Raw genomic sequence first — 55057 nt, forward strand, 5'->3', positions numbered from 1 at the left:
GGCATTGCACACGCTGTCAAAAGCGGCTGGGACGGAGCACCGCCATCAGAAGGAAATGGACCGTGCATGAGCTGACATTCCGCACTCTGCTGTACCGCTACTTCTTTTTCGAGTGGCTCTTCCTGGACGTCACGCAGGGCAATCTCATCGAGCGCTCTGCGGCCCGGCGGCACAACCAGTCCCAGGCGCACTGGCTTCTCACATACATGTGGCGCTGGTTGTGGTGCGCGGTGCTGCTGTACGGTTTGGGCGGGGTTGTCGAAATCCTGCTTGGCGCGCCTGCGGTATCGGCACTGTTCTATGTGCCGAGCGCCTTGAGCGTGTCGGTGAATGCGGTGATCGGCGCGGCCTGGCTGGGGCTCAAGATCTTGTCCGAGCCTCTCTGAGAATCAGAAGTTGTAGGCTTTTTCGCCGTGGTCGGCGAGGTCGAGCCCTTGTTCCTGATCCTCGTCGCTGGAACGGATGCCGATCGTGTATTTCAGGATCGTCATGATCACGAAGGCCACGAACGCGGACCAGACCAGGGTGATGCCGATGTCTTGCAACTGCGCGATCATCTGCGCCCTGGCGTCGAAGTCGCCCACTTTGTTGGCCACGTAGTCGAAAACGCCGGTGCCTCCAAAGGCCGGATTGACGAACAGCCCGGTGCCCAGCGACCCCAGGATTCCGCCGATGCAGTGCACGCCGAAGGTGTCCAGCGCGTCGTCGTACTTCAGCCAGGCCTTGAGTTTCGTGACCGCGAAGAAGCAGACGATGCCCGCAATGCCGCATGTGACAAACGCGCCGACCGGACCCACATAGCCAGCCGCGGGCGTGATCGCCACCAGGCCCGCCACGATGCCGGAGCAGATTCCCAGCACGCTGGGCTTGCCCTTGACGAGCCATTCCGTCAGCGTCCAGGTGACGCCCGCGGTGGCGGTGCCGAACAAGGTGTTGAAGAACGCCATGCCCGCCGAACCCGTGGCCTCGAGCGCGGAACCGGCGTTGAAACCGAACCAGCCCATCCACAGCATGCCGGTGCCGATCGCCGTCATCATCATGCTGTGCGGCGCCATCGACACCCTGCCGTAGCCGGCGCGTCTGCCCAGGACCAGGGCACACACCAGCGCAGCGATTCCCGAGTTGACGTGCACCACGGTGCCGCCTGCAAAGTCCAGGGCGCCCAACTGGAAGATTTTTCCGGCATGGCTTTGGGCGGCCTCAGCCGCCGCCGCCGAGGTGTAGGCGTCCGGACCATCCCAGTACCACACCATGTGCGCGACCGGCAGATACGCGAAGGTGAACCAGAGGACGGAAAAAATGATCATCGCGGAGAACTTGAAGCGCTCCGCGAAGGCGCCGCAGATCAGGGCCACCGTGATGGCCGCGAAGGTGAGCTGGAACATGCAGTACACGGCGTCCGGCAGGTACTGACCCTTGCTGAAGGTCGCCGCCACCGCGGTGGACAGATCCTCGCCGCGCATGAACAGCTTGTCGAACGATCCGATGAATGGACTGGTGCCGGCGGTGAAGGCGAGGCTGTAGCCGTAGATGACCCACAGCACCGCAATCACGCAAAAGATGGCGAAACTCTGCATCACGGTGGACAGCGCGTTCTTGCTGCGCACCATGCCGGCGTAGAACAGCGCGAGCCCGGGGACGGTCATGAACAGCACGAATGCGGTGGAAGTCATCATCCACGCGACGTCGCCCTTGTTGCAGTCGAAGCCCTTGTCGCCGCATTTGGGTGAGGGCGCGGTGGCATCTGCGGTGGCTGGAGCGGCAAGCGCTGCAGTCGCGGCCGGCTTTGTGTCGGCCGGTGATGCCGCCGAGACCGCAGGCGTCGTGCCCGGCGCCGTGGTGGCTTTGTCTTCCGCCCAACTCGCGGTCGACAGCGCGAGCGCACCGATCAAGGCCAGCGATGCGAAGGCTTTTTTCATGATGAACACCCCCTAAAGAGAGTTCGCACCGCTTTCGGCTTGCTTTCTCCCACCCATGCGCCGATTTTTCGGTGGAATCGATGCTTGGCAGAGCATTTCCTGTGCCTGTCGTTGCGCAAGGTTTTTCGAGTGGCCGGCGTGCAAATGCACCGCAGAGGCGCGAAATAATCTCAACCGCTCCGTCATGGTGCGCGTGGCACTCCCATGGGTCGGCCCGAGGTCACGCACCGGGATGATGTGTCCGATTGCGACAATTCAAGACATTTCACCCAAAAGCCGAATAGTCGACGACAATACCCGCGCGTCGCGGTTCTCTTGAAGTCCGCGCGTGAACCGGTGATCGGTCAGTTTCGCGCCACAGCGCCTGTTTAGTTTGTTGTGATATTGGGACTCCATCGCTTTGTGTTATTGGTTTGAATTAGGAGTCCCTCCATGGGCAAGAAACTTTACGTAGGCAACCTCGCTTACTCCATCCGCGACAACGATCTCGAACAGGCTTTCAGCCAGTACGGCACGGTCGCCAGCGCCAAGGTCATGATGGAGCGCGACAGCGGCCGCTCCAAGGGCTTCGGCTTCGTCGAAATGAGCACCGACTCCGAAGCTCTCGCAGCCATCCAGGGCCTGCACGAGCAGTCGCTCGGCGGTCGCAACCTCACCGTCAATGAAGCCCGTCCCATGGAGCCCCGTTCGCCCGGCGGCTTCGGCGGCGGCGGCGGTGGTCGCAGCGGTGGCGGCGGCTACGGTGGTGGTGGTGGTGGTGGTGGCGGCGGCTACGGCGGCGGCAACCGCAGCGGCGGTGGTGGCGGTTACGGTGGCGGCGGTCGCGGCGGCTACTAAGCAGCGCGCACCGGCAACGGTAGAAAGGCTCCTTCGGGAGCCTTTTTGTTTTTCCCCCTCGATCTTTTGTTATCTTGCGCCGCATGACCGTGGCCAACGAAACGCCTGAAATCGACGACTTCATCGACGCCCTCTGGCTCGAAGACGGACTTTCCAAGAACACGCTGGCCGCCTATCGCCGCGATCTGGAGCTCTTCGCGAATTGGGTAGCGGCCGAGCGCGGCAAGACGCTGGATGCCGCGTTGGAGAACGATCTCCAGGCCTACATGGGCGCGCGCCTCTCCGACAAGGGCAAGGCGACCTCGGCCAACCGGCGCCTCACGGTGTTCAAGCGCTACTACCGCTGGGCGCTGCGCGAACAGCGCATTGCCGCCGATCCGAGCCTGCGGCTGGCGCCGGCGCGGCAGATGCCGCGCGCGATCAAGACCTTGTCGGAAAAGCAGGTTGACGACCTGCTGGCCACGCCGGACGTCGACACGCCGCTGGGCCTGCGAGACCGGGCCATGCTGGAACTGATGTACGCCAGCGGGCTGCGCGTGAGTGAACTGGTCGCGCTCAAGGTGTTCGAGATGAGCCTGAACGACGGCGTGCTGCGTGTGCTCGGCAAGGGCAGCAAGGAACGCCTGGTGCCTTTTGGTGGCGAGGCGCGGCGCTGGATCGAGCGCTATCTGCGCGAGTCGCGCCCGGCCATCCTCGACGGCCAGCAGACTTCCGACCTTTTCGTGACGAACCGTGGCGCCGGCATGACGCGGATGATGTTCTGGGTCATCGTGAAGAAAAACGCGCTGGCGGCGGGCATTCATGTGCCGTTGTCGCCGCACACGCTGCGCCACGCCTTTGCGACGCACCTGCTCAACCACGGTGCCGACCTGCGCGCGGTGCAGATGCTGCTCGGCCACGCGGACATCTCGACCACGACGATCTACACGCACGTCGCGCGCGAGCGGCTGAAGCAATTGCACGCCAAACATCATCCGCGCGGCTGAAGCGAGTTCGCCGATCGCTGGACAATCACATGACCGAGGAGTTGTATCGATGCCTTTGAATTTTTGCCGTCGCAGCGTGGTGGCGGCGCTGGGTCTTTCGTTGTTTGCCATGGCGGCGCAGCCGCAGGTCGTGCCGAAGACCGTCCGCCTCATCGTCGCGTATCCGGCCGGCGGGGTCAGCGACGTGGTCGCGCGCGCCTTGGCCGACAAGCTTGCGGCGCAGCTCGGCGTGACCTTCGTGGTCGAGAACAAGGCCGGCGCAAGCGGCACCATCGGCATGGATGCGGTCGCCAAGGCGGCGCCCGACGGCGCCACGCTGGGCTTTTCGGCGATCAGCCCGTTGGTGCTCAATCCGCACCTGGGCAAGTCGCCTTTCGATCCGATGAAAGACATTGCGCCGGTGGCGAGCGTCATGTATTCGCCCGTGGTGCTGCTGGCGACGCCGGCCACCGGGACGCGCGATTTCCGCACGCTGCTCGATGACGCGCGAGCGCGGCCCGGTGCCATTCGATGGGCGACGTCGGGCCAGGCTTCGCTGGGCCATGTCGTGCTGGAGCAGCTGCGTGCAGCGGCCAACATCGACGTCACGCACATTCCGTACAAGGGCGGCGGCCAGCAGCTGAACGACGCCATCGGCGGACAGTTCGAGATCCTTTCGACCAATGCGGGTGCGACGGTCTCTGCGCAGATTCAGGCGGGCAGGCTGCGTCCGCTGGCGGTGGCGGCACCGGCGCGCCTCGACAAGCTCCCGAAGGTGCCGACGCTGGCCGAACTGGGCTATCCCGCGGCCAACATGTCGTCGTTGTTCGGCGTCTTTGCGCCGGGCGGAACACCGTCGATCCTGATCGAGAAGTACAACGTCGAGATCAACAAGGCGCTGAACAGCCCCGACCTGCGCGCCAAGCTGCTGGCCACGGACAACGTGCCGACCGGCGGTCGCATCGAGGATTTCGCCGACGAGATCGCGAGCGAGTATGAGAGCAACGGCCGCATCGTGCGTGCTGCAGGCATCAAGGCAGACTAGACGCCCGTCACGCGACAATGATGCCCGCCTGCGTCGATCGAGGAACACACCATGGCCCAACTGACCCCCGCCACGCGGAACCTGTATCTGGAAGACCTGAAGCCGGGCGATCGCTTCGTCAGCGACGAGCATGTGCTGGACGAGGCGCAGATCATCGAGTTCGCAACGCGCTTCGACCCGCAACCCTTTCACCTGGACGCCGAAATCGCAAAGAGCACTTTCTTCCAGGGGCTCGCGGCGAGCGGCTGGCACACGGCGGCGATCACGATGCGGCTGCTCGTCACCAGCGGCATTCCACTCGCCAATGGCGTGATCGGGTCAGGCGGCGAGATCCAGTGGCCCAAGCCGACCCGGCCGGGCGACGTGCTGCGCGTCGAGAGCGAGGTGGTGGAGGTGATTCCCTCACGCTCGAAGCCGGAGCGGGGGTTGGTGGTGATGCGTTGCGAGACGAAGAATCAACACGGCGATGTGGTGCAGCGCCTCTCGCCGAAGTTGGTGGTGATGCGTCGGCCGACCTGAGGCGCTAAAGCGTCTCCGTTGGCGCGAAATCCAGCTCCACCTTCGCCCCGTTCGGGTCATGGCAGAACAACTGCCAGATTCCCGCGCCGGGCAGTTGCCGCAACTCGTATTTCGTGCCGCTCTGGTCGAAGCGGGCTTTCACCTCTTTCAGGCCGCGTGCCGTGAAGGCCATGTGGTCGATCACGCCCGCGCGTTGTGCCGGTGGCTGTCGGTCGAAGTAAAGGTGCAGCACGGCCTGCGGGGCCTCGCCATACAGCCACGCGCCATCGAAGCCCAGATCGGGTCGATGGCCGACCTTGAGACCCAGCAGCCCGGTATAGAAATCCAGCGTGGCCTTCGGGTCCTCTGCGATCACGGTGAAGTGGTTCATGCCGACGATCATTCGTTTCTCCTTGCAGGTGGATTCAGGGCAGCAGCACGAGCGCGCCGGTGGTGCTGCGCGATTCGAGCCGCGCATGTGCATCGGCCGCAGCGTCCAGACCGAAGCGCTCGATCGGCGGCAGTTTGATCGTGCCGTCGGCCAGCGCGCTCCAGACACGCTGCGCGCGCCGCGCGAGTTGGTCGTTGGTGGCGACGTAGTCGAACACCACCGGCCGCGAAAAGCTCAGCGACTTGGCGACCAGCGCATCGGGTGGCAGCGGAGACAGCGGCCCGCTGGCCTGGCCGAGGCTGATCCAGTGGCCGCGCCGCGCGAGTGCAGCAAGGTTCTCGTCGCGCGCGGCATCGCCCAGGCCGTCGATCACCACGTCGGCACCACCGCAGGCGCGTTGCACCGCATCGGCAAAGCGATTGTCGCGCGTCACGATCACGTGCTCGCAGCCGTGCTCGCGCGCGATGCGGGCTTTCTCTTCGGTCGACACGGTGCCCAACACGGTCGCACCCAGACGGCGCGCCCAGGCGCAGACGAGCAATCCGACGCCGCCGGCAGCCGCATGCACCAGCAGCCGAGTGCCCCTCTGCACGTGGCCCAGGTCGTGAAGCAGGTAGTCGGCCGTGATGCCTTTGAGAAGCAGCGCGGCGGCAACTTCGTCTTCGATCGCGGCCGGCAGCCGCACTGCCCAATCGGCAGGCACGCAGCGCACACCGCAGTAGGCGCCGGGCACGGGCCCGAGGTAGGCGACGCGATCGCCGGGCAGGACGCCCGTCACCTGCGGTCCGGTGTCGAGCACGCTGCCCGCGGCCTCCATGCCCGGCACGCCGGGCGCGCCGGATGAAACCGGCATGAGACCCGGTATCCAGCCGCGCCGCAGGTACACATCGAGGAAGTTCACGCCGACGGCGCGCTGCTGGATGCGAATCTCGCCCGCGCGCGGCGCCGCCACTTCGCTGGCTTGCGTGCGCAGCACCTCCGGACCGCCATAGCGCTCGACGGCGACACGGCGCGTGGGAAGCGGCAGGGCCGTCGGCATCGGCGCGCCGCCGGCCGGCCGCAGGTCGCCGCCCTGGCGCAGATGGCGGCGCAGGTTCTCGAAGCCGGCTTCGTAGACGTCCTCTGCGACCATGTCGCTCAGTTCGCGTTCCATGCCCGGCGGCGTCGAGAAGTTCGATGTCCAATGCCAGAAGGTGCGGTTGCCGTCGGTCACGCGCTTGAGCGTCAGCGTGGACACGTACCGCTGCAGCGGCACGGTCGCTTCGACGATGCAGTAGGTGCTCTTGTGTTCGGCGTCCGACAGCGTCAGCAATTGCTCGCGGATGCGGTTGCCGTCGCGCAGCGTGAAGCTGCGCACGCAACCCACTTGGTCGCTGCGCTCCTGCGCTTCGATGCGGCTCGCCTCCACCACGTCGTGCCAGTCGGCATGGCTGTTGAAGTCGCGCAGCACGGCCCATACGCGCTCGATGGGCGCGTCGATGATGGTCGAGCGAACCACGCGTTGAAGCATCTCAGCAATCCGCCGCGCTTGGTGCGACCCACGACGCATGCGACCGGCGCGGCCAAAGCCAGGAACCCCGCGGAACCGGCTTTGCCGGGCCGCTGGGGTTGCCCCCGGAGAGGGGGTGTCCGAGCCACACGAAGTGGGCGAGGCTGGGGGTGAGCTTCATCTCAGCGGCTCGTTCCAAAATGCCGTTTCAGCGCATCGAACCCGCCCTGGAAAACGCCGTTGCCGATCGTCTCAGTCAGTTCCCGCTCGCGACCTTCGTCGCATTCAAACTCGGCACTCCATTCGGCGAAGCACCGCGCGCCATCCGTCACCGGCGTGAGCTTGAGCGTGGCGATGTAGTTCGACACGCCCATCGGGCTTTCGAGGATCTCGTAAGTGCAGCTGTATTCGTAGTCGGAAAGCGCCAGCAGTCGCTCGCGAACGGCGCCGCCGTCACGCGTGTGGAGGTGCCGGATGCAGCCGACACGATCGGCAGGCTGGCTGTTCTCGATCCGGCAGTCCGCGATGCCCGGGTGCCACAGCGGCAGGCCGTTGAAATCGCGAATGCGCGACCAGACGCTGTCCGCGCTGGCGTCGATGACGCTCGACACGTAGATCTGCACCATGCGCTATTCCCTGTCCTTGGCCGGCACCGACGGAAGCGCGGCCCGTGCGCCGCTGACGTCGCCGACAAGGCGCTGGATGTCGCCGCCCTCGATGCCGATCTCGCGCAGCAACTGGTCGACCAGCGGCGCCTGCGCGCGGAAGCGCAGCGCCGAATTCACCAGCCCGTCCGCAAAGCCGCCGCCGTCGCCATTGCGTTCACCACCGCCCGACGAACCGCCGAGCCCATCCACGTGCAGGATCTTGATGCCCTCGATGCGCTCCATCGGCTTCACCGACTCGCGGATGATCGCCTCGGCCTTCTCGACCAGCTTCATGCGCAGCGCGGACATGCGCGCCTCGGGCGACAGCATGTTGTGAGCTTCGTTCATCATGCGCATCGCCTCAGCCTCGATCTCGGCGCGCACGCGCATCGCCATCGACTTGATCTTGTCGGCATCGGCATCGGCTTCGGCCTGGGCGCGCACGGCGGCGCCACGGTCGGCGCTCGCGTCCTTCTCGGCTTGCGCGGCGGTGGTCAGGCGCAGCGCGTCGCGCTCGGCGGCCTGCGCAGCGCCGATCAATTCGATCGCCTTCTTGCGCTCGGCCATTTCGACCTCGCGGGCGGTGAACACCCTTTCTTCTGCGGAGACGGCTTGCGCGCGTGCGTTTTCGGCTTCGGCCTGGGCCTCGCTCTGCGCCTTGCTCTCGCGCGCGATGGCGATGGCGCGTTGCTGCTCGGCGAGTTCGAGCGACAGGCGGCGCTCGATCTCGGCACCCTGGATTGCGCGCTCCTTGGCGATGCGTTCCTGCTCGATGGTCTGCTCGGAGCGGATGCGCGCTGCGTCGATGCTTTGCTTGGCCGTGATCTGCGCGCTTTCGGCATCCTGTTCGCGCTGTGCGCGCTCGACGGTGAGCTCCGCGCGTTGACGCGCGCGGGCGATCTCCACTTCGCGCTGCTGTGCCAGGCGGGCATGCTCGCCGACGCGGTCGATTTCGAGCGAGAGCTTTTCAGCCTCCAGGTTCTTGTTGCGGATCGCGATGAGCGTGTCCTGTTCGACGTCGTTGCGCTGCTTCTTGCGGTGCTCGATCTGCTCGGTCAGGCGCGTCAGACCTTCGGCGTCGAAGGCGTTGCTCGGATTGAAGAATTCCATGCCGGTCTGGTCGAGTTGCGTGAGCGATGCAGCTTCGAGTTCGAGCCCGTTCTTCGTCAGGTCTTCAGCCACCGATTCGCGCACGCGCTTCACATAGGCGCCACGCTTCTCGTGGAGTTCTTCCATCGTCATCTCGGCCGCGGCGGTGCGCAGCGCATCGACGAACTTGCCTTCGACCAGTTCCTTGAGTTGATCGGGCTCCATGGTGCGCAGGCCGAGCGTCTGGGCGGCGGCCGCGACGGCTTCAGGCTTGGCCGCCACGCGCACGTAGAACTCGGCGATCACGTCGACGCGCATGCGGTCCTTGGTGATGAGCGCCTTGTCGCGGCCGCGGCTGACTTCGAGCCGCAGCGTGTTCATGTTGACGGGAATCACGTCATGCACGATGGGCAGCACGAAAGCGCCGCCATCGAGCACCACCTTCTGCCCGCCCAGCCCCGTGCGCACGAAGGCCCGTTCCTTGGAGCTTCGCAGATAGAGCCAGTGCAGCAGCCAGACCGCGAGCGCGACGATGATCGCGACCACGATGAGGCCGAGGATGAAGTTGCCGAATTGAGCACCTGACATGGAAGTCGTCTCCTCTATTGCGTATCTCGTGTGATCTGGACGAAGCGGCGCGTCGTCTCGGTGAGCGCCGTTTCCGCAGGCAGCCGCTCCATCGAGCTGGCGCCGTAGAAGCCGTGGCAGTCCGGGCAGCGCGTGAGCACATAGCGCGCATCGTTCGGCGTGGCGATGGGGCCGCCGTGGCACAGCACGATGGCGTCGGGCTTCACGGACTTCACTGCGGCGCTCCACTCGTTGATGTGCGCCACGCAGCCATCGAGCGTGAGCGCGGTCTCGGCGCCGATCGCGCCGCCGGTGGTCAGGCCCATGTGGCAGACCACGATGTCGGCGCCGGCCTTGGCCATCGCGCGTGCATCGCTTTCGCTGAAGACGTAGGGCGTCGTCAGCAGATCGAGCGCGCGGGCCCGCTCGACCAGTTCCACCTCCAGTCCGTAGCCCATGCCGGTTTCCTCGAGGTTGGCGCGGAAGGTGCCGTCGATCAGGCCGACGGTCGGGAAGTTCTGGATGCCCGAGAAGCCGAGCGAAATCAGTCGCCGCAGGAACTCGTCCGGGATCATGAACGGGTCGGTGCCGTTCACGCCCGCGAGCACGGGCGTTTGCTTGACCACCGGCAGCACTTCGCGCGCCATCTCGCAGACGATCTCGTTCGCGTTGCCGTAGGCGAGCAGGCCGGCGAGCGAGCCGCGACCGGCCATGCGGTAGCGACCGGAGTTGTAGATCACGATCAGGTCGATGCCACCGGCTTCCTCGCACTTGGCCGAAAGGCCGGTGCCGGCGCCGCCGCCAATGATCGGCCGGCCGGCGGCGATCTTGGCGCGCAGGCGTTGCAGGAGCGTGGAGCGGTCGATGCGTGGCATGGGGGGTGCTCCTGGATTCAGGCGCGCAGCGCGCTGGTGGTCGGACGCGACACCTCGTGCCACGCGCCGGCCAGCGCATCGGCAAAGGCCTCGTCGTTGATGTGCAGCGGCAGCCGCAGGAGCTTGCGGTCGGCGCCGGTGCGGAATCCTTGTTCGATCGCGATGAACAGCGCGCGGTCGGCTTCGGGGTCGTGGAAGGGTTGGCCGGCCCGGTCGATCGCCGAAACGCCGCCTTCGGGAATGAGGAAGCGCACCGGCCCGCGCATCGCGTTGAGCTTGGCCGCGATGAATCCGCCGATCGCGCGGCATTCGTCCGGCGTGGTGCGCATCAGCGTCACCGTGGTGTTGTGTTTGTACAGCTTGCGGGCGCGGAAGCGCTCGGGCACGGTGTCCCAGGCGCCGAAGTTCACCATGTCGAGCGCGCCGCAGGAGCCCACGTAAGGCAGGGCGTGGCGCGCGAAGACATCCATGCGCGTCGGGCCGGCGGAGAGCACGCCGCCGACGATCTCGTCGGCGATCTCGGTGGTCGTGACGTCGATGACGCCGGCCAGCAGACCGGAGTCGGCGAGCTTTTCCATCGACTGCCCGCCGACGCCGGTGGCGTGGAAGACGAGGCAGTCGTAGCTGTCTTCCAGCCGCTTTGTCAGCATCTGCACGCAAGGCGTGGTGACGCCGAACATCGTGAGGCCGACTGCCGGCTTGCCGTCGGTCGAGACGATGGGCGGGTGAGCGATCATTCCGGCCAACGCGTTCGCCGCGTTGGCGAGCACGCGCTCGCTGATGCGGTTGATGCCCTGCACGTCCGTGACCGAATACATCATGCAGATGTCGCTCGGGCCCACGTAGGGGCGCGTGTCGCCGCTGGCCATGGTCGAGATCATCACCTTGGGCACGCCGATGGGCAACGCGCGCATGCCTTGCGTTGCCATCGAAGTGCCGCCGGATCCGCCCGCGGAAATGATCCCGCCGAGGTCGCGACGCGCTGGCACGAAAGCCTCGAAGGCGAGCGCCATCGCAGCCGTCGCGTTGCCGCGGTCGCTGCTGAAGACCGCCGACTCGCCCTGCGGATGGTGGCGCGCGACCTCTCGCGGATGCACGCTGGCGGGCGATGGCTTGCCGGACGTCGACAGATCGACCGTGACGACGCGCAGGCCGAGCCGCTCCAGGCATTGCCGCAGGAAGAACAGCTCGCGCCCCTTGGTGTCGAAGGTGCCGGCTACGTAGGCCGCGCGCACGCTGCTGGCGGCGACCGGGAAATCGAAGATCTGCGGTGCGGCAGGCGTCGCGGATGCGGCGGACGGTGCCGGTGGCGCAGTCGGTTGGCGCTCGATGTCGGCGACCGGCGCGGCCGTGCCGCCCGCGTTCCAGCGGTTGAAGCCGCGCACCGTGCGCGGCGCGAGGTCGTCGAGCGAGGGCGTGCCGTCGCCATGGGCGCGGCGCACCGTGAAGACTTGCGTGGCTTCGGCGGGGCCTTGCATCGCCTGGCCAACGCCTTCGGCGGGCTCTTCGTCGTGACCGTTGGAGCGCACGCCGAGCAGGCGCTCCTGCATGTCGACGTCGGCCGCCAGTTGCGCAGCGGGCATCTGCTGCGCGATGCGCCCGTTGACCATCACGCCGATGCGGTCGGCCACAGAGATGGCGACGCCGAGGTTCTGCTCGATCAGCAGCACGGCGATGCGGCCTTCTGCGGCGAGGTCGCGCAGGGACTGTGCCACCTGCTCGACGATCATCGGCGCCAGCCCTTCGGTGGGCTCGTCCATCACCAGCAGCTTCGGATTCAGGAGCAGGGCGCGGCCGATGGCCAGCATCTGCTGTTCGCCACCCGAGAGCTGCGCGCCGCCATGCCCGCGTCGTTCCGCAAGGCGCGGGAACATGGTGTAGACGCGGTCGACTTCCCGCCGCCGGCTGGCGACCAGCCGCAATGTTTCGTCCACCGACAGCGACGGCCAGACGCGCCGGCCTTGCGGCACATAGGCGATGCCGCGCCGCGTGATTTCGTTGGGAGCGAGGCCAAGGATCTCTTCGCCCGCGAGCCGGATGCTTCCACGCGCGGGCACCATGCCGGTGATCGCGTTGCACAGCGTGGTCTTGCCCATGCCGTTGCGGCCGACGATGCCGAGCACGCCGCGTTCGAGCGTCAGGCTCACACTCTGCAGCGCATGGGCATGGCCGTAGAACACGTCGAGACTGTCGATGGCGAGCACCGGCGCGTTGCTGCCGACGGTGTTGGCGCCGTCGTTCTCGCGGCTGTTGCGGAACCAGGCCATCAGTGACGGCTCCCCATGTAGATCGCCTGCACCTGGGCGTCGCCCTCGATCTCTGCCGGACTGCCGGTGCGCAGCGTGCGGCCGTTGTGCATCACGGTGACGCGGTCGACCACGCGCAGGGCGATCTCCAGGTCATGCTCGATCAGCACGAAGCTCATGTGCGCCGGCAGCGAGCGCAGCAGCGCGACGAGTTCCCGGCGCTCCCCAGGCGACAGGCCGGCAGCCGGCTCGTCGAACAGGATCAGCCGTGGCGCGCCGGCCAGCGCCATGCCGATTTCGAGTTGGCGTTGTTGCCCGTGCGCGAGATTGGCAACCTTTTCTTCTGCGATATGGGTCAGTCGCGTGCGCTCGAGCAAGTCTTGCGTCGCACGGGTCGAGGCATGCCCGTCGCGCGCCCGCAGAAAGCTGAAGCGCCCATTGGCGACGCCGCGCACCGCGAGGAAGAGGTTGTCGCGCACCGTCAACTCGCGGAACAGGAGCGAGGATTGGTACGTACGACGCAGCCCCTTGCGGATGCGCTCGTATGGCGGAAGGTCGGTGATGTCTTCGCCGAAGAAATGGATGCGACCGCCGGTGGGCGGAAAGTCGCCGGTGATCGCATTGAACAGCGTCGTCTTCCCGGCCCCATTGGAGCCGAGGATGGCGTATTTCTCGCCCGCTGCGACGGTGAGCGACACGTCGTCCACCGCGCGCAGCGCACCGAAGGCACGTGTCACCCCGACGAGCCGCAGGGCATCGCCCGACAACAACTGCGCGCCGGCGCCGGCATTCGCGGCGCCGCGCGAAGCGGCCGATCGGAGAGGGGTGATCGTGGCCATTCGGGGCTCAAGTCCTGCAGTCGGGCACGTCGCGAGTGCCCAGGCCCATCTTCTTGAAGTCGGCCTCCGGCAGTCCCAACGTCTGCGAGATGTCAGGCACTGTCTTCACCACCTTGTTGTAGAACGAGCCGTCCGGCGCCTTTGTCACTTCGGTGATGTAGGTGGTGCCCACGCCGTTGCGGTTGGCGTCGATCTTCACCACGCCCGCCGGGCCCTGGAAGTTGGTCTTCTGCAGCGCTTCGCGATAGGCCTTCTGGCCGTTCGACAGATCGCCCTTCACTGTATCCAGCGCGTCGAGCGTCGCCTTGGTGTTGATGTAGTAGAGGTAGGCGAAGAGCGACGGGCTCGGGAAGCCGTCCTTGAAGTTGGCCTTGTAGTCGGCGACGAATTTCTTCCACTCCGGCGTGTCGATCGAATCGGCCATCGGCCCCGCCGATGCGGTGCCCAGCAGCGACTCGCGGCGCTTGCCCTTGTAGTTGAGGACCGTCTGGTCCACCGTGATCGAGCCGCCGATCATCGGCTTGTCGCCGCCGGCCTGCTCGTACTGCGTGAGGAAATTCACCGCGTCGGAGCCGCCCAGCACTACCAGCAGGGCGTCGGCATCTTTCGGGATCTTCGCGATGACGGAGGCGTAGTCCTTGGTGCCCAGCGGCACCCAGGCCTTGTCGATCACCTTGCCGCCCTTGGCGCAATAGCTGGCCATGAAGCCCTGCACCTGCGAATACGGGAATCCGTAGTCCTCCGCGATCAGGAAGGTCTTCTTGTAGCCCTTGGAGAGCGCATGCTCGCCGAGGCCTACCATCCACTGCGCGCCCTCGGTGTTGAAGCGGTAGAAGTTCGGTGCCGGGTCCGAGAGCGTCGCCCCCTGCGCGCCCGAAGAGCCGTTGATGAAGGTGATGTTGGGCTGCGTCTTCGCGTAGTTCTTGACCGCGATGCCCTCGTCGCCCGACAGCGGGCCGATCATGATCTGGACCTTGTCCTGCTCGACCGCCTTGCGCGTGGCGTTCACGGCCTTGTCGGGGGTCGCGTCGGAAGAGACCTTCACGAACTCGATCTTCTTGCCGCCCGCCATGCCGTTCTTCTGCTTGAGCGCGAGGTCCGCGCCGCGCATGCTGTCCTGCCCGGGTGCCGCGAACGGCCCCTCCAGCGTGGCGAGGAGGCCGATCTTCAGGGTCTCCTGCGCGTAGGTGAACCCGGACACCGCAAGCAACGCCGCCGCGGCCACGATGCTGCGCCCGAACACTCTTCTGCCTTTGCTCATGTCTCGCTCCTGGTTGTCATTGATGAATGCGGCTCCGGCCGCGGTGGGTGAAAAGGCTCACCAGGCGTGTGCGGCTCTGCCACAAACCCAGAAGCCCGTCGGGGGAAAACAGGACGATCGCGAGGAAGACGCCGCCGATCACGAGGTTGAAGCGTTCGCGGTCGACGAGGTCGATGGCGAAGTTCTGCAGCAGCACGAACACGATCGCGCCGACGAAGGCGCCGACAGGATGCTTCATGCCGCCGAGCACGGCGATGATGAGGATGTTGATCATGGCGCCCGTGCCGATCGTGCCGGGCGAGATGCGGTTGTTGTACCAGACCATCAGCACGCCGCCGACCGCAGCCAGGAGACCCGCTACCGCATAGGCGGCGACGCGGTGCGCGGTGACGTTGTAGCCCAGTGCCTGCATGCGGCGTGGGTTGTCGCGAATGCCTTGCAGCGCGATGCCGAAGGGCGCGCGGATCAGATACTTCACCCAGAAGTAGCCGGCCAACGCGCACGCCAGCACGAGGAAGTAGAAGGGCACCGGCTCGCGAATGTCCAGCCCGAACACCGTCGGCGCCGCGAGCTTGCTGAAGCCCTGGAAGCCGTTGAACACCGTGTAGTTCTGCTGCGCCAGATAGAAGAACGCGACGCCGACCGCGAGCGTGATCATGATCGTGTAGATGCCTTCGGTGCGCACCGAAAGCCAGCCGACCGCCGCCGCGAAGATCGTGGCCAGCGCCACGGCCACCACCAGCGCCAGCCACCACGGCCAGCCCAGGCTGATGGCGATGTTGCTGCTGGTGCCGAAGATCGCAAGCATGTAGGCCGCGAAGCCCGCGACCGTCATCTGCGCGAGCGAGACCATGCCGCCGTATCCGCCCAGGAAGGTGAGCGACAGGGCGATCAGCCCGAGCGCGAGCGATTGCGCGCCGATCTGGTAGGTGAAGAACGGCGTAGCGACGAAGGGATAGATCAGCACGAAGGCCAGCACCACCACGTGCCGCCAATGCACCGCCCGCCAGGCGGAACGCCAGCGTTGCGATGGCGAACTGGTGGCTGTGCCCGCCTGTGTCGGCGTCGTCGCAATCGGATGAAGTCGCCCAGCCTCGACGCCGCGCCGCGCTACGCCGGCCGCCGCAGCCGAAGAGTTCATGGCCCGTCGCCACTGGGCTGCGCTCATGTATTCCTCCCCATCAGCCCGCGCGGTTTGAAGGCGAGGGCGACCACCATGATCACGAAGGTGAAAACCACGCTGTACGTCGGCGCATAGGCGAGGCCGAACTGCTCCGCCAGGCCGATGAGCATCGCGCCGATGGCCGCGCCCACCACGCTGCCCATGCCGCCGACGATCACCACCACCAGCGAGGCGAGGAGGTAGCGCGTGTCCTCGCCCGGCGAGACCGACAGCGCCGTGCCGCCGACCACGCCTGCCAGCCCCGCCAGTCCTGCGCCGATGGCGAAGGTTAGCGCGAAGACGCGCTGCACGTTCACACCGGACGCCGCGAGCATTCCGCGGTCATCGACGCCGGCACGGATCATCATCCCGATGCGCGTGCGCGCCAGCAGCAGCCACAGGCCGATGCCGATCACGATCGAGGCCAGCAGCACCATCAGCCGATAGGTCGGAAACTTGTTGACCAGCGGCAGCGTGGTGGAGCCGTAGATCCATGCCGGCGGGTCGAAGGTGTAGATCTCGGCACCCCATATCCAGAGCGCGATGTCCGCCATCACGATCGAGAGGCCGATCGTCACCAGCGTCTGACGCAGGTCCTGCCCCTGCATGTGCCGGAAGATCAGCACCTGCATCAGCAGCCCCAGCACCGCGGCCGAGAGAAATCCGGCGATCACCGCGAGCACCCAGGAGCCCGTGTGCTCGCCTACCATCCAGCCGATGTAGGCGCCGACGAGATAGAGCGAGCCGTGCGCCAGGTTGACGTTGCGCATCAGTCCGAAGACCAGGGTGAAGCCGCTCGCGACGAGGAAGTACAGCGAGGCCAGCGTGAGCCCGTTGAGCAGCGTCTTGAAGAAGAGCGGCGCGTTGTCCACGATGGCCCACACCGCGAACACCGCGATCGGCACGCCGAACACCAGCCACGGCACCCACTGCCTGCGTTTCATGCGGCGCGCTCCCAGAGGCGTTGCGCGCTGAACTCCGGCGCCTTGGCGAATTCGCCGTCCTTCATCACGGCCAGGATGCGCTTCGGGTCACGCAGGATCGAAAGATTGGCGAGCGGATCGCCATCCACCAGCAGCAGGTCGGCGAGGTAGCCGTCCTGGATCGTGCCGAGTTCGTTGCCGCGCATCATGATCTGGCCGCCGTAAAGCGTGGCGCAGCGGATCGCCTCCATCGGCGTGAAGCCGAGGTACTTGACGAAAAACTCCAGGTCGCGCGCGTTCTGGCAATGCGGCGTGAAGGCGAAGCCGTAATCACCGCCCGGGAGGATGCGCACGCCGCGCCGGTGCATGGCCTTGAGCGATTCGAGTGCGGCATCCCACTCGATCTGGTAACCCATCGCCGAAGCCTTCTCGTAGGTGATGCCGTAGGCCTCGGCCTCGTGCAGCATCGCGTAGAGGATCGCGATGCCCGGGGCGACGAAGACGCGGTCCTTCGCGGCCTCGAGCATGTCGAGCGTCTCCTCGTCGGTGAAGCTCGCGTGGTAGATCACATCGATGCCGTGCCGCAGTGCCTGCTTGACCGATGCCGCCGAGCGGGCGTGTGCCGTGCCGCGCTTGCCGCGCACGCGCACTTCGGTCATGGCCGCATCGACTTCCGCGTCGCTCATCCAGGTGGTTTCGGCCGGCGAGTCGGGCGTGAAGTTGTCGCCCGAGAGGTTGAGCTTGATCGAGTCGACGCCGTACTTGAGGAACATGCGCACCACCTTGCGCATGTCGTCCGCAGAGTTGACATTGACGCCGAAGCTGAACTCGGGGAAGGGCAGGTGCGGCAAGGTCTCGTCGCCCAGGCCGCCGGGCACCGTGATCTCCTGGCTGGCGGCCAGATAACGTGGCCCCGGGATCTGGCCCGCATTGATGGCATTGCGGATCACCACATCCAGCCGCGGCTTGGCGCACGCCGCGCCGACACAGGACGTGAACCCCGCCTGCAGATACCGGCCCGCCACCTTGGCGCACCACAACACGTGCTCTTCCAGCGGCATGCGCTGGATGGCCGAAAGCGTGGCCGCGTCGTTCCACGAAAAGTGCGTGTGCGCCTCGCACATGCCGGGCATCAGCGTGGCGCCGGCCGCGTCGACCACCATCGCACCGCTCGGCGCGATCGGCGCGGTGCTGCGGCCCACCTGGCGGATGCGATTGCCGCGCACCAGCACGCTGCCGGTGTAGGGGTTCTGCCCCGTGCCGTCGATGATTCGAACGTTAGTGAAGACGACGTCAGCCATGATCTTCTCCTGTGTTCACGCAGTTGCCCACCGGGTGGTGTGCGCGCGGCGCACGGGCGGGGCGCGATGGAATTCACCATCCTTCATCACGGCCAGGATGCGCGCCTTGTCCTGCAGCACCGTGATGTCCGCGAGCGGATCGCCGTCGATCAGGAGGATGTCGGCGAGATAGCCCTCGCGGATGTAGCCGAGCACCTTGCCCATGCGCATCATCGGCCCGCCCCAGGCGGTGGCCGAAAGCAACGCTTCCATGGTGCTCATGCCGACATACTTGACGAAGTACTCCAGGTCCTTCGCGTTGGTGCCGTGCGGTGTCCACGCAAAGCCGTAGTCACCGCCGGGCAGGATGCGGATGCCGCGCCGGCGCATCGCGCGCATGCTCTCGACGGCGGCGTCCAGCTCGCGGTGGTAGCCCATCTTGCGCGTGACTTCGGGCGTGAGGCCCCATTCGCTCGCGTGGTGGGAGGTGTTGATGAGCCATGCGAGTCCGGGTGCAATGAAGTGCTCGAACTTGTGCGCTTCGAGCATGTCGAGCGCTTCCTCGTCGGTGAAGCTCGCGTGGTAGATGACCTCGATGCCCTGCTTGACGCACTGCTTGATCGACCAGGTCGAGCGCGCATGCGCCGCGACCCGCTTGCCCCATGCCTTGGCCTCCTGCACGCAGACGGCGATCTCTTCCTCGGTGAACTGGCTCATCTCGCTGGGCATGCCGGTGATGGATTCGCCCGACAGGTTGATCTTGAGCGAATCGACGCCGTACTTGACGAACATGCGTACGCAGCGCCGCATCTCTTCTACGCCGCTGACCACCGCGCCGAAAGCGAACTCGGGCTGCGGCAGGTGCGGCTGCGTGGTGTCGCCGAGGCCGCCGGGCACGGTGATCTCCTGGCTGGCCGCGAGGTAGCGCGGGCCGATGATGGTGCCGTCGGCGATGGCGTTGCGGATCACCACGTCGAGCCGGGGCTTCGCGGCGGCGGCGCCGACGCAGCTGGTCCAGCCCATGTCCAGGTAGCGCTTGGCGACCTCCGCGCACCACAGGATATGTTCCTCCGGCGGCATGCGCTGGATCGCGTCGAGGCTGGGCTGGTCGTTCCAGGAGAAATGTGTGTGGGCCTCGACCATGCCCGGCATCAGGAAGGCCCCCGCGCCGTCGATCACGCGTGCGCCGGTGACGGGCGCGGACTGCACGCCGTAGCCGGTGCGCACGACGCGCGCGATGCGGTTGCCCTGCACCAGCACATCGCCGGTGAAGGGCGCTTCGCCGCCCCCATCGAAGATGCGCACATTGGTGAACATCACATCGGCCATGTTCAGGTCCTCGCTTGTGCGGCCAGGAAGTCACGCAACTCGCGCTGGCATTCGTCGGGGCGTTCGATGGGCGTCCAGTGGCCGCAGCGCGGCAGCACCACCACGCGCTTGCTTGCCGCGCGGTGAAGCCGGTCGGCCATCGCGCGGACGGACTGCGGCGGCGCGACGCCGTCTTCGTCGCCCGTCACCAGCAGCACGGGCGCTTCGATGCGGTCGACCGCCGCGGGCTGCGCGCCCGCCAGCGCTTCGCAACTGCGCGCGTAGGCTTCGCCTTCCTGCCGCATCAGGCTCTCGCGCACGAAAGCGACGGCAAGCGGGAGGCGCTGGCGCGTGTCGGCTGAAATGGCGGCCTGCAGCAATGCCTGCGTGATCTCCTGCATGCCGGCCGCGCCTTCTCGGGCCTTCGCGGCGCGCGCCTTCATGGCCGTGCGGGCGGCATCGGGTGGCGCGATCAGCGGGCCGAAGAGCGCGATGCTCGCCACCTGTTTCGGATGATCCGCCGCGATGTGCTGGCAGACGATGGTGCCCATCGAGTGCCCGATCCAGTGGGCGCGCGCCACATCGAGCCGCTCGCACACGCGAAGCAGCGTCTCGACGTAGCGCTCGATCGACAATTCGCCTTCGGCGCGCTGCGAACGCCCGCTGCCGGGCAGGTCCACGCGGATCACACGGTGCCGCGCCATCGCGGGCATCAGCGGCGTGAAGGTGTTGCCGCTGCCGCCGAGGCCGTGCACGCAGACGATGACCGGGCCTTCGCCTTCTTCTTCCACCGCGATGCGGTCGATCAGTTGGAATGCCATGGCCTACTCGAAGCGGTTCTCGATGACGCCCACGCCGTCGATCTCGACGCGCACCACGTCGCCCGACTTGAGCCAGCGCGGCGGATTCAGCCCCATGCCCACGCCGGCCGGCGTGCCCGTGGCGATCACGTCGCCCGGGTAGAGCGTGATGCCGCGCGAGCAGGTCTCGATCAGGGTAGGGATGTCGAAGATCATGTCCTTCGTCAGCCCGTCCTGTCGCGCTTCGCCGTTGACCCAGCCGCGCACGCGGGTCGCTCGGCCGTCGAGTTCGTCGGCGGTCACGATCCACGGACCCATCGGGCAGAAGTCGTCGAAGCTCTTGCCCAAGTCCCACTGCTGATGGCGCATCTGCACGTCGCGCGCGGTCACGTCGTTGACGATCGTGTAGCCGAACACGTAGTCCATGGCGCGCGACCGCGCGATGTCGCGCCCACCTCGACCGATGACGACTGCGAGTTCGGACTCGTAGTCGATCTGCACGGTGGTGGAAGGCGAGGGCAGCCGCACCGTGTCGCAAGGCCCGACCACGCATTCGCCGAGCTTGCCGAAGACGATCGGCCACGGATCGCTTGCAGGCATCGATTCCCGGAACACCGTGCCCGCAAGTTCTTGCGCATGCGCGCGGTAGTTGCGTCCGATGCAGAACAGACTGCGCAAGGGGCGCGGCAGCGGTGCGCGCAACGTGATCACGTCGACCGGCAAGCGCGTGCCCGATGCGGGCGGCAAGGTTTCGCCGCGCGCCAGTGCCTGAATGAGTGGGAGCACTCCCGCCGAAGCATCGCGCACCGCAAGAGGCGCGGCTTCCCGCCCGTCGGCAGAGATCGTGCCGACGTGCTCGCGTCCACCCCAACTCCAACTGGCCAAGCGCATGCCGTTGTCTCCGGGTTGCTCCGCGGTGCTTCGAGCCTTGCGCTCGTCGCCGCGAGATCAGGGAACCTGCGTTTTTTGAGACTTGCGTCTCAAATCGGGATCGATTCATCATACGATCCGTCCTCGGACACACACAAGCCACGTCAGGCCCCTCAGAACCCGTACAAACCCCATGGCTCGACTGAAGCACAAGCTGAGTGAACCCCCGGTGCCGCCGGAGGGCGGCGTCAAGGCGGCCACTTTCAAATTGCTGCTTGGCGCCGCCATGGACATCATCCAGCAGAGCGGCCACATTCCATCCGTCGCCGAAGCGGCGGCGCGGTCGAAGGTGTCGCGCGCCACCGCCTACCGCTACTTTCCGAGCCGCAGTGCGCTGGTGACGGCCGTGATCGACAGTTCACTCGGCCCCGTGAGAAAGCTGGCTTCCGACATCCCGAACGGGCGCGACCGCGTGCACGAGCTGTTCCTGCAGACCTTCCCGCGCTTCAAGGAATTCGAGGCGCAAATGCGGGCCGCGGCGCAACTGTCGCTGGAGCAATGGGGGCTGGAGCGCGCCGGCCTGCTGGAAGAAGAGCCCTACCGGCGCGGGCATCGCGTGCGCATCCTCGAACATGCGATCGCCCCCCTTGCGCCGCAGCTGCGTCCGGCCGCGAGAGACCGGCTGCATCACGCGCTGTCGGTTGTCTATGGCATCGAGCCCTACGTGATCCTGAAGGACATCTGGGGACTGCGTGACCGCGAGGTGGAGCGTACGGCGCTGTGGATGGCCGATGCGCTGATCGATGCGGCGCTGCGCGAGTCCGAGCAGGAGCCGCCGGCTCGTGCGGCGCGTGGCAATGGCGCGCGCCGGCCACAGGCGGTCGCGAAGCTCGCTGAAATTCCTGGCCGAAGTCCCGTCAAAAAAAAGTCGAAGTCGAAGTCGCAGCGCGGCGAAGCCCGAACTGGTGCATGACGTTCAACCGCCGGGCAGGCGATAGGTCAATTCGTAGAAGTGCTTGCCTTCCACGATATCGATCTTGAACTCGCCTTCGATACCGGCCAGCTCTTCGGTGCCGGAGTCCGGAACGACGGTCACGGACAGTGAGGGCGCGCCGCGGCGCATCGTGCCGGTGTGCTGCAAGACGAACGAGCCGCGCTTGTTTCCGAGAACCCCGGTGACTCGCTCGATGGCAACGTAGCCGGCCGAGCCCTTGGTGCTCGTCATGGCGCTGAGCATCTGCCCCTTCGTGGTTGCAACGAGATCGCCGGTGATCTGCTTGTCGAGGGTCATGCGGCCCAGCAGCTTGGGCTCGGAATCCTCGCTTTCGAATGGCAAAGGTTGGAGCGAGACCGTGAACGTGCCTTTTGCGACTTGGGTCATGGAGATTCCTTGGGTGGGTGAGCCGTCAGTGCGTTCAACTCTTCGTCGGTAAAGCCGGCCCGTACACGCGCCTCGATGTTGAAGGGCGGCTTGAGACGCGGCGCCTCGTGTCGGCGGTAGAGCACGCGGTAGTGCGAGATCGGATCGAGCCCTTCGCGTTCGCACAGCCAGCCGTACCAGTGGTTGCCGATCGCCACGTGGCCGATTTCGTCGCGCAGGATGATGTCGAGGATCGCGCAGGCATCCAGCGCGTCGGGCGTGTTGACACGGCGCAGCTTGGCCTGGATCAGTGGCGTCGCATCGAGTCCGCGGGCTTCGAGCGTGCGCGGCACCAGTGCCATGCGCGCGACGACATCGTCCTTCGTCTTCTCGCACATGTTCCAGAGGCCGTCATGGCCGGTGAAGTCGCCGTAGCTGTAGCCCATGCCGCGCAGGTGCGCGTGCAGCAGGGTGAAATGCCGGGCTTCCTCGTCGGCCACGCGCAGCCAGTCGCGGTAGTAGGCCTCGGGCATGCCGTCGTAACGCCAGGCGGCGTCGAGCGCGAGATTGATCGCGTTGAATTCGATGTGGCAGATCGAGTGGATCAGCGCGGCGCGCCCTTCAGGCGTGAAAGGCGATCGCTTCTCGACCGCGGTGGCCGATACGCGCAGGGGGCGCTCGGGGCGGCCGGGCACGCCAGTTTCATCGCCAGCCTGTCGAACCGGCACGGAGAGGGGGCGAGCATCGAGAACGTCGAGTTCGGCGAAGACGGCGCGCGTGGCCGCAACCTTCTCTTCAGGATCGGTCAGCCGCAGTGCGGCCAGGGCGCCAAGGCGAGGGTGCATCCCTACAATTCTAGTTTTTGACCTCTGGAGACACCGCGATGGCCCTGTATGAACTCGATGGCGTGGCGCCGCAGCTTGGCGAAGGCGCCTGGGTCGCCGACAGTGCGCAGGTGATCGGCAATGTCGTGCTGGCCGAGAACGCCAGCGTCTGGTTCGGCGCGGTGCTGCGTGGCGACACCGAAACGCTCAGCATCGGGCGGAACAGCAATGTGCAGGATCTCTCGGTGCTGCACGCCGACCACGGCTGCCCGCTGACCATCGGCGAAAACGTTACGGTGGGCCACCAGGTCATGCTGCACGGCTGCACGATCGGTGACAACTCGCTGGTCGGCATTCAGGCGGTGATCTTGAATAACGCGAAGATCGGCCGCAATTCGATCGTTGGCGCCGGCAGCGTCGTGACCGAGGGCAAGGAATTCCCCGACAACTCGCTCATCATCGGCTCGCCCGCCAAGGTGGTTCGCACGCTCGACGATGCGGCCGCCGCCAAGCTGCGGCAGAGCGCCGAGCACTATGTCGAAAATGCCCGTCGCTTCGCGAAGGGCCTGAAGAAAATCGCTTGAATGAAGCCCACTCCCACCTCTTCCCGCGTTTCCGAGACCAAGGCACCCGCGGAACCGGCTTTGCCGGGCCGCTGGGTGCGCCCCCTAGAGGGGGAGCGCCAAAGGCGCATGGGGGTGTAATGTCTGAACTCCACAAGTTCCTGTTCGATGGCCTGCCGGTGCGCGGGATGATCGTGCGCCTGACGGACGCCTGGCAGGAAGTGCTGGCGCGGCGCGCGTCCAATACGGCGACCGGCGCCTATCCGAAGCCGGTGGCCGAACTGCTCGGCGAGATGACGGCCGCCGCCACGCTGATGCAGGCCAACATCAAGTTCAATGGCGCGCTGATTCTTCAGATCTTCGGTGACGGCCCGGTCAAGATCGCGGTCGCCGAGGTCAAGCCCGATCTCAGCCTGCGCGCCACCGCCAAGGTGACCGGCGAACTGCCGGCCGACGCGCGGCTGCCCGACATGGTCAACGTGCACAGCAAAGGGAGCTGCGCGATCACGCTCGATCCCAAGGACAAACTCCCCGGGCAGCAGCCATACCAGGGTGTGGTGCCGCTGGTCGGCGACCACGGAGAAAAGCTTCAACGGCTCAGCGACGTGCTCCAGCACTACATGTTGCAGAGCGAACAACTCGACACCACGCTGGTGCTGGCGGCGGACGACAAGGTCGCCGCGGGCCTGCTGATCCAGCGCCTGCCGGTCAAGGGCGAGGCCAACCTCGAAGGCACCGCCAAGGGCGACCACGTCCAGGTCCAGCAAGACCAGATCGGTCACAACGAGGACTACAACCGCATCTCGATCCTGGCGTCGAGTCTCACGCGCGACGAACTGCTCGCGCTTGACGTCGACACCATCCTGCGCCGCCTGTTCTGGGAAGAAAAGGTGCTGCGCTTCGAGCCGCAATCCGGCATGCTGGGGCCGCACTTCGCATGCACCTGCGGACGCGGACGGGTGGAGGGAATGATCCGTGGGCTCGGTCAGGAAGAGGCCGAGAGCATCCTCGCGGAGCGCGGCGACATCGAGGTCGGGTGCGACTTCTGCGGCAAGCAATACCGCTTCGACGCGGTCGATGCCGCGCAGATCTTCACGGCGCCGGGTGATCAGATGCCCGGCACGGCGCTGGTCCAGTAGCGACGCGGATCAGTCGCGCGGCGAACTCTCGAATCCGCTGAACCGGATGTCGGGCGCGCTGGTGTTGTGACGCGAGGGAATCGTTCGTCCGAAGCGGACCTGCGCCGCCTCCAGCGTCGTGACCTGCTGCAGTGGTGTCGTCTGCGGATCGGCCGCTCGTGTCGCCTGCCATTCAAGGTCGCTGACGTCAGCGTTGTCCTTCGTCACATACATCGAGCGCAGCACGGCGAAGGGCCGGGTGCCTTGCGTTGGGGGATGGAGCGCCACGTCGAGCGCCGTGCGTTTCTGGCTGATTTCGGCAACCTTGACCAACGCGCTTCCGCCGTCGGCAAAGCGCAGGCGGATTGATAGCGGCTGCGGCTGGATCGTGATCGACCTGATGTTCACCACCGGTCGGCCGTCGTGTTCCACCGGCCCCATCAGGAAGGACGATCCGTACACACCGTCGCCGAAACGTGGCAGCGGTAGCGGCTTGAGGCGCCAGTACCCGTCGGCGGGGTAGAGCACCAGCGCCTCCATCGGCTTCTTGCCCTTCGCCTTGGCGAAGATCTGGACCAGGTGGAAGTCGTTGCCCGAACGCGCGCCGACCCTGACCGGAACCCGGTTGGGCCGCCAGAAGGTCGGCAGCGTCATGCCGACGATCGTCCATTGCTTGTCGTCGTGGAGCACGACGCGACGCTGCTTGAAGGCGTATGCCGGGTCCGTAGGGTGGGCGCCGCCGTCGAAGTTGCAGCCGGAGAAGTCGGGTGCCGTGATATCGCCCTTGATCGATTCGATGTAGGTGGGCTGAAGTGCTTCGACGTGGAATCGCCGGATGCCTTCACCCCGGAGGATCAGGGAGACGTTGTCTTCCTCGGCACAGGCCGTGGGGCGTGTCTGGTTCTCGACGATGACAGTGGCCGGCGCCGCCGAAGCGGTCGCAAAGGAGAAGGCCAGCACGGCAAGGCAGGCCGCAGCGAAGGCTCTGTCGTGGAACGAACTTGCCATCTGTCTAGGGTCGCTTGGCCAGGAGATCGCGAAAAAGACGGTGCTCGCACGCGGGATCGGAGCATTTGTCGCAGGGCCAGAACCACGGCCGCTCGCCGTTGGCCGAGCGACCCGAACTGGACGAGACGCCGGCCGATTCGGCGCGGGCGTTGATCGCGTTCCATGCACTGGCGAGACGCTCCGGGCCGTGGCCGTGTATCACTGCATACGGCGATCCGGCGCGGGAGAGGGCTGCCCGCACCAAGGCATCGGCGCTTTGCGCCCGCTCGCTCGATACCGGGTCGGCGCCTTGCGGCAGATCGAGCGCCATCAGCAGCGTGATCGCGTAGCCCCGGTGCGCGGCCAATGCCAGTTCATACAGGGAAGTCTCGCCAGAGCCGATTTCGCCTTCGACCGCGGCGATCAGTGCGGTGGTGTCCGCGACGACAACGCCCCGTTCGGCTGCCGATGCGATACGGAGCGTCTGTTCGGCGGCCATCTCGGCCCGCTCGACGGCATTCAGATCGCGCGCGAGACGCGTTTGCCATTCGCTCAAGACATCCGGCATCAGCTCGGCCGCAATGCTCCGTTGCACGAGGCGCGCGGTGAGCGCATTCGCAAGTTGAGTCTTTCCGGTGCCCTCGGCGCCCAGCACCGCGATGACACAGCCAACGGGGAGAGCGGGCGTCACGTCACGTTCCCGCAAGCGTTGAAGTCATTCAGTGCGTGATCTGCACGAACACTTCGTTGGGCTTGACCATGCCCAGCTCCTGCCGGGCGCGTTCCTCGACCATTTCCAGCCCTTCCTTGAGATCGTTGACCTCGTTGGCCAGCCGCTCGTTGGCCAGCGCGGCACGCGCGTTGGCCTCTTTCTGCTGGGTCAGCTTTTCTTGCAGTTGCGCCACGTCGCGCACGCTGCCGCGCCCGGTCCAAAGCTGCCACTGAACAATCAGCAGCAACAGGACCAGGATGATCGGAACAATGACGCGAGAGCGCATGGCGCCTGATCCGCCGGATCAGCGCAGGTTGTAGAAGGCGGAGAGGCCGGGGTAGGACGCCACATCGCCGAGGTCTTCCTCGATGCGCAGGAGCTGGTTGTACTTGGCAATGCGGTCCGAGCGGGACAGCGAACCGGTCTTGATCTGGCCGGCGTTGGTGCCGACCGCGATGTCCGCGATGGTGCTGTCTTCGGTCTCGCCCGAGCGGTGGCTGATCACGGCGGTGTAGCCCGCGCGCTTGGCCATCTCGATGGCGGCGAAGGTTTCGGTCAGCGTGCCGATCTGGTTGATCTTGATCAGGATCGAGTTGGCGATGCCCTTGTCGATGCCTTCCTGGAGGATCTTCGTGTTGGTCACGAAGAGGTCGTCGCCGACCAGCTGCACGCGCTTGCCGAGGCGCTCGGTCAGGTGCTTCCAGCCGTCCCAGTCGCCTTCGTGCATGCCGTCTTCGATGCTGATGATCGGGTACTTGTCGACCCAGCTTGCCAGCATGTCGGTCCAGCTTTCAGCCGTGAGGCTGAGGTTTTCGCCGGAGAGAATGTACTTGCCGTCCTTGTAGAACTCGCTGGCGGCGCAGTCCAGGCCCAGGGCGATCTGTTCACCGGCGGTGTAGCCGGCCTTGTCGATGGCTTCGAGGATGAGCTGGATCGCGGCTTCATGGCTTTCGACGCTGGGCGCGAATCCGCCTTCGTCGCCCACGGCCGTGCTGATGCCGCGGTCGCCGAGGATCTTCTTGAGTGCATGGAACACTTCGGCGCCGTAGCGCACGGCCTCGCGGAAGCTTTTCGCGCCCACGGGGATGATCATGAACTCTTGCAGATCGAGGCTGTTGTTGGCGTGCGCGCCACCGTTGATGACGTTCATCATCGGCACCGGCAGCTGCATGCCGCCCATGCCGCCGAAGTAGCGGTAGAGCGGCAGGCCCGACTCTTCGGCCGCGGCGCGGGCTACGGCCATCGACACGGCCAGCGTTGCGTTCGCACCCAGGCGGCCCTTGTTGTCGGTGCCGTCGAGGTCGTTCAGCGTGCGGTCCAGGAAGGCCTGTTCGCTGGCGTCGAGGCCGAGCACCGATTCGGAAATCTCGGTGTTGATGTTCTCGACGGCCTTGAGCACGCCTTTGCCGAGATAGCGGTTCTTGTCGCCGTCGCGCAGTTCGATCGCTTCACGCGAACCGGTCGATGCGCCTGAAGGCACGGCCGCGCGGCCCATGGTGCCCGATTCGAGCAGCACGTCGCACTCGACGGTGGGGTTGCCGCGGCTGTCGAGGATCTCGCGCCCGACGATGTCTACGATTGCACTCATCTTTTCTCTTTCTCCAGGATCAAATACCTTCGACGACGATCATTCGCATGATCGCGGCGCCCTGGCGCGCGGCGCGCGCCTTGCTGTATTCGGGCGAATCATTGAATTTCTTCGCGGCCTCGACGTTCGGAAACTTGAGGATCACGATGCGCTCGGGATGCCAGTCGCCCTCCAGCACCTCGACCTTGCCGCCACGCACGCAGACCTCGGCGCCGTGCGCCTTCATGGCTTCCGAGGACCACTTCTTGTACTCTTCGTACTGCGTCGGATTCGTGACTTGGACGTTGGCGATGATGTAGGCGCTGCTCATGCTTGAAAAGTATCCTCCAGGAATGCGCTCTTCTTGGTGACAGCATCGAGCGCCACCAGCGTTTCAAGCAGCGCCTTCATGTGCTTGAGCGGCACCGCATTGGGTCCGTCGCTCAGCGCTTTGGCCGGGTCAGGATGGGTTTCCATGAACAGGCCCGCGACGCCGACCGCGACCGCGGCGCGCGACAGCACAGGCACCATCTCGCGCTGGCCGCCCGAGCTCGTGCCCTGGCCGCCCGGCAACTGCACCGAGTGCGTGGCATCGAAGACCACCGGCGCGCCGGTCTCGCGCATGATCGCGAGCGAGCGCATGTCGGAGACCAGGTTGTTGTAGCCAAAGCTCGCGCCGCGTTCGCAGGCCATGAAGAGGTCTTCGGGCAGGCCCTTTTCCTTAGCTGCGGCGCGCGCCTTGTCGATCACGTTCTTCATGTCGTGCGGCGCGAGGAATTGGCCCTTCTTGATGTTCACCGGCTTGCCTGACTGCGCCGCGGCGCGGATGAAGTCGGTTTGCCGGCACAGGAAGGCGGGGGTCTGCAGAACGTCGACCACTTCGGCAGCGGCGGTGATGTCGTCCTCGGTGTGCACGTCGGTCAACACCGGCAGGCCCAGCTCGCGCTTGACCTTCGCCAGGATTTCGAGGCCGCGGTCACGGCCAGGACCGCGAAAGCTGGTGCCCGACGACCGGTTGGCCTTGTCGAAGCTGCTCTTGAAGATGAAGGGGATGCCCAGCGACGAGGTGATTTCCTTGAGCGTGCCGGCGGTGTCCATCTGAAGCTGCTCGGACTCGACCACGCACGGACCCGCGATCAGGAAAAATGGCTTGTTCAGCCCAATGTCGAATCCGCAAAGTCTCATAGAACCCCCACGCTTGCCACTTCGTGTGCTGCGCTGCCCCCCGGGGGGGCCTTCGCGCCTTCGGGCGGCCGTGCGGCGCTCATGCCACCACCTTCAAAGCCTTCTTGTCCGCGTTCTGGTGCTCCAGCGCGGCCTTGATGAATGCGTTGAACAACGGATGACCGCCCCAGGGCGTGGACTTGAATTCGGGGTGAAATTGCACGCCCATGAACCACGGATGCACGCCTTGCGGCAATTCGACGATTTCAGTCAGGTGCTCGCGCTGCGTGAGCGCCGAGATCACCAGTCCGGCACGGCGCAGTTCGTCGAGGTAGTTGACGTTGGCTTCGTAGCGATGACGGTGCCGCTCGGTCACCACGTCGCCGTAGATGCTGTGGGCCAAGGTGCCGGGCGCCACGTCGGAGCTTTGCGCGCCGAGGCGCATCGTGCCGCCGAGGTCGGACTTCTCACTGCGGACCTTGACGGTGCCGTCGGAGTCCTTCCATTCCGTGATCAGCGCGATCACGGGGCAGGGCGTCTCCGGTTCGAACTCGGTGCTGTTGGCGTTCTTGAGGCCGGCCACGTTGCGGGCGTACTCGATGGTTGCGACCTGCATGCCGAGGCAGATGCCCAGGTACGGAACCTTGGTTTCACGGGCGAAACGCGCAGCGGCAATCTTGCCTTCGACGCCGCGCTGGCCGAAGCCGCCGGGCACCAGGATCGCGTCGTACTTGGCGAGCCGGGCGACGTCCTGCGGGGTGATGGTCTCGGAGTCGACGTAGTCGATCTTCACGCGGGCATGGTTCTTCATGCCGGCGTGGCGCAGTGCCTCGTTCAGCGACTTGTAGCTGTCGGAGAGGTCGACGTACTTGCCGACCATCGCGATGTTGACTTCCTTCTGCGGATGCTCGACTTCGTACACCAGGTCGTCCCAGCGCTTGAGCTTGGCCGGCGGGGTGTTGATGCGCAGCTTGTCGCAGATCAGGCCGTCCAGGCCCTGCTCGTGGAGCATGCGCGGCACCTTGTAGATGGTGTCCACGTCCCACATCGAGATCACGCCCCATTCGGGCACGTTCGAGAAGAGCGAGATCTTGGCGCGCTCGTCGTCCGGAATGGGCCGGTCGGCGCGGCACAGCAGCGCGTCGGCCTGGATGCCGATGGCGCGCAGTTCCTTGGCTGTGTGCTGGGTCGGCTTGGTCTTGAGTTCGCCGGCGGCGGCGATCCAGGGCACATAGCTCAGGTGCACGAAGGCCGAGTTGTTCGGGCCCATGCGCAGGCTCATCTGGCGCACGGCTTCGAGGAAAGGCAGGGATTCGATGTCGCCGACCGTGCCGCCGATTTCGACGATCGCGACGTCGACTTCGTGCGCCGTGCCGATGCCGGCGCCGCGCTTGACGTATTCCTGGATCTCGTTGGTGATGTGCGGAATCACCTGTACCGTCTTGCCGAGGTAGTCGCCGCGGCGCTCCTTTTCGAGCACGGTCTTGTAGATCTGGCCGGTGGTGAAGTTGTTGGCGCGCCGCATGCGCGTCGTGATGAAGCGCTCGTAGTGGCCGAGGTCGAGGTCGGTTTCTGCCCCGTCGTCGGTGACGAACACTTCGCCGTGCTGGAACGGCGACATCGTGCCCGGGTCGACGTTGATGTAGGGGTCGAGCTTGATGAGGGTGACTTGGAGGCCGCGCGATTCAAGCAGCGCGGCGAGCGAGGCGGAGGCGATTCCCTTGCCCAGGGAAGACACCACGCCACCGGTGACGAAGACGAATTTGGTCATGCCAGTTCCGGACGCAGATCCGGGAAGTGGGAAATGGGGATTGTAGAGGACGGCCACCCATTAAACTGCCGCGATGCAACAAGACCTCGCGGGCAAACACATCGTTCTGGGATTGACCGGCGGGATCGCCTGCTACAAGTCGGCCGAACTGTGCCGATTGCTCGTGAAGGCCGGCGCCTCGGTCCAGGTGGTCATGACCGAAGCGGCAACCCAGTTCATCACGCCCGTCACCATGCAGGCGCTGTCGGGGCGTCCGGTCTACATCTCACAGTGGGATGTGCGCGAGGACAACAACATGCCCCACATCAACCTGAGCCGCGACGCGGACGCCATTGTCCTGGCGCCGGCCAGCGCCGATTTCATCGCGCGGCTGGTGCAGGGGCGCTCCGACGAACTGCTGAGCCTGATGTGCCTCGCGCGTCCCGCCGATCGCGTGCCGCTGCTGATCGCCCCCGCGATGAATCGCGAGATGTGGGGCCATCCGGCAACGCAGCGCAACCTGCGGCAGGTCGATGCCGACGGCGCCCGGGTGCTGGGCGTCGGCAACGGCTGGCAGGCCTGCGGCGAAACCGGCGACGGCCGCATGCTGGAGGCCGAGCAGCTCTTCGAGGAAATCGTCGCGCAGTTCCAGCCCAAGGTGCTGGCGGGCCAGCACGTGGTCGTGACGGCCGGGCCGACCTTCGAGGCGCTCGACCCGATCCGCGGAATCACCAACCATTCGTCCGGCAAGATGGGCTTCGCCATCGCCCGCGCCGCGCGCGAGGCCGGCGCCGAGGTCACGCTGGTGGCCGGCCCGGTGCACCTGCCGACGCCGCGCGGCGTGCAGCGCGTCGACGTGAAGTCCGCGCAGGAGATGCTCGAAGCCACTCTGCGTTCGGTCGCAACCGCATCGGTCTTCGTCGCGACTGCCGCAGTGGCCGACTGGCGCCCGGCGTCGCACAGCGCGCAGAAGATCAAGAAGGACGGCAGCGGCAAACCGCCGGCGCTCCACTTCGTCGAAAACGAGGACATCCTGTTGACGGTCGCGCAGGGCGCGCGGGCAAAGGGCGGGGAATTGTTCTGCGTCGGCTTTGCAGCCGAAAGCGAAAACCTCGTCGAGCATGCGAAGGCCAAGCGAGAGCGCAAGGGCATTCCGCTGCTGGTCGGCAACATCGGCCCGCTGACCTTCGGGCAAGACCACAACAGCCTGCTGCTGGTCGATGCGAACGGCGTCCGCGAACTGCCCCACGCGCCCAAGCTCACGCTGGCGCGCGAACTGATGGCTGAAATCGCCGCGCGGCTGCCGGCTTTTGCCCGCGGCGCGGCCACGAAACAATGAATCCAACGCAATCCCAAAGGCAAATCCAGTGAAAGTCGACGTTCGTATCCTTGATCCCCGCATGCAGGACCAACTGCCGGCGTATGCAACGCCGGGCAGCGCCGGGCTCGACCTGCGGGCCTGCCTCGATGCGCCGATCACCCTGGAGCCGAATGGCTGGCAACTGGTGGGGACGGGCATCGCGATCCATCTCGCCGACCCCGGCTTTGCCGCGCTGATCCTTCCGCGCTCGGGCCTCGGCCACAAGCACGGCATCGTGCTCGGTAATCTGGTCGGCCTGATCGACAGCGACTACCAGGGCGAACTGAAGGTCAGCGCCTGGAACCGCAGCGATACGCCCTTCGTGCTGCAACCGATGGAGCGACTGGCCCAGTTGGTGATCGTTCCGGTCGTTCAGGCGCGGTTCAATGTGGTGGGCGAATTCCCGCCCAGCGAGCGCGGCGAAGGTGGCTACGGGTCGACCGGTAAGCATTGATTCGTGTGGCCTCCTGGTCGTTGTAGGCCCGCGCCCGCATTGTCAAGAATGGGTTTCTCACGCGTAAAGACAGGAACCCCGGTACACGCCGCCGCGTCGAAGGTTTCAACATGTGTCCGGTCATCGCGATCGCTGCCCGGGCGTTGAATCATGTGTGGGGCGCACGCCGATGGCGCCGTATTTTGAGGAAGCAATACATCATGAAAATCTCGACCCGTCTCCTGGCCGTCACCGCTTCGGTGTTCGCCATCTCCACCCTGACGGCCTGCGTGGCGCCGCAACCGGTCTATGAAACCGGGCGCTACCCCTATCAACCGCCACAACCGGTCGCCCAAGGACCCTACGTCGAATACGGTCGCGTGGCCAACATCGAAGTGATCCGCAGCCAATCGTCCGGTGCGCCCACTTCGGGTGGCGGCGCGATTGCCGGTGGCGTCGTCGGCGGCGTGCTGGGCAACCAGATCGGCAGCGGAAACGGCCGGGCGGCTGCTACCGCGCTGGGTGTGGTCGGCGGTGCGTTGCTGGGCAACAGCGTTGAGGCCAACAACAACAGACCTCGCGTGTATGAGAGCTACCGGGTGTCGGTCCAGACCGACAACGGCGGCTTCCGCGCTTTCGACGTGCCGTCGCCGGGTGATCTGCGCATCGGCGACCGCGTGCGCATCGACAACGGCCAGATTTCCCGCTACTGAGCGCCGCGGCCAGTTCATGAAAAAGCCGGGCATTGCCCGGCTTTTTCGTGCGCGTCTGGCCAGCCTTCAGTGCAGCAGATCGTTCCCCGGCGCCGTCGTCGGAATCTTGAAAAAGCCGGTACCCGCCGTGCCTCGCCCGACTTCTTCCTCGGTGGCTTCGCGCACCGATTTCACCGTCATGTCCAAGCGGATCGCGATGCCCGCCAGTGGATGATTGCCGTCCAGCACGAGGTGATCCGGATAGATCTCACTCACGGTGTAGAGGACGTCCTTGGGCATGTCGGGATTCACGCCGGCCGGCAACGCCGCACCGTCGAAGGTCATGCCTTCTTCCGTTCCTTCCGGGAAGAGCGTGCGGGGTTCGAGAAACAGCAACTGGTCATTGAAATCGCCGAAGGCCTGTTCGGGCTCCAACTGCAGTTGCACCTGGGCGCCTGGCTCATGGCCGAGCAGCGCGGCTTCGATCGCATCGAAGAGATCGTCACCACCGACCAGGAATTCGACCGGCTCGTCGAGGACGTCCAGCACTTCACCCAACGTGTCTTTCAGCGTCCAGGTCAGACCGACCACGCATTGTTCAGAGATTTCCATACGAGAATTCTCCCATGGAGATTGATCAACCCTTGCCCCTGCTCGGCGGCCTGAGCGCCCAGCAGTTCATGCGCCGTCATTGGCAGAAGAAGCCACTGCTGATCCGGCAAGCAGTGCCCGACATGGTGCCACCGATTGCACGGACGGAGCTGTTCGATTTGGCAGAGCTGGAGGACGTCGAGTCGCGCCTCATTCGCCACGGCAAGTCGGGATGGGCGCTTCGTCATGGTCCCTTTGCACGGCGCGCATTGCCGTCGTTGAAGCAGCCTGCCTGGACCCTGCTGGTGCAGGGTGTCGATCTGCATCACCAAGGTGTGCATGAATTGTTGCAACGGTTCCGATTTGTGCCCGATGCCCGGCTCGACGATCTGATGATCAGCTATGCGAGCGATGGCGGCGGCGTCGGTCCGCATTTCGACAGCTACGACGTGTTTCTCCTGCAGGCGCAGGGTCGCCGCCGCTGGTCGATCGGCCGCCAGCGCGACCTGCGCCTCCAGCCTGATGTCCCGCTGAAGATCCTTGCGCAGTTCGAGCCCGAGCAGACCTTCATCCTCGAGCCGGGCGACATGCTGTATCTGCCGCCACGCTATGCACACGACGGCGTTGCGGTCGGCGGCGATTGCGTGACCTACTCGATCGGCCTGCGTTCGCCGGCTGCCGCACCCTTGGGAGCGGACCTTCTGGCGCGTATCGCCGAGGCGCAGGCCGACGCCGTGCAAGACGCGGCCGCACAAGCCGCGGTTCACTATCGCGACCCCTCGCAGCCTGCGCTCGCAAATCCTGCGGCGATGCCGGCTGCGCTGCAGGCCTTCGCACGCGAAGCGGTCCTGGCAGTCATGCGCGACGGCGACGTGATCGATCGCGCGCTGGGCGAGTCCATGACAGAACCCAAGCCGACGGTCTGGTTCGACCAGGGCGAGCCACCCTCGGGCCTGAATGGCATTGCCCTGGATCGCCGCACCCGCATGCTGTACGACGCGCGGCATCTCTACATCAACGGCGAGAGCTTTCGCGCCTCCGGCCGCGATGCCAAGCTCATGCGCCGACTGGCGGACCAACGCATGCTCGGCGCCCGCGATCTCGCGACTGCGAGCGACGATGCACTGGCCCTGTTGAGCGACTGGTGCGAAGCGGGGTGGGCCCATGCCGAATGAAGAGGCGCCAAGCATCGAATTGCCCGAAGGCACGTTCGACGGGCGCAATGCGTTCGACATGCATCTGCGCGCTGCGATCGCCGCGGCAGCGCAGCAGAACTGGCGCGAACTCGTATGGAGCGATCCGGATTTCGAGGATTGGCCCTTGGGCGAGCGCTCGATCGTCGATGCGCTTCAGGCCTGGGCTGGAGCGGGACGCAGCCTTGTCCTGCTGGCCCGGAACTTCGATGTGTTTCAACGCCAGCACGCGCGTTTCGTTCATTGGCGCCGCATGTGGGGCCACATCATCGATTGCCGCGCTTGCGATGGACCCGGCCTTCCGCAGGTGCCGAGCGCCATCTGGACGCCTTCATGGTTTCTCCATCGGATCGATGTCGAGCACGTGAGAGGTGTGTGCGGCCGCAGTCCGGAAGGCCGGCGGGCGATTCGCGAGCGGATCGACGAGTGCCTTCGCCATGCGAAACCCGGGTTCCCGGCGTCCACGCTGGGCTTGTAAGCCAACGCCGCGAATCACGTCCTGAGACACATTCCTGCGGAGGGGCAGGTCTAGAATTTTCGAGACCTTCATCCAAAGGAGCTATGTAATGAAGAAGTCCCTATTGATCGGATCGCTGATTGCTGCCGCCGCACTGACGGCCTGCGGCAAAAAGGAGGAGGCCGTGGTTGCGCCGCCGCCTGCACCGGCGGCCGCCCCCGCGCCTGCGCCAGCGCCGGAACCATCCGCGGCGGCGCCTGCTGCCGATGCTGCATCCACGCCGGCACCCGGTGCTTCCGCTGCGCTCGATGCAGCCAACGCGGCGACCGAAGAAGCCAAGAAAAAGCAGGAAGAGGGAACTCCTCCGGCGAAGCCCTGAGGCGTGCCCGACCCGCAACGCCAAGGCCGCCCGTCGGGCGGCCTTTTTCACGCGTTCACAGGTCCAGCCAGGGCGAGCCTTCAGCGGCGGTGGCTGTCAGCATCTCTTGTTCGCTCGCACCCACCGCTTCAGCCATCACGCGCCGCACGACGTCAGGCTTGTTGTTCTGTTCGCTCAAGTGCGCGCCCAGCAGATGGCGAAGGCCGGGGTGACACACCGTGCGCGCGATGGCCGCCGCTGCTGTGTTCGACAAATGCCCGTAATTGCCACCGACGCGCAGCTTGAGAAAGGGCGGATACGCGGAGCCGGCCAGCATGTCGCTGTCATGGTTGAACTCGAGCAGAAGGGCGTCGAGATGCATGAGCCGGCCCAACACATGCGGCGTCGCATGACCCAAGTCGGTCAGGATGCCGAGGCTGCGTGCGCCATCGGTGCAACGCAGTTGCAGCGGTTCGCGCGCATCGTGCGGGACCGTAAAAGGCTGCACGAGCAGATCGCCGACCTCGATGTCGAGGCCGTCGCGCGCAAGGTTCAGTCGGCCTTCGAAATCGCGTCCACCGGTCGCCAGCCACGTCCCTTCGCTCATCCACACCGGAATGCGCTCGCGGCGTGAAAGCGCGTACGTGCAGCCGATGTGATCGCCATGCTCGTGCGTGACGAAGATCGCGTCGATGTCGCCGGCAGCGAGGCCGGCGCTCGCAAGACGTGCGTCGAGATGACGCAGCGCAAAGCCGCAGTCGACCAGGAGCCGTGAAGTTCGGCCACCGCTGGTCGCTTCGACCAGCGTGGCATTGCCGGTGCTGCCGCTGCCCAGGCTGCGGAAGCGGAGCATGCGGGCCTGGCTTTACTTCAGGTCGTCGGCGATGACCTGGACGATGCGCTGCGCGTTGGACGTGCTGTCCGGTGCGCCGGCGCCATCCAGTACCGACACCGTGCTCGTATCGCCCTGGCTCTTGACCAGGATGCGGAACTTGAGCGGCGCTTCGGCCTTGCCGGAGCCGAAGGTGAACAGCTTGCCGAAGAAGCCCGGTTGGTCCTTGTCGGATTTTGGCGGCACGTAGCGGACGAAGTAGGTGCCGGCGCTGCGGTCGCGGTCTTCCACGGTGAAGCCGGTGCGGTCGAGTGCCAGGCCCACGCGACGCCATGCGCGCTCGAAACCTTCGTTGATCTGCAACACTGGCTGGCCACCGACGTTCGAGACGCGGGCGGTTTGTGCGGGCGCCACGGTGGCGGCAAGGACCTTCGACTGTTCTTGCGACACGCCGAGCTTCACCATCAGTCGGCGAAGGAATTCAGCTTCGAGTTCAGGATCGCTGGGGCGGGGCTGCCACACCGTCTGGTCCTTGGTGTTGGTGCTGTAGACCTCCTGCATGCCGCGGTGGCTGATGAAGATCTCGGTGCCGGTCGGCGTGCGCTCCATGCGCGTGCGGAAGCGGTCGAGTTCGCCGGTCGAGTAGACCGAATCCATGAACTTGCCGATCGTGCCGCGGATGATGTCCTGCGGCAGCTTCGCGCGGTTCTCGGCCCAGTCGGTTTCCATGATGCCGAGGTTGCGTTGTTCGGTGGTGAGCAGGAAGCCGCTCTCCTGCCAGAAGTCCTTGACCGGATCCCAGAGCTGGTCTGCGGGGCGGTTGACCACCAGCCAGCGCTGCGAACCCGAGCGCTCCATGCGAACGTCGCCCACCGAATTGACGGCGGTCGGAAGTCCGGGCGCATTGGCCAGGCCTGCCTGGTAGGTGTTGGCAGTGACGGCGCCACCAGGGACCACATAGCGGTTGTCGCGCGACAACTGCGTCAGGTCAGGGGGCACTTCGAGCGTGGGCGCCTTGCCGGCGCTCTTGTAGTCGATCTTGTCGCTTTCGAGGGCTGAGCAAGCGGCAAGACTGGTGACCAGCGCCAGCAGTGCGAATCGCGAAATGGTGTTCAACGTCGTCTTCCTTCTAGGAATGTTTAGCTCAATCGATGGGCCGCAGCGCCCGCAGTTTCAGAGCGCAGTCCGGGCAAAAGGTTGCCGGCGTTCGCGAACGGCGCAGTAAAGATGGGTCAATCCTTGAGGAGGCCGCTGGCGCGAAGCGCGGCCTCGACAACCGGCCGGCCGGCCTCGGCAAGTTCGGTCAGGGGCAGGCGCAACGCACCGCCGCACAGACCCAGCCGCGCCATGGCCCACTTGACCGGAATGGGATTGGGTTCGACAAAGAGATGGCGATGCAGCGGCATCAGCTCGAACTGGATCTGCATCGCGCGCTTCACGTCGCCGGCGATCGCGGCCATGCAGAGCTCGTGCATCTTGCGGGGCGCCACGTTGGCCGTGACGCTGATGTTGCCCTGGCCGCCGCACAGCATCAGCGCGACGGCGGTGGGGTCGTCGCCGGAATACACGGCGAAGTTCTTGGGCACCTCGCGGATGAGCCATTGGGCGCGCTCGATGTTGCCCGTGGCTTCCTTGATGCCGATGATGCCCGGCACCTGCGCGAGGCGCAGCACGGTGTCGTGCGCCATATCGGCGACGGTGCGACCGGGCACGTTGTAGAGCACCGTGGGAAGGTCGCCGACCGCTTCGGCGATCGCCTTGAAGTGCTGGTACTGGCCTTCCTGCGTCGGCTTGTTGTAGTAGGGGACCACCTGGAGCTGGCTGTCGGCGCCGACGCCCTTGGCGAACCTGGCGAGTTCGATCGCTTCCTTCGTGGAATTGGCGCCGCAGCCGGCCATCACCGGAACGCGCCCACGGGCCTGTTCGACCGAGACGCGGATGATCTCGCAATGTTCCTCGACATCGACCGTCGGCGACTCGCCCGTGGTACCGACAACGCCGAGACAGTCGGTGCCTTCGTCGATGTGCCAGTCGATCAGTCGGCGCAGGGCGGGATAGTCGACGCTGCCGTCGTCAAGCATCGGCGTGACCAGTGCGACGATGCTGCCTGTCAGTTGCTCCAAGGGAAATCTCTTTGTCGGTTGGACGAAAAGAGAGCATTCTACTGATCCGCCGCCCCGTCCGGCTCAGGGCGGGCCCGTGGCGAACAGCGGGAGGCTAGGGTTCCCGGAGCAGATGGCGTGCCGGTGCGCCAGACGAGATCAGCCCGGGACGGACGGCCGCGATGCGCTGGACAAAGCGGTCAGGCGCGGCCTGGAAGCCGTTTTCGTAGGCGATCACCTGCAAATCGGCGCACGCGGCCAGCAATTCGCCGTGGCGCAGCAAGAAGTCGGGCCGGGACGGTTTGCCGACAGTCTCGTTGCCTTCCGCGAAGGTTTCATACAGCAGGACACCGCCAGGTGCGACGGCTGCGACGATGTCGGGCAGCAGCGGACGCCAGAGATAGTTGGTGACGACGACGCCTCCGAATATCTGGCCCGTGAAAGGCCAGGGACCGTCTTCGATGTCGGCCTGCAGCACCCGGCCATACGGCGCTGCCGCCTCGATGGCTTCCGGCGATCGATCCACGCCTGTGGCCGCGTGGCCGCGCCCGGCGAACCAGCGCATGTGCCGGCCCGAACCGCAGGCGACGTCCAGCACCGTGGCGCCCGGCGCCAGGAGGTGGGACCAGCGCACGATCCAGGGCGATGGGGCGAGCGAGTCGTGGTTCAAAAGCAGGCCCAGAGCTGGTCGATCAACGTGACAAGGAATGCGGGGCGCGTATAGAGCGCGAACACGCCCGCCAGCGCGATCACTGCCGCTGTCAGCCAGCCGGCGTACACGAGGCGATGAAGAATCGGTCCCTGCATGGCTCGCTCAGGCCGGTTGCGCCGCAGGACGCACGATGGCGCCTTCCTTGACCGGCAGATTGATCAGCGCCGCGCACACGCCCAGCGCGATCGCGATGTACCACACGAGGTCATAGCTCCCGGTGCGGTCGTAGAGATAGCCGCCGAGCCAGACGCCCAGGAAGGAGCCTACCTGGTGGCTGAAGAACACGATGCCGCCCAGCATCGACAGGTGAGTCACGCCGAAAATCTGCGCCACGATACCGCTCGTGAGCGGCACCGTCGACAGCCAGAGGAAGCCCATCACGCTCGCGAAGACGTACACCGTCAGGGGCGAGATGGGAACGATCAGGAACAGGGCGATCGCCACTGCGCGGCTGATATAGATGGCTGCAAGCAGCTTGCGCTTGGCCAACCTCGCGCCGAGCGAACCGGCGATGTACGTGCCGAAGACGTTGAAAAGGCCGATCAGCGCGAGCGCATAGCTGGCCACCTCCGGCGACAGGCCCTTGTCCCGCAGGTAGCTCGGCATGTGCACGCCGATGAACACCACCTGAAAGCCGCAGACGAAATAGCCGGCTGTCAGCAGCATGAAGCTCGGGTAGTTGAAGGCTTCGCGAATCGCCTGGCCGATCGTCTGGCTGCGGCGCACGGAGGTCGCCGCCACGCGCGGCTCGCGCAGCCCGAAGGCCAGCGGCACGATCGTCAGCACCATGAGCGCGAGCACCACCAGTGCCGTCTGCCAGCCGAGGCGGGCGATCAATTGCCCTTCGACCGGAACCATGAGGAATTGCCCGAAGGAGCCGGCCGCCGCCGCCACGCCCATCGCCCACGAGCGCCGCTCGGGCGCGATCTGCCGTCCGATCACGCCGTAGATCACCGCATAGGTCGTGCCGGCCTGCGCCGCCCCGATCAGGACGCCCGCCGTCAGCGCAAACACGAAGGGGGTGGGGGAGAAGGCCATGCCGATCAGGCCCAGCGCATACAAAACGGCGCCGGCCAGAAGCACGCGGAACGCGCCGAGCTTGTCGGCCAGCATGCCGGCGAACACGCCGATCACGCCCCAGGAGAGGTTCTGGATCGCAATAGCGAGAGAGAAGGCCTGCCGCGACCAGCCCTGTTCCTGGGTGATCGGCTGCAGCCAGAGCCCGAAGCCGTGGCGGATGCCCATCGACATCGTGACGATGAAGGCGCCGCAGATGAGGACCTGCTTGACGCTGAGAGGCTGGCTGGGAGAGGAGGTCATTCCGGGCAATGTACCCAAAAGGCGGATCTGGCGCTGCCCGGCGCGCATGGCGATTGATGCAATTTCGGAATCGATTTGATGACATGCGCGAAGGTCCACCGGAGCGGCCTGCCGGGCCGTGTCATCGGGGAGCCCTAGAATCCCGCGCCATGGCAAGCAAGGAACCAGGCAGTTACGGCGAGGCGTCAATTCGCGTCCTCAAGGGGCTCGAGCCCGTCAAGCAGCGGCCGGGCATGTACACCCGCACCGACAACCCGCTGCACATCATTCAGGAAGTACTGGACAACGCCGCCGACGAGGCGCTGGCCGGCTACGGCAAGAAGATCAAGGTCGTGTTGCACGGCGACGGCTCGGTCAGCGTCGAGGACGACGGCCGCGGCATTCCATTCGGCTTGCATCCGGAAGAAAAGGCGCCCGTGGTCGAACTGGTGTTCACGCGCCTGCACGCCGGGGGCAAGTTCGACAAGGGCTCCGGCGGCGCCTACAGCTTCTCGGGCGGCCTTCACGGCGTGGGTGTGTCCGTGACGAACGCGCTTTCGAAGCGTCTGGAAGTTACGTCGTACCGCGAGGGCTCGGCGGCGCAGATCGCCTTTGCCGCCGGCGACGTCATCGAGAAGCTCAAGGTGCGCCCGCAGGAAAGCGCCGCTGCCTCCAACGGCGACGGTCCGCGTGACCGCAAGCAAGGCACCACGGTGCGCGCGTGGCCTGACGCCAAGTATTTCGAGTCGCCAGTGCTGCCGATTCACGAACTCACGCATCTGCTGCGCAGCAAGGCCGTGCTGATGCCCGGCGTCACGGTCACGCTCGTGGTCGAAAAGACCAAGGAGACCCAGACCTGGCTCTACAAGGGCGGCCTGCGCGACTACCTGATGCAGACGCTCAACGGCGATCCGGTGATCCCGCTCTTCGAAGGCGCGGGCCATGCCGACAAGAACGCCGACAACTTTGCCGAAGGCGAGGGCGCCGAGTGGTGCGTCGCCTTCACCGAAGACGGCCAGCCGGTGCGCGAGAGCTATGTCAACCTGATCCCGACCAGCGCCGGCGGCACGCACGAAAGCGGCCTGCGCGACGGGTTGTTCAACGCCGTCAAGAGCTTCATCGAACTGCATTCGCTGCTGCCCAAGGGCGTGAAGCTGTTGCCCGAAGATGTCTTCGCGCGCGCCTCGTACGTGCTTTCGGCCAAGGTGCTCGATCCGCAGTTCCAGGGCCAGATCAAGGAGCGGCTCAATTCGCGCGACGCGGTGCGGCTGGTGTCCAGCTTCGTGCGCCCGGCGCTGGAGTTGTGGCTCAACCAGCATGTCGACTACGGCCGAAAACTCGCCGAACTGGCCATCAAGGCGGCGCAGACGCGCCAGAGGGCCGGCCAGAAGGTCGAGAAGCGCAAGGGCTCCGGCGTGGCCGTGTTGCCCGGCAAGCTGACGGATTGCGAGAGCAAGGACATCGCCCACAACGAAGTCTTCCTGGTGGAGGGCGATTCCGCCGGCGGCAGCGCCAAGATGGGCCGCGACAAGGAAAGCCAGGCCATCCTGCCGTTGCGCGGCAAGGTGCTCAACACCTGGGAAGTGGAGCGTGACCGGCTGTTCGCCAACACTGAAATCCACGACATCTCGGTCGCGGTCGGCGTCGACCCGCACGGGCCGGACGACACGCCCGACATGTCGGGGCTGCGCTACGGCAAGATTTGCATCCTGAGTGATGCGGACGTCGACGGCTCGCACATCCAGGTGCTGTTGCTGACGCTGTTCTTCCGGCACTTTCCAAAGCTCATCGACACCGGGCACGTGTATGTCGCCAAGCCGCCGCTTTTCCGCGTCGATGCGCCAGCGCGGGGCAAGAAGCCGGCATCGAAGGTGTATGCCCTCGACGAGGGTGAGCTGACCGCGATCCTCGACAAACTGCGCAAGGACGGCGTGCGCGAAGGTGCGTGGAGCATCAGCCGCTTCAAGGGCCTCGGCGAAATGAGCGCGGAGCAGTTGTGGGAAACGACGCTCAACCCCGACACGCGGCGCCTGCTTCAGGTCCGCCTTGGACGTTTCGACGTGCAGGGGACGCAGGGCGAGATCACCAAGCTGATGGGCAAGGGCGAGGCTGCGGCACGGCGCGAATTGATGGAACTGCGCGCGGATGACGTCGAAATCGATGTGTGACCGCACCAAACAATTTGTGACGCTCTGGCGAATGAGCGGGCGTCTCGCGCGGGCATAGTGCCGGATGGCGTTTCGGATGCGGTTTCCTGGTGGGTTGGGTACGGTGCTGTCAGCGTTGATGCTGATGGCCACGGTGCACACGGCACAGGCGGCCGACATCTACGGCTATGTCGATGACAAGGGCGTGGCGCATTTCGCGTCCGAGAAGCTCGATTCGCGCTACCAATTGTTCTTTCGCGGCGGCCAGAGTTTCGATACGGCGAACGGCGTCGGCCTGTGGGGACGCGCCGGCAAGCATCCGATCGACGGCAAGGTGCCGCGCGCTTCGCAGACGCTGCTGGCAATGTTCGAGTCTTCGCCGGGCTTCAAGCCGGCCCAGGGCGCGATGCGCGAGGCGGCGCGCAGGCATTCGATCGACTACGAATTGCTCCAGGCCCTCATCGCCACCGAATCCGGCTTCGACGCGCAGGCGGTGTCGCCCAAGGGCGCGCTCGGCCTCATGCAGGTCATGCCCGCGACGGCGGAGCGCTACGGTGTTTCGAGCGACAAGCGTTCGTCGATCGAGAACAAGCTCTTCGATCCGCGTACCAACATCGCCACCGGCTCGCGCTACCTGCGCGACCTGATCGGCATGTTCCCCGGACAGATCGAACTGGCGCTTGCGGCCTACAACGCGGGTGAGGGTGCGGTTCAGCGCGCCGGCAACAAGATCCCCAACTACCCCGAGACGCAGAACTACGTGACGACCGTGCTGCAACTCTATGCCTATCTCAAGCCCTCGGCGGCGATCGGCCGCGGCAGGGCGCCCTCGCGCATTCGCATGGAAATGGATGTTCCGGCGGGCGGCGCTCTCGGTCGTGGCAATATGCCGCCCGACGCACGTGACAGGCCGGTGATGCCGGCCTTGCCCGAGCTGCCCCTGACCGTTCCGGCCGAGCCGGCGGATTCTCCGGTGTCTTGAATTCGCGAGTTTCCACGTCGGGTTGAGCGCGCCAAGGCGAGCCGACCTGCAATCACTTTTCTCTTCATTTCTCCATGGACTCCCAACCGACGCTCGATTTCCAGAGCCCTGAAGACGACAGCGCGTTGACGCTGGCCGACTATGCGCAGACCGCGTACCTCGAATATGCGCTCAGCGTCGTCAAGGGCCGCGCGTTGCCCGATGTCAGCGATGGCCAGAAGCCCGTGCAGCGGCGCATTCTCTATTCGATGTCGCGCATGGGCCTGGGCTTTGGCGGCGCCAACGGCACGGTGGGCGCCAAGCCCGTCAAGAGCGCGCGCGTGGTCGGCGACGTGCTCGGCCGGTTCCATCCGCACAGCGATCAGGCGGCCTACGACGCGCTGGTGCGCATGGCGCAGGATTTCTCGCAGCGCTATCCGCTGGTCGACGGGCAGGGCAATTTCGGCAGCCGCGACGGCGACGGCGCCGCGGCCATGCGCTACACGGAAGCCCGGCTTGCGCGCATCACCAGCCTGCTGCTGGACGAGATCGACGAAGGCACGGTCGACTTCATTCCCAACTACGACGGCTCGACGGAAGAGCCGCGGCTGCTGCCCGCACGGCTGCCCTTCGCGCTGCTCAACGGCGCGAGCGGCATCGCGGTCGGCCTGGCCACCGAGATCCCGAGCCACAACCTGCGCGAGATTGCCGACGCCTGCGTGGCGCTGATCAAGTCCAACGGCAAGCTCAGCGACGAGGAACTGTTCAACTTCGTGCCCGGTCCGGACTATCCGGGCGGCGCGCAGATCATCAGCAGCGCGACCGACATCGCCGAGGCCTATCGCACCGGCCGGGGCTCACTCAAGGTGCGAGCGCGCTGGAAGATTGAAGACCTCGCGCGCGGCCAGTGGCAACTGGTGGTCAATGAATTGCCGCCGGGCGTGAGCACGCAGAAGGTGCTGGAAGAGATCGAGGAGCTCACCAACCCGAAGGTGCGCGCCGGCAAGAAGGCGCTGACCGCCGAGCAGACGCAATTGAAGGCCGCGGTGCTTGCCGTGCTCGACGTCGTGCGCGACGAATCGAGCAAGGACGCGCCGGTGCGGCTGGTGTTCGAGCCCAAGACTTCGCGCATCAGTCAGGACGAATTCATCGGCACGCTGCTGTCGCAGACTTCGCTGGAAAGCTCGTCGCCCATCAACCTCACCATGGTGGGTATCGACGGCAAGCCGACGCAGAAGTCGCTGCGCCAGATGCTCAACGAGTGGATCGCGTTCCGCGAAATCACCGTCGAGAAGCGCTCGCGCCATCGGCTCGGCAAGGTCCAGGACCGCATTCACATCCTCGAAGGCCGGCAGCTGGTGCTGCTGAACATCGACGAGGTGATCGCCATCATCCGCGCGGCCGAAGAGCCGAAGGCCGCGCTGATCGCGCGCTTCAACCTGAGCGACCGGCAGGCCGAGGACATCCTCGAAATCCGGCTGCGTCAACTCGCGCGGCTGGAAGCCATCAAGATCGAGCAGGAGTTGAAAGGCCTGCGCGAAGACCAGAAGAAGCTCGAAGAGATCCTCGGCAGCCCGGCCGCATTGCGCCGACTGCTGGTGAAGGAAATCGAGACCGACGCCAAGAGCTTCGAAGATCCGCGTCGCACGCTGATCCAGGCCGAGAAGCGTGCTGTCGCGGAGGTGCGCGTGGTCGACGAACCCGTCACGGTCATCGTGTCGCAGAAGGGCTGGGTCCGCACGCAGAAGGGCTGGGCCAGCGAGCGCGCGGCGGGCGCGGGCGCGCCGGAATACAGCTTCAAGTCGGGCGACGCGCTGTACGGCGCCTTCGAGTGCCGCACGGTCGACACGTTGCTCGTCTTCGGCACTGCCAAGGACAAGAGCGTGCGGGTCTACAGCGTGCCGGTGGCTTCGCTGCCTGGTGGACGGGGCGACGGCCAGCCTGTGACGACGCTGATCGATCTCGAGAGCGGTACGCACGTGGCGCATTACTTCGCGGGGCCGCTGGGTGCCAATCTGCTGCTGTCGAGCACCGGTGGCTACGGTTTCATCGCGGCGGTCGAGAACATGATCTCGCGCCAGCGCGGCGGCAAGGCCTTCGTCGATGTGGGCGAAGGCGAGCAGTTGTGCCAGCCCTCGCTCGTGGGTGGCGCCGGGGGCGCCGAGCCGATGCCGGCGGCCACGCATGTGGCTTGCGCGTCGACCGGCGGACGCATCCTGACCTTCGAGATCGCCGAACTCAAGGCGCTGCCGAAGGGCGGACGCGGACTCACGCTGATCGACCTCGAAGCCAAGGACACGCTCGCAGGCGCGGCCGCCTACACGCGCAGCGTGAAGATCGAAGGCATCGGTCGCGGCGCCAAGGACCGCGAGGAGACGCTGGAAATTCGCACGCTCAACAACGCGCGCGCCGCTCGCGCACGCAAGGGCAAGGCGGCCGATCTCGGCTTCAAGCCCACGAGCATCGTGCGCGTCCAGTAACGCAACGGGTACGCACAGATGGAAGCAGCCGGCGTCATCGGTCTCTTCATTGCCGTGGCGAGCGGCTTCGCGAGCTTCCTGTTCGGTCGCTGGCTGTCGCGCAAGCGGCGCGAGAAAAAGGCAGCGAAGGCGCGCGCGACTGAAGAGGCACTGCAGAGCCGCCAGGTGCGGCGTGCCCGCGAGCGGCAGCGCCGCTGAGGCCATCGAAGCGCTGCTAGCGCAGCCCCTGCCACCAGCGCACGTTGGCCCGCGGCTGGCCGATGGTGAGCACTTCGCCGATCTCGGGTGTCGCCAGCTCGATGTTCTTGCGTTCCGCGAGATCAGCGATGCGGTCGAGTGGGTCGTGCCAGGCGTGGAAGGCCAGAGCGAAGGTGCTGTTGTGCACCGGGAACAGCACCTTGCCGCGCAGGTCCTGGAAGGCCTGCACGCTTTGCTCGGGCGTCATGTGCACCGAAGGCCAGTAGGCATCGTAGGCGCCGTTTTCGATCATCGCGAGGTCGAAGCCGCCGAGGCGTTCGCCGATCTGCGCGAAGCCTTTGTTGTAGCCGGAGTCGCCACTGTAGAAGATGCGCTGGTCGCCGCTCTGGATCACCCAGGACGCCCAGAGCGTCTTGTCGCGGTCGTTGAGCGTGCGTCCCGAGAAATGCTGCGACGGCGTGGCGGTGATTTGCACGCCATCTTGCTGGCCGGTCTGCCACCAGTCGAATTCGGTGACCCGATCGGCCGGCACGCCCAGCTCGACGAGGCGGGCCTTCACGCCCAACGGAACGAAGTAATGCTGCACGCGCAGCGCAAGGTACTCGATGGTTCCCGCGTCGAGATGGTCGTAGTGATCGTGCGAAAGGATCAGCCCTTCGATCGGCGGAAGTTGCTCCAGCGCAATGGGCGGCTTTTGAAAACGACGGGGCCCGATCCATTGGAAGGGCGATGCGCGTTCGCTGAACATGGGGTCGGTCAGCCAGTATTTGCCGTGGAGCTTGAGCAGGTTCGACGAATGTCCGATGCGGATCACATGGTTGGCCTTCGGATCCAGCGCTTCGAGTTGCTCGATGCTGACGGTTCGAACGGGGATCGGATCGACCGGCATCGTGTCAGGCTTGGACTCGAAGAGAAAGCGCGACCAGATCTTCCACTGGCTTGCGGTGGGCAACGCGTCGGAGTTGGGCGGATTCCGGAAGCCGCAGCCCACGAATTGCGGCGATGCCGCGTAGGGGCTTTCGCAGGCGCCGTGGGTTGCGCAACTGGCGAGCAGGCCGCCCAGGGCAATCAGCAGGCTCGCGAACATGTGGCGAGGCCAGTCTCGGGGCTGGTGCAGCAGGTGCAGCGGGTTCATTGGACGCAGACTTTAACCAAGCGCGCCCGCAACACCCTGCGCTCCGGCATAGACCGTTCGAGCCATTGATGCAGCGGGTCAACCATGAAATATTGCAGTTCGAACGACGAGGAGCGGCATGGACGAGACCATCCAGAAGCTGGTTGCCGAACGTCGTCGCGCACTTCATGGCGACGATGACGGACGACGGCCCTGGGGCCTTGCGCTGTCCGGGGGCGGCATTCGCAGCGCGACTTTCTGCCTCGGGCTGCTCAAGGCGCTGGCCAGTCATCGGCAACTGCTCAAGTTCGACCTCGTCTCGACCGTGTCCGGCGGCGGCTACATCGGCGCGACCTTGGGGCGCCTGTGCACCAATGCCAAGAGTCCCGACGACATACGCGAGATCGAACGCGCGCTCGGCGATGTCGATCGCGCGCGTTTCGGCTGGTGGCTGCGCGCCAACGGCCGCTATCTGATTCCCGGCGGCCTGCGCGACACGCTCTTCGCGAGCGCTCTCTATCTTCGCAACCTGCTGGGCACGCACATCGAACTCGCCATCGCCGCGAGCCTGATCGGCATGGTGCTGGCCGCGACGAATCTGCTGCTGTGGGACGCGGTGTTCCGCGCCGTGGACCTCAACAGCGTGCCGCCGGACACGGTGAGCAGCGTCACCGATCTGGATGCGATGCAATACCTGCGGCTCCTGGTGGAGTGGGCCACGCAATGGCCGACGCTCTGGTTCACGCTCGTGGGGCCGTTCATCGCATCCATCATTCTTGCGTGCGCCTATTGGTCGGTGCGCGACAAGCCGTCGACCTCGTCGATGCTTTTGCAGATCGCGATGTGGCTCGCGCTTGGCGCCGGCGCGTGCTGGATCGGCGGCCCCTTGGTGGAGCGCTTCAGTGGGCCGGTGTGGATCACGCCCGCATTCGTCGGCTTTGCGCTGTGCTGGGTCATCGCCTTGCTCTGGGTGCTCTACTACAGCCGAAAGAAGAACGCGGCCGCGCTGCGCAACGAACTGACGGATCGGCTGGCCTCGGTGATCAACACGGCACTGCTGATCGTGATGCTGGGTCTCCTCGACCGCAGCGCCTGGTGGCTGGCCGCCGAGGACCAGCAACAGCGCGTGTCGTACGGCGCGGTGCTGCTGGTGGTCGCTGCGGCGCTGCGTGGTGTTCTGCCGATGTTGCTGTCCCATCGACAGGAAATACCGGGCGTCGGCAAGACGGTGGTGCTGACGCTGGCGAGCCTGCTCGGGCTGGTCCTGGCCTTCTGCCTTGCGGCATGGTGGGTGTCGATTGTCTACTTGGCCGTGCTGCTGCCCGTGTTCACGCCTGCGGGGCTCCAGTTCACGCGCGGCTGGGCGTGGCTTGGCACCATTGCCGTGATCATCGGCAGCTACGCATTGGTGACGGGGCGCAACTTCGCCTTCCTGAACGTCTCGTCGCTGCACATGTTCTACAAGGCGCGCATCGTGCGAGGCTATCTCGGCGCGGCCAATGCGCGGCGGCTCGGCGCCAGTCCGACCGATCAGGTCTCGGGGCTGGAGCCGCCGCAGGTGCCGGTGGGCGAGGTCGACCCGCACGACGATATTTCGCAGCTCCACTACGCGCCACAGGCTCACGGCGGGCCGGTGCATCTCGCGAACATCTGCATCAACCAGACGCACGACACCAAGGACCGGTTGTTCAACCGCGACCGCAAGAGCCAGCCGCTCACCGTCGGTCCGCAGGGCTGGATGCAGGCCGGCGGCGCGCAGTGGATGCAGGCACATGGCGACGGTGCGCTCACGCTCGGCGGGTGGATGGCGATCTCCGGCGCGGCTTTCGCGCCCGGCCTCGGGCGGCTCACCAAGCGCGGCCTTGCAGCGCTGTCGGTGTTCGCGGGCCTCCGGCTCGGTTACTGGTGGAACAGCGCCGAGGCCGGCATCGCGCAGCACGGCGCGGTCGTGCATGCGAGCCCGCTGCTGATGAAGACGCGTTTCCTGCTGCTGGAGTGCTTCGGCGCCTTTCCGGGCAGCAGTTCGGCCAACTGGTATTTGAGCGACGGCGGCCACTTCGAGAACACCGGCGCGTATGCCCTGCTGCGCCAGGAGTGCGCGCTGATCGTGATCGCGGACTGCGGCGCCGATCCGGAATACCGCTTCTGCGACCTGGAGGTCCTCATCCGGCGCGCGCGCATCGATCTCAATGCCGAGATCACTTTCATGAAGCCGCGTCCGGGCGCGGAATGGACGCATCTCGAAGCCTTCGGTTCGCTCAACGACCTGGCCTCGTCGAGCAGCCAGGCGTGTCTCGCGCTGGCGCAGGTGCGCTATGCGAGCGGCGCGACGGGGCAGATCGTGCTGGTCAAGCCCAATGTGTCGGCGTCGCTGCCGGTGGATCTGGTGAACTTCAAGGCCGCCAATCCGCTGTTTCCTCAACAGCCGACGACGGACCAGTTCTTCGACGAGGCGCAGTGGGAGAGCTACTTCCGCCTCGGCTCCGAGATCGGCTACAGGCTCGAGGACGAGATGCTCGCGCACGTGGCGATGGGCGCCCCGGGCCTGTTCGTGCCGGACGACGGCCAACCGGATACGTCCGCGCATGCCGCCAAGACCGGCGACAAGGACAGCGCCGCCGCCGCCGCGGTCGGAACGATGAGCCGTCTGCAGGCGCGCGTGCTCAGAGCGGGTGCGGTGACGGCCTCCATCGGCATCGGGACGGCGGCGACCTTCGGCGTGGCCGCGTGGCAAGGCATCGACAGCTGGCGCGCTCAGCGCGCGGACCAGACGAATTCCGAGAACGCGGCCTTCAAGGACCTCACCGAACGATGGGCGCACCTGCATGCGGGCAACGCCGGCGGGGACGCACCGGCATTGCTGGCCGCCGAATTGCTGCGCACGGGCGACCTGTTGTGCAGGGAAGGCAGCGACAACTTCATGGCGAAGTTCCGCCTTTCGGTGCGCATCGTCGACGATGCAAAGCAGGCCTGCGGCAACGAGGCCTTGCCGCAACGCTCGCCCGCGTGCGCGCGGCTGCTCGATCCGGGCAACGGCATCGACTGTCTGCAGCCTCCACAGGCGTCGCCATGTGCGCCGCGCTATTGGGCGCGCGACTATTCCGGCCAGACAGGTTCGAAGCAGAACTGCAGCGGCATCCTGCCGGAGCCCTGGCCCGTGGCGGTGTGGGCGCGCGACCTCGTGACGGGGCGCCGCGGCGAAGTACAAGTGGCAGCGGCGCCGCCGCCGCCGCCGCCCGCACCAACCCCACCACTGGATGCCGGGGGCAGTGCGCCGTCTTACGGGGGGGCGGCTGCCGCGCCCGCACCGCCGCCGCCCGATGTCTGCGCCGGCGCCGTGATCTACATCCAGACCTACGGCACCGCGCTGCGCGACAAGGCGCGCACATGGCGCGGACCCTGGCGCGCACTGGGCGCCTCCGTGCCGCCGATCGAAGACGTGCTCAGTACCTCGCGGCGTGCCGGTCGCGCGCCGCCGGTGGGGCATCCGGATCCGACGGTCGTCATCCGCGAGGAGTCGTCACGGGCCTGCGCACAGGCGCTGATCCAGACCGCTGCATCGCCGACAGGCCAGCCCTGGGTCATCAAGTACCTGCCCCGGGCGATCAAGGCCGATCCCGGTTCGATCGAAGTGTGGCTGCCCCGGATCAAGGATTCGGCGGCCAGTTGATCCTCTTGGCGAGGGATGACAGCGGAGTCGGCACGGTACCCAATCGTGTGACGAGGAGGAATGGCCATGAACATTTCACCTACGGCGGTGCTTCTTGCGTTGGGCGCACTCGTCGCCGCCTGCGAATCACAGCCCAGTGTCACGTTCGTCACGAATGGGAGTGATTTCAACGTGCTCGGCCTGACGCACGACCAGTCCACCTGCGAGGCGCCCGGCCGCCTGGCTTACCTGACGTGGTGGGACGGCCAGACGCTGCGCGGATGCTGGGTGCGCGACCATGCGCACATTCGTGCGCGTTTCGACGACATGGACGACCGGCGCATCCCCGTCGGCGAATTCCGGCCGACCGAGGTTGCCGACTACCAGAACCTGTCGCTCGATTGAGCTTCAGTCCGAGCCTGCCCGCCAGACCTTCGCCAGCACACCCAGCTTGGTGCGGAAGGTATGGCGCTCGTCGGAGAGCGCATCGATGAAGTCCGACAGCCGCCGCGACTTGACCATCGTGTAGACCGTGAGCCAGGTCGTCAGCACAAAGGTCACGCCGAACCAGAGCAACTTGCGCCACATCGGCGATTCGGCTTCGGCCAGCAGGTTCATGCCGAGGAAGCCGGTCGTGATGGTGCCGATCAGGCCGAACAAGGTCACCACGGTGAGCCGCACGACCGTGTTGGCCTGTCGGCGAAGGCTGTCGGCATCGAGGTAGGTGTTCATGTCGGCGATGCGTTCCTTGAGTTCGTCATAGAGCGGATCGAGCCCCAGGTGCGTGGTGCACAGGTGCGACAGCGCGCGCACCTGCGCCTGCTCGGAGATTTCGTGGAACCAGTAGCGATGCGTGAAGCGCAGGAAGCCCTCGAAACTGGCGCGGATCTCACGCTTGAAGCGCTTGACGCTGGCAACGTCGTGAATGTTCAGATTGCGCAGCGCCTCGACAAGCTTGTCCGAATACATCAGCAGCGCAGCCTTCTGGAAATGCGCGATGAGGAACAGCAGGAAGTGCTGGTGGCGAAACTGCGCCAGCACGCCGCGGTCGCGGCAGCAGAAGAACTCCGAGTCGGCCTGGCCCACCACGATGAGCGCGCGGCCGTTGCACAGGTAGCGCGTGTTCGGCGCCGCACCGGCGTTGACCCAGAAGCGGTCGTAGCAGTAGCGCTGCTCGAAGTCGATCATGAGATCGTCTGCGAAGGGCAGCGGACCGGTGCCTGACACGGCGGGCTCCGCCGTGCCCGAGACGAGTGCGAGGCGGACGAAATCCGCGCGCGACAGCCGCCTCGGATCGTCGAGCGCGAGGTAGGCCATCAAGGGCATGCGGTAGTACTCGATCTGGCGGTAGCGCAGCTCTCCAGGCTCGTCGGAATGATCGATCACCAGCGGCTGCATCAGCCAGGCCCAGTGCGCCGCGATGCGCGGCGCGCGGTGCTCCGCCACGTGCGAGAGGAAGGGCTCGCGCTGCTGCGCGTCCGAGACGGACAGGACCGTGCCGTCCGCGCCCAGCCACTCGACGCTGTGCATGCAATGCAGCGCTGCGCCCTTGGCGTCCCAGCCGCCGGGATAGGCACGGCCGAAGCGATAGAGGATCTCCTGGGCCTGCGGCAGGCTGAGGTCGTTCGCGCCGATCTCCATGTTGAGGATCACCACGTCGACGTCGAAGAAGAAGTACAGGTCGACATGCACCACCTGCAGTGTGATGGGCGCGTCGCCTGATCGTGCAACCACGCGCACGGCCGTCACGTCGCTGCGCCGGAATACGCGCATCGGCGAATCGCTTCCATAGTCCGTGCCGCCGGCCTGGCCCCGCTTGCGTCCGTCGCCGTAGAGAAAGCGCTGAACGTAGGGCAGGAAGCTCACGAACTCGTTGTAGTGGCGCTCGTGGAAGCGATCGCTGCCGCCGGTGTATTCGTCGATCTCCTCGCGCCACGGCGACGCGTCGCCGAGGTCGCGCAGCACCTGCCACGGGCCGCGATGCGCGTGTCGCGGCTGCGCCGTGGGCATCAGGCGCAGCGGCCAGAGCAGGGTCTGGCGGAGGTGATGCACGGCAGGCGTGTCGACTGCACTCGCGACCTGAGTTTCTGCTTCCGATGATTCGGTGATCAGCATGCCGTCAGTGTAGGCACGGCGGGGTCCTAGGGGAATCCCTAGGCTGGTTCTGAAACCGGTTTCAAATATACTGACCTGCACCGCGGCGACGTTCGTTCGAAGCGGAAATGCACCACTCCGAACCTGCTTCGAATAGCCACCACTGCCGTGAACTATCAATTCCAGTTCGATGCCGTCTTTGCGGCCTGGCCGCTGCTGCTGAAGGGCACCTGGATCACGATCCAGCTCTCGCTCGTCGCCACGCTCCTGGGCCTGGTGGTCGCCATCTTCTGTGCCTGGGGCAAGACTTCGGGACCGGGCTGGCTGCGCTTCATCGTGAACGCGTACATCGAGGTCATCCGCAACACGCCGTTCCTGGTGCAGTTGTTCTTCTTTTTCTTCGCGCTGCCGGCCATCGGGCTGCGCTGGTCGCCTTACACGGCGGCGCTCACGGCAATGGTGGTGAACCTCGGCGCTTATGCGGCGGAAATCGTGCGCGCGGGCATCGAATCCATTCCCAAGGGCCAGATCGAGGCGGGCAGGGCGCTCAACCTCAAGCCGTGGGAGATCTTCCGCTTCGTGATCATCAAGCCGGCGCTCAAGGCAATCTACCCGGCGCTCACGAGCCAGTTCATCCTGCTGATGCTCAGTTCGGCAGTGGTGTCGGTCATCTCCGCCGACGACCTGACCTCGGTCGCTGCCAATCTGCAATCGCAGACCTTCCGCAGCTTCGAGATCTACATCGTGGTTGCCGGCATCTATCTCGCGCTGGCGCTGTCGTTCTCGGGGCTGTTCAAGCTGATCTACAGGCGCACCCTCAACTATCCGGATCGGCGCTGAACACCATGCGTACCTTCGGCTTTCCAGAATTCCTGTTCATCCTCCAAGCGGCCCAATGGACGCTGGCGCTGTCGCTGATCGCCTTCATCGGCGGAGCGATCCTGGGGCTCTTGATCGCGCTGGCGCGCACGTCGGAGAACAAGACGGCGCGGGTGCTGTCGACCGCCTTCATCCAGATCTTCCAGGGCACGCCGCTGCTGCTGCAACTGTTCCTGATCTTCTTCGGCGCGCCGGTGCTGGGTTTCGACATCAATCCGTGGATCGCGGCGGGCGTGGCGCTCATCCTGAACAGCGCGGCCTTCCTCGGCGAAATCTGGCGCGGGTGCATCGAGGCGATTCCGCGCGGCCAGTGGGAGGCAGCGCAGGCGCTCAACCTCAACTACGTTTCGCGCATGCGTGACGTGGTGCTGCCGCAGGCCTTCAAGATCGCGCTGGCACCGACGGTGGGCTACGTGGTGCAGATCATCAAGGGCACCTCGCTCGCGGCGA

The 55057-nt window shown here is 65.9% G+C and carries 55 protein-coding genes and 1 pseudogene (1 of these 56 cut by a window edge); 22 read left to right on the forward strand and 34 right to left on the reverse strand.

Going from position 1 to position 55057, the window contains the following annotated elements; all coding sequences use genetic code 11:
• Positions 1-62: 62 nt before the first annotated feature.
• On the forward strand, positions 63-386 hold the full coding sequence (locus tag AC1DHL_RS17325) for a hypothetical protein (protein ID WP_478103457.1): 324 nt from the start codon (positions 63-65) through the stop codon (positions 384-386).
• A gap of 3 nt (positions 387-389) precedes the next feature.
• Here the strand turns inward: AC1DHL_RS17325 and AC1DHL_RS17330 are convergent, their stop codons facing one another.
• Complete coding sequence (locus tag AC1DHL_RS17330; protein WP_478162748.1) at positions 390-1919, reverse strand: ammonium transporter; 1530 nt, start codon at positions 1917-1919, stop codon at positions 390-392.
• 432 nt (positions 1920-2351) lie between these two features.
• Between AC1DHL_RS17330 and AC1DHL_RS17335 the strand changes: the two genes are divergently transcribed.
• From AC1DHL_RS17335 to AC1DHL_RS17350, 4 genes are all read left to right on the forward strand, one after another.
• The gene (locus AC1DHL_RS17335) at positions 2352-2756 is read left to right on the forward strand and encodes an RNA recognition motif domain-containing protein (RefSeq protein WP_478162749.1); all 405 of its coding nucleotides are present in this window, start codon (positions 2352-2354) and stop codon (positions 2754-2756) included.
• Between the two features lie 83 nt (positions 2757-2839).
• Positions 2840-3742, forward strand: a complete 903-nt coding sequence (gene xerD, locus AC1DHL_RS17340; protein ID WP_478162750.1) for a site-specific tyrosine recombinase XerD — start codon at positions 2840-2842, stop codon at positions 3740-3742.
• A 49-nt stretch (positions 3743-3791) separates the two neighbouring features.
• On the forward strand, positions 3792-4766 hold the full coding sequence (locus AC1DHL_RS17345) for a Bug family tripartite tricarboxylate transporter substrate binding protein (protein WP_478162751.1): 975 nt from the start codon (positions 3792-3794) through the stop codon (positions 4764-4766).
• A gap of 51 nt (positions 4767-4817) precedes the next feature.
• On the forward strand, positions 4818-5285 hold the full coding sequence (locus AC1DHL_RS17350) for a MaoC family dehydratase (protein ID WP_478103450.1): 468 nt from the start codon (positions 4818-4820) through the stop codon (positions 5283-5285).
• 4 nt (positions 5286-5289) lie between these two features.
• On the opposite strand, the gene AC1DHL_RS17355 is transcribed toward AC1DHL_RS17350, so the two are convergent.
• The 15 genes and pseudogenes from AC1DHL_RS17355 to AC1DHL_RS17425 all read right to left on the reverse strand — a co-directional run bounded on the left by AC1DHL_RS17355 (position 5290) and on the right by AC1DHL_RS17425 (position 21032).
• Positions 5290-5667 (reverse strand): VOC family protein, encoded by a 378-nt coding sequence (locus AC1DHL_RS17355; RefSeq protein WP_478103449.1) that lies wholly within the window; start codon positions 5665-5667, stop codon positions 5290-5292.
• 22 nt (positions 5668-5689) lie between these two features.
• A complete protein-coding gene (locus tag AC1DHL_RS17360) occupies positions 5690-7165 on the reverse strand; it encodes an SRPBCC family protein (RefSeq protein WP_478162752.1) in 1476 nt (491 codons plus the stop codon).
• A 161-nt stretch (positions 7166-7326) separates the two neighbouring features.
• Complete coding sequence (locus tag AC1DHL_RS17365) at positions 7327-7770, reverse strand: SRPBCC family protein (protein ID WP_478103446.1); 444 nt, start codon at positions 7768-7770, stop codon at positions 7327-7329.
• A gap of 3 nt (positions 7771-7773) precedes the next feature.
• Complete coding sequence (locus AC1DHL_RS17370; protein WP_478103445.1) at positions 7774-9468, reverse strand: flotillin family protein; 1695 nt, start codon at positions 9466-9468, stop codon at positions 7774-7776.
• A gap of 14 nt (positions 9469-9482) precedes the next feature.
• On the reverse strand, positions 9483-10322 hold the full coding sequence (locus tag AC1DHL_RS17375) for a phosphoenolpyruvate hydrolase family protein (protein ID WP_478103444.1): 840 nt from the start codon (positions 10320-10322) through the stop codon (positions 9483-9485).
• A gap of 17 nt (positions 10323-10339) precedes the next feature.
• On the reverse strand, positions 10340-11557 hold the full coding sequence (locus tag AC1DHL_RS17380; RefSeq protein ID WP_478162820.1) for a Tm-1-like ATP-binding domain-containing protein: 1218 nt from the start codon (positions 11555-11557) through the stop codon (positions 10340-10342).
• A gap of 522 nt (positions 11558-12079) precedes the next feature.
• A pseudogene (locus tag AC1DHL_RS17385) lies at positions 12080-12589 on the reverse strand (ABC transporter ATP-binding protein); the annotation flags it as partial.
• Positions 12589-13407 (reverse strand): ABC transporter ATP-binding protein, encoded by an 819-nt coding sequence (locus tag AC1DHL_RS17390; protein ID WP_478162753.1) that lies wholly within the window; start codon positions 13405-13407, stop codon positions 12589-12591. The gene AC1DHL_RS17390 and the pseudogene AC1DHL_RS17385, both read right to left, overlap by 1 nt.
• 7 nt (positions 13408-13414) lie before the next feature.
• A complete protein-coding gene (locus AC1DHL_RS17395; protein ID WP_478103441.1) occupies positions 13415-14668 on the reverse strand; it encodes an ABC transporter substrate-binding protein in 1254 nt (417 codons plus the stop codon).
• Between the two features lie 16 nt (positions 14669-14684).
• On the reverse strand, positions 14685-15809 hold the full coding sequence (locus AC1DHL_RS17400; RefSeq protein WP_478162754.1) for a branched-chain amino acid ABC transporter permease: 1125 nt from the start codon (positions 15807-15809) through the stop codon (positions 14685-14687).
• Between the two features lie 23 nt (positions 15810-15832).
• Positions 15833-16774, reverse strand: coding sequence for a branched-chain amino acid ABC transporter permease (locus AC1DHL_RS17405; protein WP_478103438.1), 942 nt, complete (start codon positions 16772-16774; stop codon positions 15833-15835).
• On the reverse strand, positions 16771-18054 hold the full coding sequence (locus AC1DHL_RS17410) for a metal-dependent hydrolase family protein (RefSeq protein ID WP_478162755.1): 1284 nt from the start codon (positions 18052-18054) through the stop codon (positions 16771-16773). The genes AC1DHL_RS17405 and AC1DHL_RS17410 overlap by 4 nt, the downstream gene beginning before the upstream one ends.
• Positions 18055-18069: 15 nt before the next feature.
• On the reverse strand, positions 18070-19362 hold the full coding sequence (locus AC1DHL_RS17415; RefSeq protein WP_478162756.1) for a metal-dependent hydrolase family protein: 1293 nt from the start codon (positions 19360-19362) through the stop codon (positions 18070-18072).
• A 2-nt stretch (positions 19363-19364) separates the two neighbouring features.
• Positions 19365-20162, reverse strand: a complete 798-nt coding sequence (locus tag AC1DHL_RS17420; protein ID WP_478162757.1) for an alpha/beta fold hydrolase — start codon at positions 20160-20162, stop codon at positions 19365-19367.
• 3 nt (positions 20163-20165) lie between these two features.
• On the reverse strand, positions 20166-21032 hold the full coding sequence (locus tag AC1DHL_RS17425; protein WP_478103433.1) for a fumarylacetoacetate hydrolase family protein: 867 nt from the start codon (positions 21030-21032) through the stop codon (positions 20166-20168).
• A gap of 172 nt (positions 21033-21204) precedes the next feature.
• Between AC1DHL_RS17425 and AC1DHL_RS17430 the strand changes: the two genes are divergently transcribed.
• On the forward strand, positions 21205-21984 hold the full coding sequence (locus AC1DHL_RS17430) for a TetR/AcrR family transcriptional regulator (protein WP_478162758.1): 780 nt from the start codon (positions 21205-21207) through the stop codon (positions 21982-21984).
• 3 nt (positions 21985-21987) lie between these two features.
• Here AC1DHL_RS17430 and AC1DHL_RS17435 read toward each other — a convergent pair whose 3' ends face one another.
• Both AC1DHL_RS17435 and AC1DHL_RS17440 read right to left on the reverse strand, forming a co-directional pair.
• Positions 21988-22392: a DUF3224 domain-containing protein gene (locus AC1DHL_RS17435; RefSeq protein ID WP_478162759.1), complete on the reverse strand. Its 405-nt coding sequence runs from the start codon at positions 22390-22392 to the stop codon at positions 21988-21990.
• Positions 22389-23216 carry a ferritin-like domain-containing protein gene (locus AC1DHL_RS17440; protein ID WP_478162760.1) on the reverse strand — a complete coding sequence of 276 codons (828 nt, stop codon included), beginning with the start codon at positions 23214-23216 and terminating at the stop codon, positions 22389-22391. The genes AC1DHL_RS17435 and AC1DHL_RS17440 overlap by 4 nt, the downstream gene beginning before the upstream one ends.
• A 38-nt stretch (positions 23217-23254) precedes the next feature.
• Between AC1DHL_RS17440 and AC1DHL_RS17445 the strand changes: the two genes are divergently transcribed.
• Together AC1DHL_RS17445 and hslO are read left to right on the forward strand one after the other, a co-directional pair.
• On the forward strand, positions 23255-23779 hold the full coding sequence (locus tag AC1DHL_RS17445; RefSeq protein WP_478162761.1) for a gamma carbonic anhydrase family protein: 525 nt from the start codon (positions 23255-23257) through the stop codon (positions 23777-23779).
• Between the two features lie 119 nt (positions 23780-23898).
• Positions 23899-24897, forward strand: coding sequence for an Hsp33 family molecular chaperone HslO (gene hslO / locus AC1DHL_RS17450; protein ID WP_478162762.1), 999 nt, complete (start codon positions 23899-23901; stop codon positions 24895-24897).
• A gap of 9 nt (positions 24898-24906) precedes the next feature.
• Here the strand turns inward: hslO and AC1DHL_RS17455 are convergent, their stop codons facing one another.
• The 7 genes from AC1DHL_RS17455 to AC1DHL_RS17485 form a co-directional block, all read right to left on the reverse strand.
• Positions 24907-25884 carry a hypothetical protein gene (locus AC1DHL_RS17455; protein ID WP_478162763.1) on the reverse strand — a complete coding sequence of 326 codons (978 nt, stop codon included), beginning with the start codon at positions 25882-25884 and terminating at the stop codon, positions 24907-24909.
• 4 nt (positions 25885-25888) lie between these two features.
• A complete protein-coding gene (locus AC1DHL_RS17460; protein ID WP_478162764.1) occupies positions 25889-26554 on the reverse strand; it encodes an AAA family ATPase in 666 nt (221 codons plus the stop codon).
• A 28-nt stretch (positions 26555-26582) separates the two neighbouring features.
• Positions 26583-26861: a cell division protein FtsB gene (gene ftsB, locus AC1DHL_RS17465; RefSeq protein ID WP_478103408.1), complete on the reverse strand. Its 279-nt coding sequence runs from the start codon at positions 26859-26861 to the stop codon at positions 26583-26585.
• Positions 26862-26879: 18 nt separating this feature from the next.
• Positions 26880-28163, reverse strand: coding sequence for a phosphopyruvate hydratase (gene eno / locus AC1DHL_RS17470; RefSeq protein WP_478162765.1), 1284 nt, complete (start codon positions 28161-28163; stop codon positions 26880-26882).
• Between the two features lie 19 nt (positions 28164-28182).
• Complete coding sequence (locus tag AC1DHL_RS17475) at positions 28183-28473, reverse strand: DUF1330 domain-containing protein (RefSeq protein WP_478162766.1); 291 nt, start codon at positions 28471-28473, stop codon at positions 28183-28185.
• Positions 28470-29327 carry a 3-deoxy-8-phosphooctulonate synthase gene (gene kdsA, locus AC1DHL_RS17480; RefSeq protein ID WP_478103404.1) on the reverse strand — a complete coding sequence of 286 codons (858 nt, stop codon included), beginning with the start codon at positions 29325-29327 and terminating at the stop codon, positions 28470-28472. The genes AC1DHL_RS17475 and kdsA overlap by 4 nt, the downstream gene beginning before the upstream one ends.
• Before the next feature lie 79 nt (positions 29328-29406).
• Complete coding sequence (locus AC1DHL_RS17485; protein WP_478162767.1) at positions 29407-31077, reverse strand: CTP synthase; 1671 nt, start codon at positions 31075-31077, stop codon at positions 29407-29409.
• A 73-nt stretch (positions 31078-31150) separates the two neighbouring features.
• Between AC1DHL_RS17485 and coaBC the strand changes: the two genes are divergently transcribed.
• The 3 genes from coaBC to AC1DHL_RS17500 all read left to right on the forward strand — a co-directional run bounded on the left by coaBC (position 31151) and on the right by AC1DHL_RS17500 (position 33562).
• Positions 31151-32395 (forward strand): bifunctional phosphopantothenoylcysteine decarboxylase/phosphopantothenate--cysteine ligase CoaBC, encoded by a 1245-nt coding sequence (coaBC, locus tag AC1DHL_RS17490; RefSeq protein ID WP_478103402.1) that lies wholly within the window; start codon positions 31151-31153, stop codon positions 32393-32395.
• Positions 32396-32423: 28 nt separating this feature from the next.
• On the forward strand, positions 32424-32870 hold the full coding sequence (dut, locus tag AC1DHL_RS17495) for a dUTP diphosphatase (RefSeq protein ID WP_478103400.1): 447 nt from the start codon (positions 32424-32426) through the stop codon (positions 32868-32870).
• A gap of 200 nt (positions 32871-33070) precedes the next feature.
• On the forward strand, positions 33071-33562 hold the full coding sequence (locus AC1DHL_RS17500; RefSeq protein WP_478103399.1) for an outer membrane lipoprotein: 492 nt from the start codon (positions 33071-33073) through the stop codon (positions 33560-33562).
• A 66-nt stretch (positions 33563-33628) separates the two neighbouring features.
• Here AC1DHL_RS17500 and AC1DHL_RS17505 read toward each other — a convergent pair whose 3' ends face one another.
• The gene (locus AC1DHL_RS17505) at positions 33629-34153 is read right to left on the reverse strand and encodes an FKBP-type peptidyl-prolyl cis-trans isomerase (RefSeq protein WP_478103398.1); all 525 of its coding nucleotides are present in this window, start codon (positions 34151-34153) and stop codon (positions 33629-33631) included.
• A gap of 14 nt (positions 34154-34167) precedes the next feature.
• Here AC1DHL_RS17505 and AC1DHL_RS17510 point away from each other — a divergent pair, with 14 nt between their 5' ends.
• The 3 genes from AC1DHL_RS17510 (at position 34168) to AC1DHL_RS17520 (ending at position 36161) form a co-directional block, all read left to right on the forward strand.
• A complete protein-coding gene (locus tag AC1DHL_RS17510; RefSeq protein WP_478162768.1) occupies positions 34168-35307 on the forward strand; it encodes a JmjC domain-containing protein in 1140 nt (379 codons plus the stop codon).
• Positions 35297-35803: a hypothetical protein gene (locus AC1DHL_RS17515; RefSeq protein ID WP_478162769.1), complete on the forward strand. Its 507-nt coding sequence runs from the start codon at positions 35297-35299 to the stop codon at positions 35801-35803. Before AC1DHL_RS17510 ends, AC1DHL_RS17515 begins: the two co-directional genes overlap by 11 nt.
• An 88-nt stretch (positions 35804-35891) precedes the next feature.
• Positions 35892-36161, forward strand: a complete 270-nt coding sequence (locus AC1DHL_RS17520) for a hypothetical protein (RefSeq protein WP_478162770.1) — start codon at positions 35892-35894, stop codon at positions 36159-36161.
• 55 nt (positions 36162-36216) lie between these two features.
• On the opposite strand, the gene AC1DHL_RS17525 is transcribed toward AC1DHL_RS17520, so the two are convergent.
• From AC1DHL_RS17525 to AC1DHL_RS17550, 6 genes are all read right to left on the reverse strand, one after another.
• On the reverse strand, positions 36217-36993 hold the full coding sequence (locus AC1DHL_RS17525) for an MBL fold metallo-hydrolase (RefSeq protein ID WP_478162771.1): 777 nt from the start codon (positions 36991-36993) through the stop codon (positions 36217-36219).
• Positions 36994-37005: 12 nt separating this feature from the next.
• Positions 37006-38088 carry an outer membrane protein assembly factor BamC gene (bamC, locus tag AC1DHL_RS17530; RefSeq protein WP_478162772.1) on the reverse strand — a complete coding sequence of 361 codons (1083 nt, stop codon included), beginning with the start codon at positions 38086-38088 and terminating at the stop codon, positions 37006-37008.
• 116 nt (positions 38089-38204) lie between these two features.
• Positions 38205-39095 carry a 4-hydroxy-tetrahydrodipicolinate synthase gene (dapA, locus tag AC1DHL_RS17535; protein WP_478103389.1) on the reverse strand — a complete coding sequence of 297 codons (891 nt, stop codon included), beginning with the start codon at positions 39093-39095 and terminating at the stop codon, positions 38205-38207.
• A gap of 94 nt (positions 39096-39189) precedes the next feature.
• The gene (locus tag AC1DHL_RS17540) at positions 39190-39744 is read right to left on the reverse strand and encodes a class I SAM-dependent methyltransferase (protein WP_478162773.1); all 555 of its coding nucleotides are present in this window, start codon (positions 39742-39744) and stop codon (positions 39190-39192) included.
• The gene (locus AC1DHL_RS17545; RefSeq protein WP_478162774.1) at positions 39741-39881 is read right to left on the reverse strand and encodes a hypothetical protein; all 141 of its coding nucleotides are present in this window, start codon (positions 39879-39881) and stop codon (positions 39741-39743) included. Before AC1DHL_RS17545 ends, AC1DHL_RS17540 begins: the two co-directional genes overlap by 4 nt.
• 7 nt (positions 39882-39888) lie before the next feature.
• Complete coding sequence (locus tag AC1DHL_RS17550) at positions 39889-41106, reverse strand: MFS transporter (protein WP_478162775.1); 1218 nt, start codon at positions 41104-41106, stop codon at positions 39889-39891.
• Between the two features lie 149 nt (positions 41107-41255).
• On the opposite strand from AC1DHL_RS17550, the gene AC1DHL_RS17555 reads away from it, so the two are divergent.
• The 4 genes from AC1DHL_RS17555 to AC1DHL_RS17570 all read left to right on the forward strand — a co-directional run bounded on the left by AC1DHL_RS17555 (position 41256) and on the right by AC1DHL_RS17570 (position 46871).
• Positions 41256-43253, forward strand: a complete 1998-nt coding sequence (locus AC1DHL_RS17555; RefSeq protein ID WP_478162776.1) for a DNA topoisomerase IV subunit B — start codon at positions 41256-41258, stop codon at positions 43251-43253.
• Positions 43254-43329: 76 nt separating this feature from the next.
• Complete coding sequence (locus AC1DHL_RS17560) at positions 43330-44214, forward strand: lytic transglycosylase domain-containing protein (RefSeq protein WP_478162777.1); 885 nt, start codon at positions 43330-43332, stop codon at positions 44212-44214.
• Between the two features lie 74 nt (positions 44215-44288).
• A complete protein-coding gene (gene parC, locus AC1DHL_RS17565) occupies positions 44289-46673 on the forward strand; it encodes a DNA topoisomerase IV subunit A (RefSeq protein ID WP_478103380.1) in 2385 nt (794 codons plus the stop codon).
• An 18-nt stretch (positions 46674-46691) separates the two neighbouring features.
• Entirely contained in the window at positions 46692-46871 is a 180-nt protein-coding gene (locus tag AC1DHL_RS17570; protein WP_478162778.1) for a hypothetical protein, read from the forward strand.
• Between the two features lie 16 nt (positions 46872-46887).
• Here AC1DHL_RS17570 and AC1DHL_RS17575 read toward each other — a convergent pair whose 3' ends face one another.
• Positions 46888-48006 (reverse strand): MBL fold metallo-hydrolase, encoded by a 1119-nt coding sequence (locus AC1DHL_RS17575; RefSeq protein WP_478162779.1) that lies wholly within the window; start codon positions 48004-48006, stop codon positions 46888-46890.
• Between the two features lie 118 nt (positions 48007-48124).
• On the opposite strand from AC1DHL_RS17575, the gene AC1DHL_RS17580 reads away from it, so the two are divergent.
• Positions 48125-51655 (forward strand): patatin-like phospholipase family protein, encoded by a 3531-nt coding sequence (locus AC1DHL_RS17580; protein WP_478162780.1) that lies wholly within the window; start codon positions 48125-48127, stop codon positions 51653-51655.
• A 66-nt stretch (positions 51656-51721) separates the two neighbouring features.
• The gene (locus AC1DHL_RS17585; protein WP_478162781.1) at positions 51722-52039 is read left to right on the forward strand and encodes a hypothetical protein; all 318 of its coding nucleotides are present in this window, start codon (positions 51722-51724) and stop codon (positions 52037-52039) included.
• A gap of 3 nt (positions 52040-52042) precedes the next feature.
• Here AC1DHL_RS17585 and AC1DHL_RS17590 read toward each other — a convergent pair whose 3' ends face one another.
• Positions 52043-53749 carry a hypothetical protein gene (locus tag AC1DHL_RS17590; protein ID WP_478162782.1) on the reverse strand — a complete coding sequence of 569 codons (1707 nt, stop codon included), beginning with the start codon at positions 53747-53749 and terminating at the stop codon, positions 52043-52045.
• 147 nt (positions 53750-53896) lie between these two features.
• On the opposite strand from AC1DHL_RS17590, the gene AC1DHL_RS17595 reads away from it, so the two are divergent.
• The gene (locus AC1DHL_RS17595; RefSeq protein WP_478162783.1) at positions 53897-54568 is read left to right on the forward strand and encodes an amino acid ABC transporter permease; all 672 of its coding nucleotides are present in this window, start codon (positions 53897-53899) and stop codon (positions 54566-54568) included.
• A 5-nt stretch (positions 54569-54573) separates the two neighbouring features.
• A protein-coding gene (locus AC1DHL_RS17600; RefSeq protein ID WP_478100784.1) for an amino acid ABC transporter permease crosses the window boundary here: on the forward strand, positions 54574-55057 show its 5' portion. It continues 170 nt past the right edge of the window; only the first 484 of its 654 coding nucleotides appear in the window; it begins with the start codon at positions 54574-54576; its stop codon lies beyond the right edge, outside the window.

It is taken from the genome of Variovorax sp. 10L426, assembly GCF_056395305.1.

Excerpts from the sequence above, each read along its gene's own strand:
- AC1DHL_RS17330 (WP_478162748.1), bottom strand. The coding sequence starts at position 1,919 with ATGAAAAAAGCCTTCGCATCGCTGGCCTTGATCGGTGCGCTCGCGCTG.
- AC1DHL_RS17335 (WP_478162749.1), top strand. The coding sequence starts at position 2,352 with ATGGGCAAGAAACTTTACGTAGGCAACCTCGCTTACTCCATCCGCGAC.
- xerD (WP_478162750.1), top strand. The coding sequence starts at position 2,840 with ATGACCGTGGCCAACGAAACGCCTGAAATCGACGACTTCATCGACGCC.
- AC1DHL_RS17345 (WP_478162751.1), top strand. The coding sequence starts at position 3,792 with ATGCCTTTGAATTTTTGCCGTCGCAGCGTGGTGGCGGCGCTGGGTCTT.
- AC1DHL_RS17350 (WP_478103450.1), top strand. The coding sequence starts at position 4,818 with ATGGCCCAACTGACCCCCGCCACGCGGAACCTGTATCTGGAAGACCTG.
- AC1DHL_RS17355 (WP_478103449.1), bottom strand. The coding sequence starts at position 5,667 with ATGATCGTCGGCATGAACCACTTCACCGTGATCGCAGAGGACCCGAAG.
- AC1DHL_RS17360 (WP_478162752.1), bottom strand. The coding sequence starts at position 7,165 with ATGCTTCAACGCGTGGTTCGCTCGACCATCATCGACGCGCCCATCGAG.
- AC1DHL_RS17365 (WP_478103446.1), bottom strand. The coding sequence starts at position 7,770 with ATGGTGCAGATCTACGTGTCGAGCGTCATCGACGCCAGCGCGGACAGC.
- AC1DHL_RS17370 (WP_478103445.1), bottom strand. The coding sequence starts at position 9,468 with ATGTCAGGTGCTCAATTCGGCAACTTCATCCTCGGCCTCATCGTGGTC.
- AC1DHL_RS17375 (WP_478103444.1), bottom strand. The coding sequence starts at position 10,322 with ATGCCACGCATCGACCGCTCCACGCTCCTGCAACGCCTGCGCGCCAAG.
- AC1DHL_RS17390 (WP_478162753.1), bottom strand. The coding sequence starts at position 13,407 with ATGGCCACGATCACCCCTCTCCGATCGGCCGCTTCGCGCGGCGCCGCG.
- AC1DHL_RS17395 (WP_478103441.1), bottom strand. The coding sequence starts at position 14,668 with ATGAGCAAAGGCAGAAGAGTGTTCGGGCGCAGCATCGTGGCCGCGGCG.
- AC1DHL_RS17400 (WP_478162754.1), bottom strand. The coding sequence starts at position 15,809 with ATGAACTCTTCGGCTGCGGCGGCCGGCGTAGCGCGGCGCGGCGTCGAG.
- AC1DHL_RS17405 (WP_478103438.1), bottom strand. The coding sequence starts at position 16,774 with ATGAAACGCAGGCAGTGGGTGCCGTGGCTGGTGTTCGGCGTGCCGATC.
- AC1DHL_RS17410 (WP_478162755.1), bottom strand. The coding sequence starts at position 18,054 with ATGGCTGACGTCGTCTTCACTAACGTTCGAATCATCGACGGCACGGGG.
- AC1DHL_RS17415 (WP_478162756.1), bottom strand. The coding sequence starts at position 19,362 with ATGGCCGATGTGATGTTCACCAATGTGCGCATCTTCGATGGGGGCGGC.
- AC1DHL_RS17420 (WP_478162757.1), bottom strand. The coding sequence starts at position 20,162 with ATGGCATTCCAACTGATCGACCGCATCGCGGTGGAAGAAGAAGGCGAA.
- AC1DHL_RS17425 (WP_478103433.1), bottom strand. The coding sequence starts at position 21,032 with ATGCGCTTGGCCAGTTGGAGTTGGGGTGGACGCGAGCACGTCGGCACG.
- AC1DHL_RS17430 (WP_478162758.1), top strand. The coding sequence starts at position 21,205 with ATGGCTCGACTGAAGCACAAGCTGAGTGAACCCCCGGTGCCGCCGGAG.
- AC1DHL_RS17435 (WP_478162759.1), bottom strand. The coding sequence starts at position 22,392 with ATGACCCAAGTCGCAAAAGGCACGTTCACGGTCTCGCTCCAACCTTTG.
- AC1DHL_RS17440 (WP_478162760.1), bottom strand. The coding sequence starts at position 23,216 with ATGCACCCTCGCCTTGGCGCCCTGGCCGCACTGCGGCTGACCGATCCT.
- AC1DHL_RS17445 (WP_478162761.1), top strand. The coding sequence starts at position 23,255 with ATGGCCCTGTATGAACTCGATGGCGTGGCGCCGCAGCTTGGCGAAGGC.
- hslO (WP_478162762.1), top strand. The coding sequence starts at position 23,899 with ATGTCTGAACTCCACAAGTTCCTGTTCGATGGCCTGCCGGTGCGCGGG.
- AC1DHL_RS17455 (WP_478162763.1), bottom strand. The coding sequence starts at position 25,884 with ATGGCAAGTTCGTTCCACGACAGAGCCTTCGCTGCGGCCTGCCTTGCC.
- ftsB (WP_478103408.1), bottom strand. The coding sequence starts at position 26,861 with ATGCGCTCTCGCGTCATTGTTCCGATCATCCTGGTCCTGTTGCTGCTG.
- eno (WP_478162765.1), bottom strand. The coding sequence starts at position 28,163 with ATGAGTGCAATCGTAGACATCGTCGGGCGCGAGATCCTCGACAGCCGC.
- AC1DHL_RS17475 (WP_478162766.1), bottom strand. The coding sequence starts at position 28,473 with ATGAGCAGCGCCTACATCATCGCCAACGTCCAAGTCACGAATCCGACG.
- kdsA (WP_478103404.1), bottom strand. The coding sequence starts at position 29,327 with ATGAGACTTTGCGGATTCGACATTGGGCTGAACAAGCCATTTTTCCTG.
- AC1DHL_RS17485 (WP_478162767.1), bottom strand. The coding sequence starts at position 31,077 with ATGACCAAATTCGTCTTCGTCACCGGTGGCGTGGTGTCTTCCCTGGGC.
- coaBC (WP_478103402.1), top strand. The coding sequence starts at position 31,151 with ATGCAACAAGACCTCGCGGGCAAACACATCGTTCTGGGATTGACCGGC.
- AC1DHL_RS17500 (WP_478103399.1), top strand. The coding sequence starts at position 33,071 with ATGAAAATCTCGACCCGTCTCCTGGCCGTCACCGCTTCGGTGTTCGCC.
- AC1DHL_RS17505 (WP_478103398.1), bottom strand. The coding sequence starts at position 34,153 with ATGGAAATCTCTGAACAATGCGTGGTCGGTCTGACCTGGACGCTGAAA.
- AC1DHL_RS17510 (WP_478162768.1), top strand. The coding sequence starts at position 34,168 with ATGGAGATTGATCAACCCTTGCCCCTGCTCGGCGGCCTGAGCGCCCAG.
- AC1DHL_RS17515 (WP_478162769.1), top strand. The coding sequence starts at position 35,297 with ATGCCGAATGAAGAGGCGCCAAGCATCGAATTGCCCGAAGGCACGTTC.
- AC1DHL_RS17520 (WP_478162770.1), top strand. The coding sequence starts at position 35,892 with ATGAAGAAGTCCCTATTGATCGGATCGCTGATTGCTGCCGCCGCACTG.
- AC1DHL_RS17525 (WP_478162771.1), bottom strand. The coding sequence starts at position 36,993 with ATGCTCCGCTTCCGCAGCCTGGGCAGCGGCAGCACCGGCAATGCCACG.
- AC1DHL_RS17545 (WP_478162774.1), bottom strand. The coding sequence starts at position 39,881 with ATGCAGGGACCGATTCTTCATCGCCTCGTGTACGCCGGCTGGCTGACA.
- AC1DHL_RS17550 (WP_478162775.1), bottom strand. The coding sequence starts at position 41,106 with ATGACCTCCTCTCCCAGCCAGCCTCTCAGCGTCAAGCAGGTCCTCATC.
- AC1DHL_RS17555 (WP_478162776.1), top strand. The coding sequence starts at position 41,256 with ATGGCAAGCAAGGAACCAGGCAGTTACGGCGAGGCGTCAATTCGCGTC.
- AC1DHL_RS17560 (WP_478162777.1), top strand. The coding sequence starts at position 43,330 with ATGCGGTTTCCTGGTGGGTTGGGTACGGTGCTGTCAGCGTTGATGCTG.
- parC (WP_478103380.1), top strand. The coding sequence starts at position 44,289 with ATGGACTCCCAACCGACGCTCGATTTCCAGAGCCCTGAAGACGACAGC.
- AC1DHL_RS17570 (WP_478162778.1), top strand. The coding sequence starts at position 46,692 with ATGGAAGCAGCCGGCGTCATCGGTCTCTTCATTGCCGTGGCGAGCGGC.
- AC1DHL_RS17575 (WP_478162779.1), bottom strand. The coding sequence starts at position 48,006 with ATGAACCCGCTGCACCTGCTGCACCAGCCCCGAGACTGGCCTCGCCAC.
- AC1DHL_RS17580 (WP_478162780.1), top strand. The coding sequence starts at position 48,125 with ATGGACGAGACCATCCAGAAGCTGGTTGCCGAACGTCGTCGCGCACTT.
- AC1DHL_RS17585 (WP_478162781.1), top strand. The coding sequence starts at position 51,722 with ATGAACATTTCACCTACGGCGGTGCTTCTTGCGTTGGGCGCACTCGTC.
- AC1DHL_RS17590 (WP_478162782.1), bottom strand. The coding sequence starts at position 53,749 with ATGCTGATCACCGAATCATCGGAAGCAGAAACTCAGGTCGCGAGTGCA.